This window comes from Pseudomonas sp. LJDD11, from assembly GCF_024584215.1.
Classification (GTDB): domain Bacteria; phylum Pseudomonadota; class Gammaproteobacteria; order Pseudomonadales; family Pseudomonadaceae; genus Aquipseudomonas.
In genome coordinates, this window is the sequence record NZ_JANJFL010000018.1 from 1 (window position 1) to 57,671 (window position 57,671).

45 protein-coding genes and 3 pseudogenes (1 of these 48 running past the window's edge) are annotated in these 57,671 nt (G+C 61.2%); 22 read left to right on the forward strand and 26 right to left on the reverse strand.

Translation table 11 applies throughout. The annotated features are described in order from the left end of the window. Positions 1 to 627 (forward strand): transposase (locus NRB16_RS19300; protein ID WP_257106697.1); only part of this gene is annotated, 627 nt, incomplete at its 5' end. A 281-nt stretch (positions 628 to 908) separates the two neighbouring features. Here NRB16_RS19300 and NRB16_RS19305 read toward each other — a convergent pair. The 3 genes from NRB16_RS19305 to NRB16_RS19315 all read right to left on the reverse strand — a co-directional run bounded on the left by NRB16_RS19305 (position 909) and on the right by NRB16_RS19315 (position 4,876). Then, positions 909 to 3,320: a TonB-dependent receptor gene (locus NRB16_RS19305; protein WP_257106698.1), complete on the reverse strand. Its 2,412-nt coding sequence runs from the start codon at positions 3,318 to 3,320 to the stop codon at positions 909 to 911. Positions 3,321 to 3,410: 90 nt separating this feature from the next. After that, entirely contained in the window at positions 3,411 to 4,364 is a 954-nt protein-coding gene (locus NRB16_RS19310; RefSeq protein WP_257106699.1) for a FecR domain-containing protein, read from the reverse strand. After that, entirely contained in the window at positions 4,361 to 4,876 is a 516-nt protein-coding gene (locus tag NRB16_RS19315; RefSeq protein WP_257106756.1) for a sigma-70 family RNA polymerase sigma factor, read from the reverse strand. The genes NRB16_RS19310 and NRB16_RS19315 overlap by 4 nt, the downstream gene beginning before the upstream one ends. A 148-nt stretch (positions 4,877 to 5,024) precedes the next feature. Between NRB16_RS19315 and NRB16_RS19320 the strand changes: the two genes are divergently transcribed. Further along, positions 5,025 to 5,351, forward strand: coding sequence for a hypothetical protein (locus NRB16_RS19320; RefSeq protein ID WP_253143026.1), 327 nt, complete (start codon positions 5,025 to 5,027; stop codon positions 5,349 to 5,351). A gap of 18 nt (positions 5,352 to 5,369) precedes the next feature. Here NRB16_RS19320 and NRB16_RS19325 read toward each other — a convergent pair whose 3' ends face one another. Beyond that, positions 5,370 to 5,765, reverse strand: coding sequence for a hypothetical protein (locus tag NRB16_RS19325; RefSeq protein ID WP_253143025.1), 396 nt, complete (start codon positions 5,763 to 5,765; stop codon positions 5,370 to 5,372). Positions 5,766 to 6,043: 278 nt separating this feature from the next. Between NRB16_RS19325 and NRB16_RS19330 the strand changes: the two genes are divergently transcribed. The 8 genes from NRB16_RS19330 to NRB16_RS19365 all read left to right on the forward strand — a co-directional run bounded on the left by NRB16_RS19330 (position 6,044) and on the right by NRB16_RS19365 (position 15,241). Continuing rightward, the gene (locus tag NRB16_RS19330; RefSeq protein ID WP_045491891.1) at positions 6,044 to 7,003 is read left to right on the forward strand and encodes an AraC family transcriptional regulator; all 960 of its coding nucleotides are present in this window, start codon (positions 6,044 to 6,046) and stop codon (positions 7,001 to 7,003) included. 448 nt (positions 7,004 to 7,451) lie between these two features. Then, positions 7,452 to 8,807 carry a benzoate 1,2-dioxygenase large subunit gene (gene benA, locus NRB16_RS19335; protein ID WP_257106700.1) on the forward strand — a complete coding sequence of 452 codons (1,356 nt, stop codon included), beginning with the start codon at positions 7,452 to 7,454 and terminating at the stop codon, positions 8,805 to 8,807. Then, positions 8,807 to 9,295 carry a benzoate 1,2-dioxygenase small subunit gene (gene benB, locus NRB16_RS19340; RefSeq protein WP_045491888.1) on the forward strand — a complete coding sequence of 163 codons (489 nt, stop codon included), beginning with the start codon at positions 8,807 to 8,809 and terminating at the stop codon, positions 9,293 to 9,295. The genes benA and benB overlap by 1 nt, the downstream gene beginning before the upstream one ends. A gap of 46 nt (positions 9,296 to 9,341) precedes the next feature. Then, complete coding sequence (gene benC / locus NRB16_RS19345; RefSeq protein ID WP_045491886.1) at positions 9,342 to 10,352, forward strand: benzoate 1,2-dioxygenase electron transfer component BenC; 1,011 nt, start codon at positions 9,342 to 9,344, stop codon at positions 10,350 to 10,352. 15 nt (positions 10,353 to 10,367) lie between these two features. After that, positions 10,368 to 11,138: a 1,6-dihydroxycyclohexa-2,4-diene-1-carboxylate dehydrogenase gene (locus NRB16_RS19350; protein WP_045491884.1), complete on the forward strand. Its 771-nt coding sequence runs from the start codon at positions 10,368 to 10,370 to the stop codon at positions 11,136 to 11,138. 120 nt (positions 11,139 to 11,258) lie between these two features. After that, positions 11,259 to 12,599 carry an MFS transporter gene (locus tag NRB16_RS19355; protein WP_257106701.1) on the forward strand — a complete coding sequence of 447 codons (1,341 nt, stop codon included), beginning with the start codon at positions 11,259 to 11,261 and terminating at the stop codon, positions 12,597 to 12,599. A gap of 82 nt (positions 12,600 to 12,681) precedes the next feature. Continuing rightward, on the forward strand, positions 12,682 to 13,884 hold the full coding sequence (locus NRB16_RS19360) for a benzoate/H(+) symporter BenE family transporter (RefSeq protein ID WP_253143022.1): 1,203 nt from the start codon (positions 12,682 to 12,684) through the stop codon (positions 13,882 to 13,884). Positions 13,885 to 13,963: 79 nt separating this feature from the next. Then, positions 13,964 to 15,241, forward strand: a complete 1,278-nt coding sequence (locus tag NRB16_RS19365) for an OprD family porin (RefSeq protein WP_045491879.1) — start codon at positions 13,964 to 13,966, stop codon at positions 15,239 to 15,241. A 347-nt stretch (positions 15,242 to 15,588) separates the two neighbouring features. Here the strand turns inward: NRB16_RS19365 and NRB16_RS19370 are convergent, their stop codons facing one another. From NRB16_RS19370 to NRB16_RS19420, 13 genes and pseudogenes are all read right to left on the reverse strand, one after another. Continuing rightward, complete coding sequence (locus tag NRB16_RS19370) at positions 15,589 to 18,057, reverse strand: EAL domain-containing protein (protein WP_045491876.1); 2,469 nt, start codon at positions 18,055 to 18,057, stop codon at positions 15,589 to 15,591. 247 nt (positions 18,058 to 18,304) lie between these two features. Further along, positions 18,305 to 19,072, reverse strand: a complete 768-nt coding sequence (locus tag NRB16_RS29770; protein ID WP_373568485.1) for a methyl-accepting chemotaxis protein — start codon at positions 19,070 to 19,072, stop codon at positions 18,305 to 18,307. Between the two features lie 90 nt (positions 19,073 to 19,162). Further along, a pseudogene (locus tag NRB16_RS29775) lies at positions 19,163 to 20,251 on the reverse strand (cache domain-containing protein); the annotation flags it as partial. A 277-nt stretch (positions 20,252 to 20,528) separates the two neighbouring features. Further along, on the reverse strand, positions 20,529 to 21,296 hold the full coding sequence (locus NRB16_RS29780; protein WP_373568486.1) for a methyl-accepting chemotaxis protein: 768 nt from the start codon (positions 21,294 to 21,296) through the stop codon (positions 20,529 to 20,531). A gap of 90 nt (positions 21,297 to 21,386) precedes the next feature. Further along, positions 21,387 to 22,475, reverse strand: a pseudogene (locus tag NRB16_RS29785) (cache domain-containing protein); the annotation flags it as partial. Between the two features lie 151 nt (positions 22,476 to 22,626). Continuing rightward, positions 22,627 to 23,415, reverse strand: a complete 789-nt coding sequence (locus tag NRB16_RS19385; protein ID WP_257106704.1) for an IclR family transcriptional regulator — start codon at positions 23,413 to 23,415, stop codon at positions 22,627 to 22,629. 106 nt (positions 23,416 to 23,521) lie between these two features. Beyond that, positions 23,522 to 24,097 (reverse strand): sarcosine oxidase subunit gamma, encoded by a 576-nt coding sequence (locus NRB16_RS19390; protein WP_257106705.1) that lies wholly within the window; start codon positions 24,095 to 24,097, stop codon positions 23,522 to 23,524. A gap of 2 nt (positions 24,098 to 24,099) precedes the next feature. Continuing rightward, entirely contained in the window at positions 24,100 to 27,006 is a 2,907-nt protein-coding gene (locus NRB16_RS19395; RefSeq protein WP_257106706.1) for a 2Fe-2S iron-sulfur cluster-binding protein, read from the reverse strand. Further along, complete coding sequence (locus NRB16_RS19400) at positions 27,003 to 27,305, reverse strand: sarcosine oxidase subunit delta (RefSeq protein ID WP_257106707.1); 303 nt, start codon at positions 27,303 to 27,305, stop codon at positions 27,003 to 27,005. Before NRB16_RS19400 ends, NRB16_RS19395 begins: the two co-directional genes overlap by 4 nt. Before the next feature lie 14 nt (positions 27,306 to 27,319). Beyond that, positions 27,320 to 28,561: an FAD-dependent oxidoreductase gene (locus NRB16_RS19405; RefSeq protein WP_045491862.1), complete on the reverse strand. Its 1,242-nt coding sequence runs from the start codon at positions 28,559 to 28,561 to the stop codon at positions 27,320 to 27,322. Next, positions 28,552 to 29,457, reverse strand: coding sequence for a bifunctional methylenetetrahydrofolate dehydrogenase/methenyltetrahydrofolate cyclohydrolase FolD (gene folD / locus NRB16_RS19410; protein ID WP_257106708.1), 906 nt, complete (start codon positions 29,455 to 29,457; stop codon positions 28,552 to 28,554). Before folD ends, NRB16_RS19405 begins: the two co-directional genes overlap by 10 nt. Beyond that, positions 29,454 to 30,320 (reverse strand): formyltetrahydrofolate deformylase, encoded by an 867-nt coding sequence (purU, locus tag NRB16_RS19415; RefSeq protein ID WP_045491858.1) that lies wholly within the window; start codon positions 30,318 to 30,320, stop codon positions 29,454 to 29,456. The genes folD and purU overlap by 4 nt, the downstream gene beginning before the upstream one ends. Positions 30,321 to 30,899: 579 nt before the next feature. Beyond that, positions 30,900 to 31,499 (reverse strand): XRE family transcriptional regulator, encoded by a 600-nt coding sequence (locus NRB16_RS19420; protein ID WP_045491856.1) that lies wholly within the window; start codon positions 31,497 to 31,499, stop codon positions 30,900 to 30,902. 282 nt (positions 31,500 to 31,781) lie between these two features. Here NRB16_RS19420 and glnT point away from each other — a divergent pair, with 282 nt between their 5' ends. From glnT to NRB16_RS19445, 5 genes are all read left to right on the forward strand, one after another. Continuing rightward, entirely contained in the window at positions 31,782 to 33,116 is a 1,335-nt protein-coding gene (glnT, locus tag NRB16_RS19425; RefSeq protein WP_257106709.1) for a type III glutamate--ammonia ligase, read from the forward strand. A gap of 160 nt (positions 33,117 to 33,276) precedes the next feature. Then, positions 33,277 to 34,182: a glutamine amidotransferase family protein gene (locus tag NRB16_RS19430; RefSeq protein WP_257106710.1), complete on the forward strand. Its 906-nt coding sequence runs from the start codon at positions 33,277 to 33,279 to the stop codon at positions 34,180 to 34,182. Positions 34,183 to 34,194: 12 nt separating this feature from the next. Next, positions 34,195 to 34,878: a protein glxC gene (locus tag NRB16_RS19435; RefSeq protein ID WP_257106711.1), complete on the forward strand. Its 684-nt coding sequence runs from the start codon at positions 34,195 to 34,197 to the stop codon at positions 34,876 to 34,878. Between the two features lie 15 nt (positions 34,879 to 34,893). Continuing rightward, on the forward strand, positions 34,894 to 36,231 hold the full coding sequence (locus NRB16_RS19440) for an FMN-binding glutamate synthase family protein (RefSeq protein ID WP_045491848.1): 1,338 nt from the start codon (positions 34,894 to 34,896) through the stop codon (positions 36,229 to 36,231). 156 nt (positions 36,232 to 36,387) lie between these two features. Further along, positions 36,388 to 37,713, forward strand: a complete 1,326-nt coding sequence (locus NRB16_RS19445; protein WP_052483507.1) for an ammonium transporter — start codon at positions 36,388 to 36,390, stop codon at positions 37,711 to 37,713. Between the two features lie 160 nt (positions 37,714 to 37,873). On the opposite strand, the gene NRB16_RS19450 is transcribed toward NRB16_RS19445, so the two are convergent. From NRB16_RS19450 to NRB16_RS19465, 4 genes are all read right to left on the reverse strand, one after another. Continuing rightward, the gene (locus tag NRB16_RS19450) at positions 37,874 to 38,245 is read right to left on the reverse strand and encodes a type II toxin-antitoxin system VapC family toxin (RefSeq protein WP_257106712.1); all 372 of its coding nucleotides are present in this window, start codon (positions 38,243 to 38,245) and stop codon (positions 37,874 to 37,876) included. Continuing rightward, positions 38,242 to 38,442: a type II toxin-antitoxin system VapB family antitoxin gene (locus NRB16_RS19455; protein WP_045494840.1), complete on the reverse strand. Its 201-nt coding sequence runs from the start codon at positions 38,440 to 38,442 to the stop codon at positions 38,242 to 38,244. The genes NRB16_RS19450 and NRB16_RS19455 overlap by 4 nt, the downstream gene beginning before the upstream one ends. A 190-nt stretch (positions 38,443 to 38,632) precedes the next feature. After that, on the reverse strand, positions 38,633 to 39,670 hold the full coding sequence (locus NRB16_RS19460) for an LLM class flavin-dependent oxidoreductase (RefSeq protein WP_257106713.1): 1,038 nt from the start codon (positions 39,668 to 39,670) through the stop codon (positions 38,633 to 38,635). Between the two features lie 90 nt (positions 39,671 to 39,760). Then, positions 39,761 to 40,246, reverse strand: a complete 486-nt coding sequence (locus NRB16_RS19465; RefSeq protein ID WP_045491844.1) for a flavin reductase family protein — start codon at positions 40,244 to 40,246, stop codon at positions 39,761 to 39,763. A gap of 660 nt (positions 40,247 to 40,906) precedes the next feature. Here NRB16_RS19465 and NRB16_RS19470 point away from each other — a divergent pair. After that, positions 40,907 to 42,340, forward strand: coding sequence for a cytosine permease (locus tag NRB16_RS19470; protein ID WP_257106714.1), 1,434 nt, complete (start codon positions 40,907 to 40,909; stop codon positions 42,338 to 42,340). Positions 42,341 to 42,618: 278 nt separating this feature from the next. Here the strand turns inward: NRB16_RS19470 and NRB16_RS19475 are convergent, their stop codons facing one another. Both NRB16_RS19475 and NRB16_RS19480 read right to left on the reverse strand, forming a co-directional pair. Continuing rightward, positions 42,619 to 44,832: a TonB-dependent siderophore receptor gene (locus NRB16_RS19475; protein ID WP_257106715.1), complete on the reverse strand. Its 2,214-nt coding sequence runs from the start codon at positions 44,830 to 44,832 to the stop codon at positions 42,619 to 42,621. 214 nt (positions 44,833 to 45,046) lie between these two features. Further along, entirely contained in the window at positions 45,047 to 45,457 is a 411-nt protein-coding gene (locus tag NRB16_RS19480) for a RidA family protein (RefSeq protein WP_253142228.1), read from the reverse strand. Between the two features lie 125 nt (positions 45,458 to 45,582). Here NRB16_RS19480 and NRB16_RS19485 point away from each other — a divergent pair, with 125 nt between their 5' ends. The 3 genes from NRB16_RS19485 to dapA all read left to right on the forward strand — a co-directional run bounded on the left by NRB16_RS19485 (position 45,583) and on the right by dapA (position 49,187). Further along, a complete protein-coding gene (locus NRB16_RS19485; protein WP_257106716.1) occupies positions 45,583 to 46,485 on the forward strand; it encodes a LysR family transcriptional regulator in 903 nt (300 codons plus the stop codon). A gap of 593 nt (positions 46,486 to 47,078) precedes the next feature. Then, the gene (locus tag NRB16_RS19490; protein WP_253142230.1) at positions 47,079 to 47,888 is read left to right on the forward strand and encodes a DUF6216 family protein; all 810 of its coding nucleotides are present in this window, start codon (positions 47,079 to 47,081) and stop codon (positions 47,886 to 47,888) included. Positions 47,889 to 48,308: 420 nt separating this feature from the next. Further along, a complete protein-coding gene (gene dapA, locus NRB16_RS19495) occupies positions 48,309 to 49,187 on the forward strand; it encodes a 4-hydroxy-tetrahydrodipicolinate synthase (protein WP_257106717.1) in 879 nt (292 codons plus the stop codon). Positions 49,188 to 49,203: 16 nt separating this feature from the next. On the opposite strand, the gene NRB16_RS19500 is transcribed toward dapA, so the two are convergent. The 3 genes and pseudogenes from NRB16_RS19500 to NRB16_RS19510 form a co-directional block, all read right to left on the reverse strand. After that, a complete protein-coding gene (locus NRB16_RS19500; RefSeq protein ID WP_231906620.1) occupies positions 49,204 to 49,635 on the reverse strand; it encodes an NUDIX domain-containing protein in 432 nt (143 codons plus the stop codon). After that, a pseudogene (locus NRB16_RS19505) lies at positions 49,627 to 50,112 on the reverse strand (GrpB family protein); the annotation flags it as partial. The pseudogene NRB16_RS19505 and the gene NRB16_RS19500, both read right to left, overlap by 9 nt. Before the next feature lie 76 nt (positions 50,113 to 50,188). Further along, positions 50,189 to 50,938, reverse strand: coding sequence for a 3-oxoacyl-ACP reductase family protein (locus NRB16_RS19510; RefSeq protein ID WP_045491834.1), 750 nt, complete (start codon positions 50,936 to 50,938; stop codon positions 50,189 to 50,191). A gap of 150 nt (positions 50,939 to 51,088) precedes the next feature. Between NRB16_RS19510 and NRB16_RS19515 the strand changes: the two genes are divergently transcribed. The 3 genes from NRB16_RS19515 to uca form a co-directional block, all read left to right on the forward strand. Next, the gene (locus NRB16_RS19515) at positions 51,089 to 52,009 is read left to right on the forward strand and encodes a LysR family transcriptional regulator (protein WP_257106718.1); all 921 of its coding nucleotides are present in this window, start codon (positions 51,089 to 51,091) and stop codon (positions 52,007 to 52,009) included. 268 nt (positions 52,010 to 52,277) lie between these two features. Then, on the forward strand, positions 52,278 to 54,104 hold the full coding sequence (atzF, locus tag NRB16_RS19520; protein WP_373568484.1) for an allophanate hydrolase: 1,827 nt from the start codon (positions 52,278 to 52,280) through the stop codon (positions 54,102 to 54,104). 10 nt (positions 54,105 to 54,114) lie between these two features. Then, positions 54,115 to 57,671, forward strand: the 5' portion of a protein-coding gene (gene uca, locus NRB16_RS19525) for an urea carboxylase (RefSeq protein ID WP_257106719.1). The gene runs 73 nt beyond the window's last position; 3,557 of the gene's 3,630 nt are visible here — the first part of the coding sequence; its start codon is at positions 54,115 to 54,117; the stop codon falls past the right edge of the window.

Consider the following 57,671-nt stretch of genomic DNA (forward strand, 5'->3'; position numbering starts at 1 on the left):
GAGGACAGCCGTGGACGCTGGTATTTCAACGTCGTGGTCGAGGTCGACCGCCAGTTATCGCCAGGCCAGGACGCGGTGGGTATCGACCTCGGACTGAAAACCACGGCCACCTGCAGCGACGGTGATCGCCTTGAAAGCGGCAGGTTCTACCGGGATCTGGAGAGCGCCCTGGGCACGGCCCAGCGCGCCGGCAAGAAAGCCCGTGTGCGGGCGATTCACGCCAAAATTGCGAACCGCCGCAAGGATTGCCTGCATAAGTTCAGCAACGCGCTGGTCGCGCGTTGTGGCGTCATTGTGGTGGGCGATGTGAGCTCACTGAAACTCGCGAAAACCAGGATGGCCAAGTCGGTGCTGGACGCCGGCTGGGGCCAATTGAAAACCATGCTGGAATACAAATGCGATCACGCAGGCACGGTTTTCAAGGTTGTCAGCGAGAGAAACACCACCCAAACCTGTTCGAGCTGCAAGCAATTGCCGGACTCGAGGCCCAGAGGTATCGCAGGGCTTGGAATAAGGGAATGGACTTGTTGTGGGTGCGGTGCCACCCACGACCGCGACGTCAACGCCGCAAAAAACATTCTCGCGCTCGGGCATGAGCGTCCAGTTGTGGGAATCCCCGCCCTTTAGGGCGGGGAGGATGTCAAGTAATGAATTTCATACTTGTCCAGCATTCGCTTGCCCGCAAGTCCCAGTCCGCTCCGCCAGTGAGAAATATTATCATTTTTGATGGTGTTTTGGCATCAAGCCTTAATGCCAACATACATTCACTAAGTACTGTATGCCCCCGGTGGGAGCGACCTTGGTCTGGGCGGCATTGCGACGAAGAGGCCGGTCAAGTCACCGCATCTGCTGTGAATCTGCCCAGAACAACCCGCCCGGCGCTGGCGCCGGGCTGGATCGGGCTTGCTTTAAAAGTCGACCGTGGCCGACAGCTGCAGCGTGCGGGGTGAACCCAGGGAGAACGCCCCGTAGGAGGCGACGCCCGACCAATACTGTTTATCGAACACGTTTTGTACGCTGGCCCTGAACGTGGTCGGGCGTTGAGCGATTCGGGTCGTATAGCGCGCGCCCAGATCGATACGGGTCCACGGATCGAGCGCCTGGTTGTTGGCCTGGTCGACGTATTGTTTGCTGGTATAGATCGCACCGCTGGTCAGGGTCAGGCCCTCGATGGCGGGGGTGTCCCATTCGGCCCACAGGTTGGCCTGGACCTTCGGCACGCCTACCGGAGTGTTGCCGCGATTGGCCGCTGTGGCGGTCTCGGTCAGTTCGGCGTCCAGCAAGGTCAGGCCGCCAAGCAGGCGCGTACCGCGCGTGACTTCGCCGAACAGATTGAGCTCCACCCCCCGATTGCGTTGCTCGCCTTGCACCGCGTACACACCATTGCTCAACTCGCCGCTGGGTTTTTTGATCTGAAACAGGCTGAGGGTCGATGAGAATGTCCCATAATCGGCCTTGATGCCGACTTCGTGCTGACGGCTGATATAGGGTGCGAAGATTTCGCCGGCGTTGCTTGCCGTCGCCGGTGCCACATCGCCTTTGCTCAGGCCTTCGATGTAGTTGTAGTACAGCGAGACGTGTTCCCAGGGTTTGATGACCACGCCAAACAACGGCGTGGTTTTGCTTTCGTCATAACGCGAGGTCACCGCGCCAGCGGCATTGAAGTTATCCGATTTGATGCTCTGCTGGCGCAGACCGGCGGTGACCTGCAGCCGCTCGTCGACCATTGACAGGGTATCGGCCAAGGCCAGACCCGACAGCTCGGTTTGCGAGACTTTTGCCGGGTCGGGGCGGGCGATCGAAGGCTTGGCACTGTCTTGCGGGTGATACAGGTTTGAGCGTAATGCAGCGCCGGAAATGATGCCGCGCGACAGCTCGTCCCGGTAGCGCGTGGCTTGTAATGTGGCGCTATGGCTCACCGCTCCAGTGTCGAAACTCCAGCGTGCACCGGCATCGACGGTATAGCGCTCAACTTCGAAGCGGTAGTAACCGGGCACCGAACTGGTGTCGCCTGCGCGGTTAAGCAGGGTGGGCGTCTGATCCGACAGGCGATTGACTTGCGAACGACCGCCACCGGCGTGGGCGAACAGGGTCAGCGAGTCGCTCAGATCGTACTCGCCACTGAGCAGGGCGGTTTTGTCACGGGTTTCTGACCAGCCCCAGGCTTGCGAGACGTTTTTGCGGCCGTTGCTGGCTGAGGGTATCGGCTGGCCTGTGGCAATCAGGAACGGCCGCGATGCCGCGTCGAAGTGTTCGGCCTGGCTGATCAGGTCCAGTGAGGTGCGCAGCCGTTCGCCCTGATAATCGAGCGACAGCGCACCAATATTCACCTCGCGTTGTTGTTTGTCGATGCGCGTATCACCTTGCTGGGTACTGCCATTGAACCGCACGCCGAACTGGCGCGACTCGCCAAAGCGGCGGCTGAGGTCCATGCGCCCGCCGAGTTGCGAGTCACTGGCATAGCTGGCCGTAAAGCGGTTCAGGTCTTCATCCAGAGCGCGCTTGGGCACGATATTGATCACCCCGCCGACGCCGCTGTTGGGTGACATGCCGTAGAGCAGGGCGGCAGGGCCTTTGAGCACTTCAATGCGTTCGGCGTACTCGGTAAACACCCGATAGTTGGGGGCCACGCCATACACGCCATCGAAGGCCAGTTCGCCGAGGTTGCCTTCGCCTACCGGAAAACCGCGAATGAAGAACGAGTCGACGATCCCGCCGGTCTGCCCGGTAGAGCGCACCGATGAGTCGCGTTCAAGGGCATCGGCAACCGTCACCGCCTGCTGGTCGCTGATCATCTTTGCGGTGTACTGGCTGACGCTGAACGGGGTATCCATGATTTCGCGGTTACCCAGCAGGCCCACACGTCCGCCCCTGGCAACCTGACCGCCGGCGTAGGCTTCGGGCAGGCTGCCAGGGTGACTTGAGCTGGCGCTGATTGTGGTGCTGTCAAGGGTCAGGCCGCTGCTGGGCGGTTGTGGAGCCAGGGTGTAACTGCCATCGCCGCGCTCGACCAGCACCAGCCCGCTACCGGCCAGCAGCCGGGTCAGGGCTTGCCGGGCGGTGAAGTCACCGGTTAGCCCCGGACTGTTCAAGCCTTCGGTAAGCGCCGGCTGAAACGACAAGGCCACTCCGGCCTCAACGGCAAAGCTGGACAGGGTCGCACCCAGCGGCCCCGGAGCAATCCGGTACGCATGGCTGGTGCCGTCGGGGCTGGCGGCAACGACCGGCAATGCGCCGATGACCGCGCTCAATGAGCATCCGATAAGGGTATTGCGAACAGCCAGGAAGAGTGCACGAGGCGGGAAAGGAGTGGCGGACATGCAGGAACCTTGTTGGCGAAGATGGCAGGGTTTATGTCCTTGCCAGCCAGGAACGAAAAAAGTATCAGGCCTGCCGGGAAATAATCCGGCCTACGTCGCTGACAACGTTGTCCAGTAGCCGCCCAGATGCTCGCTGACCGTCAGTGAGTAGGTTTGCGCCAGCATCTGCAAGGCGCGCCGGGTGTCTTGCAGCGGGAAGGCGCCGGCCACCCGCAGCCCGGCAATCGCCGGGTCACAGCGCAGCACGCCGGGGCGATAGCGGCCCAGCTCAGCGATAAAGTCGTCAAGGCGCTGGTTATCGGCCAGCAACATGCCGCGGGTCCAGGCGCCGGCTGCCGGGTCGAGTGCCAGAGGCACGGTATATTCGCGGCTGGTGAATTGCACACTCTGCCCGGCATTGACCCGCCTCGCAGCGCCTGCCTGCGCATCATTGAGCTGGACCTGCACCGCGCCTTCGAGCACCTGCAAGCGGGTACTGGCCTTGAGCACCCGCACGATGAACCGCGTCCCGAGCGCCTGCATCCGGCCTTGCGCCGTGCTGACCCGCAACGGTCGCCGGTCGCTGGCGGTCTGCACCAGCAGTTCACCGGCCAGCATGCGGATCAGGCGCTGCTGGTCATCAAAGCGCACATCAATGGCCGTGTCGGTATTGAGAGTGAGCTGTGAGCCATCAGCCAGGGTCAGCTCGCGGCGCTCACCCACAGCGCTGCGGTAGTCCGCCGACCAATGCCCGGTGTCGAAAACCTTCCAGCCCGCCCAACCGGTCGGCAGCACCGCCAGCAGCACGGCCAGCTTGCCGACCAGCGCCCGACGCTCGCGGCTGGCCGGGCGATCCAGCGCCGCCATGGCCAGTGTCGGCGGCAAACCGCCAAGCTTGCTTTGCAACAGTTGCGCGCGCTGCCAGGCGTGCGCACGCGCCGGGCTACTGGCCTGCCAGGCCAGCCACTCGACCCGCTCATGCTCATTCAGCCCGCCCTCGTTCAAGCGCATCAGCCATTCAGCGGCTTCTTCCAGGGCCTGATGCTCACCGGTTGCAGACATCATTCGACCAGCAACAGGCACTGGACGAAGGCCTGCTTCATGTAGCGTTTGACGCTGATCAGCGAGATGTCCAATTCGGTGGCGATGTCCTGATACTTGAGGCCGGCGATCTGCGAGAGCAGGAAGGTGCGCTTCACCAGCGGCGGCAGCGCATCGAGCATGGCGTCGATGTCATGCAGCGTCTCCAGCACCATCAGCCGCACCTCGGGCGATGGCACCTCAGGCTCAGGCAGCTGCGCAAGCGCCTCAAGGTAGGCGCGCTCCAGCGCCTTGCGCTGATACCAGTTGACCAGAATGCCCTTGGCCACACAGTGCAGGTAAGCACGCGGCTGTTCGATGCGGGTCACGCGTGAGGCCAGGATCCGGGTGAAGGTATCCTGAGCCAGATCTGCCGCATCCATGGCATTGCCCAGCTTGTTGCGCAGCATGCTGTACAGCCAGCTGTGATGGCTGCTGTACAAGGCTTCGATCATGCTCAGTTGGGCCGCGGAAGTCGCTGGTGGGACATCACTCATGGCGTGAATGGCTAGCATTTGAGAAAGGTTCCCAATGCTAGTGAGGGCACGGCAGTCATGCAAGTGGCAGATAGCGCTCATGATGCCGGGAACGAAGCCGCTCGCCACGCAGTCAACGCTGTATCCCCCACCTAAAAAGGTACAGTTCATGGCCCGTGATATTTCCGACAAGCTCGCTCGCGACCTGCACGACAAGACCCGTTCGGAACTCGACAGCTTTCTTGATCAGGCCGATGCCTTGATCAAACGCGGTCACGCCATTGGCGCTAATCGCGGACCGCAGTCGCGCCATCTGCTAGGTCAACTGCTCGACCGCGCTGACGCTCTGCTTTCGCCCAAACGACCCAAGCCGGTCAGCGCCGGCCCGTCGAAGCTGGAACAGGCCAAGGCGTTCGCCCGCGCCAATCCGGGCAAGGCTGCGCTGGTCGCTGTCGGGGTCGGGTTGATTCTCAAGCGTATGTTGTCGCGGGGCTGAACCTGCTGCGCCAGCCATTCAGGTATCGCGTAGCAGGTCGTTGGCGTTAAGCAGGTCCCAGGCGATGTGCGGGCGCTTTTCCAGGCCCCGGCGGATCGCCGCCGGGATCGCCTGGCGAGTCTTGCGGCATAAGCCGGGCAGGTCGTCCAGGTGAATGCCGATACCGCGCATGCTGCGCACTTCATTAAAACCGGGGGCGATGTGCACCCGAACCCCCAGTTGTTCGAAGATCCGCTTTTGCAGATGTTCCAGTTGCGCCAGGCTTTCGACGTTTTCCAGGCGTTCGAGCAAGCGCTTTTCCTGCTCGCGGGTCAGCAGCAGGATGCGCTGGTCGGTGCCGGGTGCGTGCAATTGTTCACGCCGACAATCACAGGCGCCGGGCGGGCAGGGATGGCGAAGCGGGCTCGTGCTCATGGTTGCAGCATACTCACTCGTATCCAAATGTGAATATCCGTTCGCGACGGATCAGCTACAAGCCGCGTTCCAGACGCTCCTGTCAAGTACGGCCTGACGGTCCCGTTCGATTATCGCCCGGATAGCACTGAAGGCTGATTGACGCTTGTCGCGCGGCGACCTTACTCTGAAGGCCAGTGACCGATGAGTGGGCCGTCAGAGCACCGCCGATTAGCCTCTGCCTGGTGCGACCACGCCACGGCAGCCCGACAAGAATAATTACAAGAGTGCCTTGCCTTATGGATAGTCGTCTGCTCAGTGAGCGCAGTCGGGTGTTCGACCGTGCCGACCCGCATCTCGTATCGGGCTATGTGAACCAGCATGTCGGTACCCATAATATTCGTATGCCGGCAGCAGGCCGTCCATTGGCCAGCCTCAACCATCGCCAGTTCGCCAACCTTGACCTGTGCCGTATCAGCTATGGCGGCAGTGTCAGGGTCATCTCCCAGTCGCTGGAAACCATCTTCCATTTGCAGATCCTGTTGAGTGGCCACTGCCTGTGGCGTGGGCATCGTCAGGAGCATTACTTCGCCCCCGGTGAGCTGCTGCTGATCAACCCTGATGACCCGGTGGACCTGACCTATTCGGATGATTGCGAGAAGTTCATCCTCAAAATGCCAGTGAGCCTGATCGAGTCGGTGTGCGAACAGCAGCGTTGGCAGCACCCGCGTGACGGGGTGCGGTTTACCGAAAATCGCTATCAGTTGCCGGGCCTCGATGGCTTCGTCAATCTGCTGGCCATGGTCTGTCAGGAGGCTGAGGCTGACGAGCGGATGCTCAAGGTCGAGGAGCACTACGCGCAGATTGTCGCCAGCAAGATGCTGACCCTGATGAAGACCAACGTCAGCCGCGAGAACCTCGCCGGGCAGCCGGCAGTGTTCGAACGGCTGCTCGATTACATCGAGCGCAACCTCAAACACGATATCGACCTCGATGCCCTGGCCATCCAGGCCGGGGTCAGCCTGCGCAGCCTGTACGGGCTGTTCGAGCGGCATCTGGGCGTCACGCCCAAACTCTACGTGCGCCAGCGCAGGCTTGAACGCATCCATGCCTGCCTCAAAGACCCCAATTGCACCGTGCGCAGCCTCACCGAAATTGCCATGGACCATGGCTTTTTGCACCTGGGGCGCTTCTCGGAAAGCTACCGCCAGCGCTTCGGCGAACTGCCCTCCGATACCCTTAAGCGCCGACAGCTGTAACGCCTGCTGGCTCGGTAGGCACTACCGGGCGGCAGATTCTCTGCGCCGCTGCTCCCGCTGCTTCTGCTTTTCGAGCCGAGATATCACAGACGCCGCCGAACGCGACTTTGGCGCTGGCCGACCGCCAAATCGGCACCGGAGTGAGCGAACCCCGCCCGCAAAGGGCGGGGCCAAGCCAGGAGCAATGCCTTTGGTTACTTTGGTCCGGGAGTCGCACTCAAAACCAAAGTGACCCGCCCGTCGGGGCTGAACCCGAGGCACAGGCAACTGCGGCAATGACCTTTGCATAAACCGAAAGATCTTCGCGGCTAAAGCCGCTCCCACAAATGCCCCCGGCCAACCCCCGCTTTGCAGAAAACGGATAGCGATCTGCAAGAACCGGATATTGCCCATCCCGCCCTGACCCTAACCTGACCCGGCCTGAACAATAACAATGGAGGCCCTGGCCATGTCCCTGGGATTCGACTACCTGAACTCACTGCTCCAGGAAGACAAGGAGCAGGGCATCTTCCGCTGCAAGCGTGAGATGTTCACCGACCCGCGCCTGTTCGATCTGGAGATGAAGCACATCTTCGAAGGCAACTGGATTTACCTGGCCCACGAGAGCCAGATCCCTGAGGTCAATGATTTTCTGACCACCAGCATCGGTCGCCAGCCGATCTTCATTGCCCGCAACAAGGACGGCGAACTCAACGCCTTTCTCAATGCCTGCAGCCATCGCGGCGCGATGCTGTGCCGGCACAAGCGCGGCAACAAATCCTCCTATACCTGCCCGTTCCATGGCTGGACGTTCAATACCAACGGCAAACTGCTCAAGGTCAAGGACCCCAAGGACGCCGGTTATCCGGCAAGCTTCAACTGCGAAGGCTCCCATGACCTGACCCGCGTGGCGCGGTTCGAGTCTTACCGGGGCTTTCTGTTCGGCAGCCTGAATGCCGATGTGCTGCCGTTGGTCGAGCACCTGGGCGAGTCGGCGAAGATCATCGACATGATCGTCGATCAGTCGCCTGAGGGCCTGGAAGTGCTGCGTGGTTCCAGCAGTTATATCTACGAAGGCAACTGGAAGCTGACCGCCGAAAACGGCGCCGATGGCTACCATGTCAGCGCCGTGCACTGGAACTACGCCGCCACCCAGAACCAGCGCAAGCTGCGTGAAGCCGGTGAAGAGATCAAGACCATGAGCGCCGGCAGTTGGGGCAAGACCGGTGGCGGGTTCTACTCCTTCGACAAGGGCCACCTGCTGCTCTGGACCCGTTGGGCCAACCCGGAAGACCGGCCGCTGTTCGAGCGCCGCGACGAACTGGCCAAGGACTTCGGCCAGGCCCGTGCCGACTGGATGATCCAGAACTCGCGCAACCTGTGCCTGTACCCCAATGTGTACCTGATGGACCAGTTCAGCTCGCAGATCCGCATCGCCCGGCCGATTGCGGTGGACAAGACCGAGATCACCATCTACTGCATCGCCCCCAAGGGTGAGAGCAGCGAGGCCCGTGCCAAGCGCATTCGTCAGTACGAAGACTTTTTCAACGTCAGCGGCATGGCCACCCCGGACGACCTGGAAGAATTCCGCTCGTGCCAGATGGGCTACCAGGGATCACGGGGCTGGAACGACATGTCGCGCGGTGCCGCGCACTGGATCGAGGGCGCTGATGCCGCCGCCCAGGAGATCGAACTCAAACCGTTGCTGTCCGGGGTGCGCACTGAAGACGAGGGTCTGTTCGTGCTGCAACACAAGTATTGGCAGCAAACCATGCTCAAGGCCGTAGCTGACGAACCGCAACTGATCCCTGTGGAGGCTGTGTGATGAGCGCCCTGTATGAAACCGTGCGGGATTTTCTGTACCGCGAGGCGCGCTACCTGGATGACGCCGACTGGGACAACTGGCTGGAACTGTACAGCAGCGACGCGACCTTCTGGATGCCGGCCTGGGACGATAACGACGAGCTGACCCAAGACCCGCAAAAGGAAATCTCGCTGATCTGGTACGGCAACCGTGGCGGCCTGGAAGACCGGGTGTTCCGGATCAAGACCGAACGCTCCAGCGCAACCATTCCCGACACCCGCACCTCGCACAACATCAGCAACATCGAAGTGCTGGAGCAGGACGACGGGCAGTGCAAGGTGCGTTTCAACTGGCACACCCTGAGCTTTCGCTACAAGACCGTCGACAGCTATTTCGGCACCAGCTTCTACACCCTCGATATCCGCGGTGGGCAGCCCTTGATCAGGGCCAAGAAAGTGGTGCTCAAGAACGACTACGTACGTCAGCTGATCGACGTTTATCACATCTGAATCGGCGTGGCTGAATGACTGGCCGACTGCTGCTGCGAGGTGCGTCATGCACAAGATTGCCCTGAATTTCGAAGACGGCGTGACCCGTTTCATCGACGCCGCTGCCACCGAGACGGTTGCTGATGCGGCCTATCGGCAAGGTATCAATATCCCGCTCGATTGCCGTGACGGCGCTTGCGGCACCTGCAAGTGTTTCGCCGAAGCCGGCCGCTACGAGCTGGGCGAGGACTATATCGAAGACGCATTGACTGAAGACGAAGCCGCACAAGGCTATGTACTGACCTGCCAGATGCGCGCTGAAAGTGACTGCGTGATCCGTATCCCGGCGTCCTCGGATGTGTGCAAGACCCGCCAGGCCAGTTTTGAGGCGGCGATCAGCCAGGTCGAGAAGCTCTCCGACAGCACCATCGCCCTTAAAATCAAAGGTGAGTCGCTGAGCCAGCTGGCGTTTCTGCCTGGTCAGTACGTCAACCTCAAGGTGCCGGGCAGCGAGCAAAGCCGCGCCTACTCGTTCAGCTCATTGCAGAAAAACGGCGAGGTCAGCTTTCTGATCCGCAACGTGCCGGGCGGGTTGATGAGTAGCTTCCTGACCGGTATGGCCAAGGCCGGCGACAGCATGACCCTGGCCGGTCCGTTGGGCAGTTTCTACCTGCGTGACATCAAGCGGCCGCTGTTGCTGCTGGCTGGTGGTACGGGGCTGGCACCGTTCACCGCGATGCTGGAGAAAATAGTGGAGCAGGGCAGCGAGCACCCACTGCATCTGATCTATGGGGTGACCCATGACAGCGACCTGGTGGAGATGGACGTGCTGGCCGATTTCGCCACGCGGATTCCCGACTTCAGCTACAGCGCCTGTGTGTCCAGCCCGGACAGCAGTTACCCGCACAAGGGCTTTGTCACCCATCACATCGAGCCCAAGCATCTCAACGACGGCGACGTTGATGTCTACCTGTGCGGCCCCCCGCCGATGGTCGAGGCGGTCAGCCAGTTCATCCGCGAGCAGGGCATCACGCCGGCGAACTTCTATTTCGAAAAATTCGCCGCCAGTGCGGCCTGAACCAGGGAGGCTGTGATGAGCAAGCGATTTGCAGACAAAGTGGTGCTGGTCACCGGTGCCGCGCAAGGCATTGGCCGACGGCTCGCCGAGCGGTTGCTGAGCGAAGGCGCATGGCTGGTGGCGGTGGACCGTAGCGAGCTGGTGTTCGAGCTGGCCGACAGCCTGGACGACCAATGCCTGGCGCTGACCGCTGACCTTGAGCGCTGCGAAGACGCGCAGCGGGTCATGGCGGCGGCCGTTGAGCGCTTTGGTCGGCTGGACGTGCTGATCAATAACGTGGGCGGGACCATCTGGGCCAAGCCCTTCGAGCACTATCAGGCACAGGAAATTGAAGCGGAGGTGCGTCGCTCGCTGTTCCCGACCCTGTGGTGCTGTCATGCCGCACTGCCGTACATGCTGGAGCAGGGCAGCGGCGCGATCGTCAACGTGTCGTCGATCGCCACCCGTGGCGTTAACCGCGTGCCCTACGGCGCGGCCAAGGGCGGGGTCAACGCGCTGACCGCCTGCCTGGCGTTCGAAACCGCCGGGCGCGGGATCCGCGTCAATGCCACTGCACCGGGCGGCACCGAAGCGCCACCGCGGCGCATTGCGCGCAACGCTGCGCCGCAGAGTGAGCAGGAGAAGGTCTGGTATCAGCAGATCGTCGACCAGACCCTGGGCAGCAGCCTGATGAAACGCTACGGCAGCCTTGATGAGCAGGTTGGCGCCATTCTGTTCCTGGCCTCGGACGAGGCTTCGTACATCACCGGCGTGACGTTGCCGGTAGGCGGCGGGGATCTGGGGTAGGGCAGCGCTGTGCGCTGCATTGGTTGGCAACCGGAGTGCCGACCAATGCAGTGCGTGGCACTGTCTGAAAAAGCTTATACGCAGCAATGCTCTCCACAACAAAAACAAGAGATTGATGCCATGCGAAACATCGACGTACACGCAATTATCGACAACGCGCGGTTCGGCCGCTTCCACTGGATGGTGATGAGCTGGTGTGCCTTGCTGTTGATCTTCGACGGCTATGACCTGTTCATTTATGGCGTGGTATTGCCTGCGATCATGAAAGAGTGGGGGCTGACCCCGCTGCAGGCCGGTGCACTGGGCAGCTACGCGCTGTTTGGGATGATGTTCGGTGCCTTGGCGTTCGGCAGCCTGGCTGACCGGATCGGGCGCAAAAAGGGCATTGCCATCTGCTTTGCGCTGTTCAGCGGCGCAACCATCGTCAACGGCTTCGCCAGCAGCCCCACCGAGTTTGGTATCTGCCGCTTTATCGCAGGGTTAGGCTGTGGCGGCCTGATGCCCAACGCCGTGGCACTGATGAACGAATACGCCCCCAAGCGTATGCGCAGCACCCTGGTGGCGGTGATGTTCAGCGGTTATTCACTCGGTGGCATGCTCGCGGCCGGGGTGGGCATCTTCATGCTGCCGCGCTTCGGTTGGGAGTCGATGTTCTTGGTCGCCGCACTGCCGCTGTTGCTGCTGCCAGCGATCCTCTACTACCTGCCCGAGTCAATCGGTTTTCTGGTGCGCCAGGGCCGCAGTGATGAAGCGCGCAAACTGCTCAATCGGCTCGATGCCAGCCACAACCTCACGACCGATGACGTACTGGTTGTAAGCGATGCCAAAGGCAAAGGCGTGGCGGTTCTGGAGCTGTTTCGCGAGGGCCGTGCGGTGCGCACGCTGGCGTTGTGGGTGGCGTTCTTCTGCTGCCTGCTGATGGTGTATGCGCTCAGCTCCTGGCTGCCGAAACTGATGGCCAATGCCGGCTATAGCCTGGGCTCGAGCTTGTCGTTCTTGCTGGCGCTGAACTTCGGCGGGATGTTCGGGGCGATCTTCGGCGGCTGGCTGGGTGACCGTCTGAACCTGACCAAAGTCACTGTAGGCTTCTTCATTCTGGGTGCCGTGTCGATCAGCCTGCTGGGCTTCAACAGCCCGATGCCAGTGCTGTACCTGCTGATCTTCATCGCCGGGGCCACCACCATCGGTACCCAGATTCTGCTGTATGCCGGCGCGGCGCAGCTGTACGGCCTGTCGATGCGCTCCACAGGTCTTGGCTGGGCCTCGGGCATCGGCCGCAACGGCGCCATCGTCGGCCCGCTGCTCGGCGGCGCGCTGATGGGCATCAACCTGCCGCTGCAACTGAACTTCATGGCCTTCGCCATCCCCGGTGCCATCGCGGCGATTGCCATGACCGTGTTCGCCATCAGCGCGCAACGCCAGGCGAGCGCCAGTGCGCCGCTGCTGGCCAGGCAAGCCTGAAATCCATCTGCGCGAGCGAGCGGCCTGGCGCTCGCGCAGAGGCTCCGCTCGCTTATAAAAATGCTACGTCTTGCGAGGTCCCATGAACGACCTGTTCAAGGATGCGTCCCTGTCTGCGGTGCTGGCCGGCTGCATTGCCACGGTGATTTCCTATGCCGGGCCGCTGGTGATTATCTTCCAGGCGGCTGACTCGGCGCAGTTGTCCAATGCCCAACTGTCGTCGTGGATCTGGGCCATTTCCATCGGTAGCGCGTTGTTGGGCGGCTTGCTCAGTCTGCGCTACAAGGTGCCGGTGGTGATTGCCTGGTCCATTCCGGGCAGTGCGTTGCTGGTGTCGCAATTGCCGCAGTTGGGGCTCAACCAGGCGGTGGGCGCTTATTTGGTCGCCAGCCTGATCATCGGGGTGGTTGGTCTGAGTGGCGCCTTCGACCGAATCATTGCCCGCTTGCCGGGTTCGATCGCTGCGGGGCTGCAAGCCGGGATTCTGTTCAGCTTCGGCACGGCGCTGTTCGAGTCACTGCCGGCCAAGCCCTGGCTGGTGCTGGCAATGTTCGCCACCTATGTGTCGATGCGGCGCCTGTTGCCACGTTACGCGGTGATGGCGGTGCTGCTGGTGGGTGCGCTGATGACCTGGCTGAACGGTGATTTCAAGGGCGATGCGCTGGTGCTGGGGCTGGCCACACCGACCCTGATCACGCCTGAGTTCAGCGTTGAAGCGACCCTGAATCTGGCCTTGCCGCTGGTACTGGTGGCGCTGACCGGGCAATTCATGCCGGGTATGGCGGTACTGCGCAACGCCGGTTACCAGACCCCGGCCAGCCCGCTGATCAGCGCCAGCGCCCTAGGCAGCGCCTTGTTGGCGCCGTTCGGTTGCCATGGCCTAAACCTGGCGGCGGTCACCGCCAGCCTGTGTACCGGCCGCGAAGCCCATGAAAGCCCCAGGCGGCGTTACATCGCGGCGCTGTCTGGCAGCCTGCTGTACCTGATTCTGGGCATTGCCGGGACCACCCTGGTGTCGCTGTTTGCTGCCTTTCCCAAAGAACTGATCGCTGCACTGGCCGGGCTTGCGCTGTTCGGTGCAATCAGCGAGGCACTGAGCCGCAGCAGTGCGCAACCCGCTGAGCGCGACGCCGGGCTGTTCACCTTTCTGGTGACCGCCTCGGGGGTGTCATTGCTCGGCTTGTCGGCGGCCTTTTGGGGCTTGCTGGCGGGGGTGATCGTGCACGTCGCGATGCAGGCACGACGGCCGTCGTCGGTGGCGGCCTTGCCTGGCGAAAAAACCTGAAAGCGTTGCCCCTCAGCGCAGGCTGTGCCGGTTTCGGCGCGCTGAGGCTTCACTTATTCATAACAACAAGAGAACAACCATGAGCCAACAGCAGATCGCCAAGCGTCACCTCATCAGCCTGGTCAGCCTGAGCCTGCCGCTGACCGCGTTAACCGCCGGCGCGGCGGAGAAAGAGGGCTTTATCGACGGCGCCAGTGCCACCTTACAAGCGCGCAATTACTACTTCAGCCGTGATTTCTCTGACATCGTCGGCGCCAACCGGCAGTCAAAGCAGGAGGAGTGGGCGCAGGGCTTCATCCTCAATGTGAAGTCCGGCTACACCCCAGGTGTGGTCGGGTTCGGCCTGGACGTTACCGGGCTGCTGGGTATCAAACTCGACAGCAGCCCGGATCGGGTCAACACCGGCTTGCTGCCTACCCACGGCGATGGCCGGGCAGCCGATGAGTACAGCCGGGTCGCGGCGACCTTCAAGGCGCGGCTATCGAAGACCGAACTCAAAGTTGGCGAACTGCAACCCAACCTGCCGGTGCTGAGCTTCAGTGACATTCGCCTGTTGCCGCCGAGCTACCAGGGTGTGGCGCTCAGCTCCAGTGAAATCAGCGGCCTGACCCTGCAGGCCGGCCACCTCAACAGCACCCACCTGCGCAACGAAGCCGGCGACGACAAACTCAACGCCATGCTTGGCCATGTGCCGCAACGCCAGGCGGCTGCCGATGCCTTCAACTACCTGGGCGGCGACTACAGCTTCAACGACAAACGCAGCTCATTGAGCCTGTGGTACGGCCAGCTTGAAGACATCTATGCGCAAGGCTTCGTCGGCCTCAAACACAGCCAGCCAGTGGGCAACTGGGTGCTGGGCGCCAACCTGGGTTACTACAGCGCCAAAGAAGATGGCGACAAGTTGCTGGGCACTATCGACAACCAGGCGTTCTTCTCGCTGCTGTCGGCCAAGCGCGGCGGGCACACCTTTTATGTTGGCTACCAGGCCATGTACGGCGACAGCCCGTTCCCCAGGGTATTTGCCAACGTCACCCCGCTGGGCAACGAAGTGCCGACCTACGAGTTCGCCTACACCGACGAGCGCTCCTGGCAAGTGCGTTATGACTATGACTTCAGCGCCCTGGGCGTACCCGGCCTGACCACCACCGTGCGCTACATCAGCGGCGACAACGTCACCACCGGGGCCGGTTATGAAGGCAAAGACCGCGAGCGCGATCTGGACATCGGCTATGTGGTGCAGAGCGGCACCTTGCAAGGCCTGGGCATTCGCGTGCGTAACGTTGCGGCACGTTCCAACTACCGCAGTGATATCGACGAAAACCGGCTGATTCTTAGCTATACATGGAAACTGCTGTAGGCGCTCAGCGCTTCGCTTCAGTTGCGAATTGACCTTGTGCTCTTGCTCTTGAACTTCGAACCGAGATGGTACAGACGACGCCAATCGCGACGATTGGCGCTGGCCGAGCGTAGGTGTCGATTTGGTGGGGAAACCGACATGGAAGTCGCTAGCCAATGCTGTTCACTTAAGCACTGTATGCCCCCGGTGGGAGCTGGCTTGCCAGCGAAGAGGACGGCACATTCGCAGCAGATGTTGTGACTTTACTGGTCCTTCGCGAGCAGACCGGGGCGCCGGCCGGCTCTTCCCACCGGGTCCGCAGTGCTTATCTGAACAGTATTGCGGCTAAAGCCACTTCCACCGCCACATCACATCTTCTTCTTGCGCTCATGCGTCGGCGACGGTCTGCCAAACAGATACCCCTGCAGGTGCGAGCAGCCCTCGGCCCGCAGCCGCGCATACTGCTCTTCGGTTTCGACCCCTTCAGCCGTAGTCTTGATCAACAAGCTGCTACTGATTCCGGTAATCGCCCGAATGATCGACATCGCCTCACGGCTTTCTTCCATCTCATGCACGAATGACTTGTCAATCTTGATCCGGTCGAACGGGAACGAACGCAAGTAGCCCAGCGACGAATAGCCGGTACCAAAGTCATCCAGCGCAATACCGACCCCCAAGGCCTTGAGTGCACGCAAGGTCTCAAGGTTCTCTTCGTTATTTTCCAGCAACACCGACTCGGTGATCTCCAGCTCCAGACGATGTGGCGCCAGGCCCGAGTCATCCAGCGCCAGCTTGACGATACTGACCAGCTCGCGGTTCTTGAACTGCGCCGGCGACAGGTTCACCGCCACACTCTGCTCAGTGCCCCAGGTGCACGCCTCTTGGCAGGCCAGGTTCAAGGCCCGGGCGCCGACCTCGTGAATCAGGCCGGTCTCCTCGGCAACCGGAATGAACTCCAGCGGCATCACCAGCCCCTTTGACGGGTGTTGCCAGCGCATCAGGGCTTCGTAGCCGGTGATGCAGCTTGTGTCCATGCCAATGATGGGCTGGTAATACAGGTGCAACTGGCCAAGGTGCAGCGCCTTGCGCAGATCGATTTCCATCAGCCGACGGCGCTGGGCAGCCTCGGCCATGTCCTCGTGGAACACCTCATAGCGGTTGCGACCATTGCGCTTGGCTTCGTACAGCGCCATGTCGGCATGACCGAGTAGCAGTTCGGCGTGCTCATGCGGGTTGCGAGTAAAAGCGATACCGATACTCACGCCGATCAGGAAGTTATGGCCGTCCATGAGAAACGCCGGGGCGATGCAATCGATGATGCGCTGCGCAGTACGCAAAGCGTCTTCAGGGCGATCGATGCGCGGCAGGACAATGGCAAATTCATCGCCGCCCAGCCGCGCCAGGGTGTCTTCGTCGCGCAGTACCCCGTGCAGCCGTTCGGCCACCGCGCGTAACAGCTTGTCGCCAAAGGCATGGCCGAAAGCGTCGTTGACGTTCTTGAACTTGTCCAGATCAAGGCACAGGGTGGCGACCATGCGTTGATTCATGGCGCAATTGTGCAGCGCCGCTTGTAGCTCTTCGTGCAGCAAGGTGCGGTTGGCCAGACCGGTCAATGAGTCGTGGTGCGCCATATGATGGATCTGCTCGCGGGCGGCGATCTCGTCAGTGACGTCTTCGGTAATCAGCAGCACATAGTCCGAGTGCGCATCGACATCAATGCGGCGCAGGCTCTTGGTGCGTAGCACCCGCGGGCCGATGGCGGTCCGCAAACGATCTTCGGCCAGCCGCATGCCGGCGCCGTTCAGGCATTGATTAGTCTGTTCGCGAATATAGTCGGCCAGGTTGGCAGGCAGGCACTCATGCACGCGACGGCCGACCATTGACTGTGCGCTGCCAAAAATTCGCTGCGCCTGCTCGTTGGCCAGCAACACCTCGCGGGTACTGGCGTCCTGCACGATAACCCCGGCCGGAATGCTGCCGATCACCGAGTCGAGAAAGCGTGACAGGGCTGCCATTTTTTCGCTGTAGCGCTCGGCCAGTTCTTTGGCGGCCAGCACCTGAAGCTCGGCCTCGCGGCGCTCGGTGATATCCCGGGTAATCTTGGAGAAGCCGATCAACAGACCGTCTTCGTCATGCATGGGGACGATCAGCACGTGAGTCCAGAAGGTGCTGCCATCCTTGCGCTGGCGCACGCCCTCGGCCTCGAACCGGCCGTCACGCAGTGCGGTGGCCAGGCCCCGATCCGGCAGACCTTTGGCGCGGTCCTCGGCGGTGTAGAACAGCGAGAAGTGCTGACCGACGATTTCTTCGGCCAGATAACCCTTGGTGCGCTGCGCTCCGGAGTTCCAGTTCACGACATGGCCGTCCGGGTCAAGCATGTAGATCGCGTAGTCAGGAACCCCCTGCACCAGCAGACGAAAGCGCCGTTCCTGTTCGCGCTGGGCCATCAAGGCCTGCCGTTGCGCCGTCCCGTCACGGGTGACTTTGGCGAAACCGATCAGCGTACCGTCATCGGCACGAATCGCGTCGATGATCACGTGCGCCCAGAAGGTACTGCCGTCTTTGCGCAGGCGCCAGCCTTCAGCCTCGAACCGGCCGGTCTGACGAGCAATGTTCAGGCCGTGCATGGGGACGTCACGGGCACGTTCGTCTTCGCTATAAAACAACGAAAAATGCTGACCGACGATTTCCTCGGCCTTGTACTGCTTGGCCCGTTCGGCGCCGCTGTTCCAGTTGGCGACTACTCCCTCCGGGGTCAGCATATAGATGGCATAACCCACAACGCTCTGCACCAGCAGGCGATACATCACATCCGTGTTTTCAGCTACCAGTGTCATTGCTACACATGTCGTCCAGGGTAAGGGCAGGGTGTGCGTACTGCACTTTAATGGTGCGCAAGCATGCTAGCTAGCGCATTGCCATTATTTCACGTGGGGGTAATTGAGCGACACCCGTATTCAGGTTATTTCACGCCAATTAGGGGGGAAGAAAACTGCGGGTGTTAACGATGCGCAATCAGGAATGCGTTCCTGATAGGCCGACGGTCAGCGCCGCGCACTGTTGATGTGCGCGGCGCGGCGCCAATCAGGTGCGAAAGCGCCGTACCAGTGCGTCGAGTTCGTCAGACAACGACGCCAGGCTCTGCGAGTCGGACCTTGCCGACTGCGCAAGCTCGACCACCAACTGCGCATCGCCATGGATCTGGCTGATATGCCGGTTGATGTCTTCGGCGACCTGATGCTGCTCTTCGGCAGCGGTGGCGATCTGGGTGTTCATGTCCCGGATTACATCCACCGACTCGCGGATCAGGCTGAAGCTGCTGCGCGCCTGGCCGATCTTGCTCACCGACTGCTGCGACACCTGCAGGCTCGAATGCATTTGTTGCGCGACCGAGGCGGTACGGCTGGCCAGGTTGCCGAGCAAGGTGTCGATCTCGGCGGTGGAGTCGGCTGTGCGTTTGGCCAGCGCCCGGACTTCGTCGGCCACCACGGCAAACCCACGGCCTTGCTCACCGGCGCGCGCGGCTTCGATGGCGGCGTTGAGCGCCAGCAGGTTGGTTTGCTCGGCAATCGAGCGGATGGTGTCGAGAATCGACTGAATGTCGTTGCTGTCTTTTTCCAGCTGGCTCATGTCCTTGGCCGAGCGAGAGATTTCTTCGCTGAGCCGGTCGACACTGTGCACCGCGTCGTCGATCTGCCGCTGGCCGTCGCGGGCCTGTTGCTGGCTGGTGTCGGCCGATTCGGCGGCCTGGCTGCAGGAGCGGGCGACTTCGTTGGCGGTGGCGACCATTTCGTGGAAGGCGGTAGAGACCATATCCACTGCCTCACGCTGACGATTGGCGGCGTCGGCCATGTCACCTGACACTTGGGTGGCGCTGCGTGAGGCCGCCAGAATACTGCTGGCGGCGCCGGCGATGTGCTGGATCAGGCTGCGAATCGCGCCCAGGAACTGGTTGAACCAGCCGGCCAGTCTGGCGGTTTCGTCATTGCCACGTACCGCCAGGGTCACGGTCAGGTCACCTTCGCCCTGGGCAATGCTTTCCAGCCCGCTGGATACACCATTGATGGGGCGTACGATCAGGCTGGCGAAGCTGGTGCCGATCAGCGCAAAGACCACGGCCAATACGGCGGCAATCACCCCGATCAGCCAGGTCAGGTTATTGGCCGAGGCCATGACTTCGTCCTGCTTGATCAGGCCGATAAAGCTCCAGCCCAGTTGCGTCGACGGGTAAACGTTGGCCATGTAGCGCTCGCCATTGAGCTGCACTTCGCGCAGGCCCTGGCTGGCCTTGGCCAGTTCGCTGTAGCCGTCGCCCAGCTCCGCGAGCTTTTTGAAGTTGTGTTCCGGCTTGCTCGGGTCGACCAGCACATTGCCGTTGTTTTCCACCAGCATCAGGTAGCCGCTGTTGCCCAGCTTGATCTGCTTGACGATGGTGGTCAGTTGTTTGAGTGACACATCAATGTTGATCACTCCGCCCGGATTGCCCAAGGCGGTGGGGATCGCCCGGACGGTGCTGACCAGTACCGCGTCGTCGGCTGCCCAGTAATGCGCTTCGGTGCGCAGCGTCTTGTTCGGGCTGGCCATCGCCAGGCTGTACCAGGGGCGAGTACGCGGGTCATAGCTTTTCAGGTCGGGCTCGCCCGGACCGATCGCATAGCTGCCATTGCTCAGGCCAAACTGCACATAGGCATAGGCCGGGTGGCTCTTGATCAGGCGGCTGAACAGGTCGGTCAGTTGCCGGTCGGTGTCCGAGGCAGCCACGCTCTGAGCATCGGCGCTGACGTAGCTCTTCACATCGTTGCCGGCATTGAGCAGCAGCGGGTGGCTGGCCAGGTTATCAACGTTCTGGCTGATGCCTTCGAAAAACAGCTGCATGGCGTTCTCGACCTGGCGGATTTCCCGGCCACTGCTGTCGGTGAAGGTGTCGGTCGCTTCACTACGCAAATTGAGAATAACGATGCTGGCCACCACCACGATGGGGAGGCACGCGATAACCGCGAAGGCACCGGTCAGCTTTTGTTTGATGTTCATTCAGGCTCCAGATTGTTATTAGGACCAGGATGCGACCGCCGCTGTGCACGCAGGGTGGGTCTAGCCGCCAGAAAACCGGGGCTTGGCAAGTAACCGTCAGGGTCTCGGCCAATAAGTGCGATTCTTTAGCTTTTTTGTCTGATGGTATGCCAATTTTTTCTATCGGGGATCATTGGCAATGCTTGAACTAGAGGGGTTGAGGCGAAAACTGAGCGAGCGGGGAGGCCAGAAAACAACAAGGCGGCCTAAGCCGCCTTTTGCTTGAGCAGGGGAGAAATCAGGTGCGGAACTTGCGCACCAGGGTATCGAGTTCATTGGACAGCGACGCCAGGCTTTGCGAGTCCACCCGTGCCGATTGAGCCAGTTCCACCACCAGCTGTGCATCGCCATGGATCTGGCTTATGTGCCGGTTGATGTCCTCGGCGACCTGATGCTGCTCTTCGGCGGCGGTCGCGATCTGGGTGTTCATGTCGCGGATCACATCCACCGATTCGCGGATCTGGCCGAAACTGGTGCGTGCCTGGCCGATCTTGCTGACTGACTGCTGCGACACTTCCAGGCTCGAATGCATCTGCTGGGCGACCGAGGCCGTACGGCGGGCCAGATTGCCGAGCAGGGTGTCGATTTCTGCGGTGGAGTCGGCCGTGCGTTTGGCCAGCGCCCGGACTTCGTCGGCCACCACGGCAAAACCACGGCCCTGTTCACCGGCCCGCGCCGCTTCGATGGCGGCGTTGAGCGCCAGCAGGTTGGTTTGCTCGGCAATCGAACGGATGGTGTCGAGAATCGACTGAATGTCGTTGCTGTCTTTTTCCAGCTGGCTCATGTCCTTGGCCGAGCGAGAGATTTCTTCGCTGAGCCGGTCGACACTGTGCACCGCGTCGTCGATCTGCCGCTGGCCGTCGCGGGCCTGTTGCTGGCTGGTGTCGGCCGATTCGGCGGCCTGGCTGCAGGAGCGGGCGACTTCGTTGGCGGTGGCGACCATTTCGTGGAAGGCGGTAGAGACCATGTCCACCGCTTCGCGCTGGCGATTGGCGGCGTCGGCCATGTTGCCCGAGACCCGGGTTGCGCTCTGGGAGGCATCGAGAATGCTGTGCGCAGCATTGGTGATGTGCTGGATCAGACTGCGGATCGCGCCCAGGAACTGGTTGAACCAGCCGGCCAGTTTGGCGGTTTCGTCATTGCCGCGCACCGGCAGGGTCACGGTCAGGTCACCTTCACCTTGGGCAATGCCTTCCAGGCCACTGGATACGCCGTTGATCGGCCGCACGATGAGGCTGGCGAAGCTGGCACCCACCAGGGCGAACACCACGGCCAGCACGGCAGCAATAATGCCGATCAGCCAGGTCAGGCTATTGGCCGAGGCCATGACTTCGTCCTGCTTGATCAGGCCGATGAAGCTCCAGCCCAGTTTGTCAGCCGGATAGACGTTGGCCATGTAGCGCTCGCCGTTCAGCTCGACCTTGACCAGGCCCTTGCCGGCCTTGGCCAGCTCACTGTAGCCGCCGCCCAGTTCGCCGAGCTTTTTGAAGTTGTTTTCCGGTTTGTTCGGGTCGACCAGCACGTTGCCGTTGTTTTCCAGCAGCATCAGGTAACCGCTTTCACCCAGCTTGATCTGTTTGACGATGCCCGTCAGCTGCTTGAGTGAAACATCAATGTTGACGACACCCCCAGGGTTGCCGAGTACGTTGGGGATAGCTCGAATGGTGCTGACCAATACCGCGTCATCGTTCGCCCAGTAGTAAGCCTCGCTTCGCACGGTCTTGCCTGGGTTGGCCAGGGCGGTCTTGTACCAGGGCCGGACGCGCGGGTCGTAGTTTTTCAAGGTCTTGTCTTCGGGCCACATCGCATAGCTGCCGTTGGCCAGACCATAAGAGACATACGAGTACGCCGGATGACTTTTTGCCAGACGGGTAAACAGGTCAAACAATTGTTTGTCGGTCTCCGACGGTGGGGTGCTCAGCGGGTCCGGACCGGTAAAATTCTTGACGTCGTTACCTGCATTGGCCAGCAGCGGATAAGAGGCCAGATACTCGACATTCTGGCTGATTCCGTCGAAGAACAACTGCATTGCATTCTCGACCTGGCGGATTTCCCGTCCGCTGTTGTCGACAAAATCATCCGTGGCCTCTGTGCGCAGGTTGACGATAACGATGCTGGCGACAACAACAATGGGCAAACACGCGATAACCGCGAACGCCCCTGTCAGCTTCTGTTTGATATTCATTTTGGCTCCGGATTATTTTTATACATCGCAATTGAGCAACCGCTGATGCACGCTGCGTGCCGGTCCCAGCAAAACCGGCCAAAGCAGAAGTACACGTTAATAACGTCGGCGTTGCGGCGGGATTCTTGAGTGGCTGATTGCGCTTAAATGTTTAAGCCAGGGAGGGTGTGTCCCGGTAACCCAGTTCACGGCTGATACAGGCGCTGGTTTCCAGCAACAGGGTCTGGAAACGCTCCGTGGCGCCTTCAGGGTCCATCACGGCATCGGGCCCGGACAGGTTGATTGCCGCCGTCACCTGCCCGGTGTGATCGCGGATTACCGTGGCAATCGCGGTGGAGTAATCGGAGCGATGCACGACCCAGCCGCGCTCGCGGTCCTGGCGAATCATGCTTTGCAGTTCGGGCAATGTCCGCGGCGCGGGTGGCGGGTAATCGTCCAGGCGAATGTGCTGGTACAGTGCCCCAAGCCGGGCATCATCCAGTGCGGTCAGCAACATGCGCCCCATGGCAGTGCAATGGCAGGCAATGCGTGTACCCACCGGAATGTTCACCGACAGGCGCTGGGCGGCAAACGCGCGATACAGATAAAGGCTGTCGGTGTGTTCACGGATGCTCAGATGACACGACAGTGAAGTGCGGTCGCGCAGGGCGTTGAGCGCCGGCATGGCGACATCGACGATGTCCCGGCTGGCCAGATAGCTGAAGCCGTCGCTGACCACCCGAGCACCGAGTTCATAGTGGCTGTTGAGCTTGTTCAGATAGCCCATGTGCGTCAGCGTGACCAGAATCCGGTAGATCGCCGAGGTGCTGACCTGCAGCCGCTCGGCGATCTCCTGAATGCTCAACGCACGCACCTGGGCGTTGAACAGGCCCAGGACGCTCAAACCCCGGGCCAGGGCCGGGACCAGATAGTCGACGTCTTTGTCCAGAGGTTCGATCATGCAATCTCCAGGGTGATGCATTGGACCATAGGAGCTGCTTGAGCAGCGAAGGCTTCGCAGCTAAAGCTGCTCCCAAGTCCTGTGTTTGCTGCGCGATCGGCCCTGCTCAGGCAAATTCGCCCATCGCATCGAGCAACGCCGCCTTGAAATACTCCAGCGAGCAGCGATCAAAGAGGATCTGCAGGCACGGGGTCAGTGCCGACCCTGCATTGATCACGATCACGCTGATCCGCGCTGCCGAGGTCTGAGCCACGGCGCCGGGGCCGAAAGCCTGGGCCCGCAGGTCGACGCCGCACAGCTTGGCCATCACCTCACTGACCGCGCTGCCCGACAGTTGCAGCCAGGCGTGGCTGTCCTGGCGCGGCAGCAGGTAGTTGGCGTTGTGATCCAGCTCCCAGCGGGCCTCTTCATCGGCAATCCGTTCGCCCTGATCGGCGGGGCTGCCCAGCAGCAGGTATTCAGTTTGCGACAGCCGCACCACATGGCTGCCATCGTCCTGGGTCACGGCACGGTTGGGGGCGTCTGGCAGTTGAAAACCGCGCGCCGCCAGGTACTCAGCGCTCTGTGTGCCGCGAAAGCCGACCCGCGGCAGGTCGGTCAGGTCGCTCAGGCTGCACAACGCCAGGCTATCGGCGTTTATCGGGCGCCGGGTGGTGACATTTTCAACAAGAAGGCTGGACATGTTCAAAGCTCCTGACGCTGGTTTTCAGGGTCGAAGAAAGGCAGTTGCACCACGGTGGCCTGGACCATCACGCCGCCCTCGACGCGAATCGGGATCTGCTGGCCGGGCTGGCTCTGATCAAAGCCTGCATAGGCCAGGCCGATGATCTTGCCGAGGGTTTGCGAGTACTCGCAGGACGTCACGTTGCCACTGATGTCCGGGCCGCTGAGCACCAGATGGCCTTCGAGCGGCTGCGGGCTGCCCGCTGGCAGGGTAAAACCGACCAGTTTGCGCTTTTGCGGCTGCGCTTCGAGGATATCTATCGAGCGGCGGCCGACGAAAAACGGCTTGCTCCGACTGACCGCCCAACCCATGTCAATCTCGCCGGGATGGGTCATGCCGTCGGTGTCCTGGCTGATGATCACGTGGCCTTTTTCCAGGCGCAGCAGGCGCTGGGTCTCGACCCCGAATGGCTTGATATCGTATTGCTTGCCGGCCTCGATCAGCGCATCCCAGAGCTGCACGGCATGGCGGGCCGGCACATGGATCTCATAGCCCAGCTCACCGACAAAGCCGACCCTCAGCAGCCGCGCCTTGATCCCGGCGACCGTGCCCTGGCGCACTGCCAGATAAGGAAAACCGGCGGCAGACAGGTCGATGTCATGACACACCTTTTCCAACACTTTGCGTGAGTCGGGGCCGGCGACGTTGACCGCGCTGATCGCGGCGGTGACGTTGGCGATATCGACGTTCAGCCGCCACTGGGCATTCCACTTGAGCATTTGCTGATAGATACGGTCCACGCCGCTGGTGGTGGCGGTGACGTAGAAGTGCTGCTCGGCAAAGCGTGCGCATACGCCGTCGTCGATCACCGCGCCCTGTTCGTTGGTCATCAACGCATAGCGCGAACGGCCCACCGGCTGCTTGATAAAGGCAAAGGTGTACATCCGGTTCAGCAGCTCGGCGGCGTCCGGTCCGCGGATGTCCAGCCCGCCCAGGGTCGAGACGTCGATGATCCCGACCTTGCTGCGCACATGCCTGGCTTCGGCCTGCATGCAGGCATCGCGTTGTGCGGGCTGGCCATAGAACGCCGGACGCTGCCAGATACCGGCGGGCATCATTTTCGCGCCTGCCTTTACATGCCGGCTGTGCATCGGGGTCTGGCGGTACGGGTCGAAGCCGCGCCCGGCGACGTGCGCAAGTTTTTCCGCCTCGAACGGCGGGCGCGCGGTGGTGACCCCGGTTTCACTGATGCTGCGCTGGGTCGCAGCGGCGACCAGGCGTGCGGTCGGCAGCGCCGAGTGGCGGCCCTGGGATGGACCCATGCCCACCGTGGAGTAGCGCTTGACCAGTTGCACATCGCGGTAACCGATGCGCGTGGCATTGACGATATCGCGCACCTGCAGGTCTTCGTCAAAGTCGACGAAATCCTTGCCTTTGGGGTGCGGAAAAATCGGCCAGGGGAAGTTCACCTGTGCCTCGCCTTTGAGCGGCGCGGCCTGCTGGGTAGTGTGCAGGCCAAGGCTGGCAATGATGTCGAGGGCGGCGCGGGTGGCGTCTGCCAAGACGTTGTCCAGGCTGTGCTGGCCGTTTACGGAACCGGCAATGTTCAGATTGGCCGGCAGGCCGCTGAGGTTGAACTCGGCGCTTTGCTCGTCATAGGCGAGTTTGCCACCGGCCTGGCACAGCAATTGATAAACCGGCATATAGCCGCCTGACATACACAGCAGGTCGCAGTCCAGGGTCATGCCCGCACTGGCCACCTGACCCTGGCCGGTGATTTTGCGCAGCTCGACGCCATTGATGTGGCGCATGCCCTTTTCGTGCAGTGCTTCATACACGGTGGTGCTGGCGTGGCAAGTGATGCCGCGTTTTTCCAGCTCGATCAACAGGCTGCGGTCGGCTGGCTGGTTACGCATATCCACCACAGCGGCCACCTGCACGCCCTGATCATGCAGATCCAGCGCGGCCAGATAGCCGTCATCGTTACCGGTGAGTACCACGGCGCGTTGGCCGGGCTTGACCGCATACAGCTTCATCAGCCGTTGCGCCGCGCTGGTCAGCATGATGCCGGGCAGGTCGTTGTTGCGGAAAATCACCGGCTGATCGAACGAGCCGCTGGTGATCAGGCACTGCGTCGCGCGCACTTTATACAGGCGTTTGCCTTGAATCACCGGCAGGTAGTTGTCGGTGAACCAGGCGTTGCAGGTGGCGCTGTGCAGAATCCGGATATTGGCGTGGCCTTCTACGGCCGCCACCAGTTCGGTGCGCAGTTGCCCGGCCCGCTGACCTTCAAGGTCAAAGCGCGCATACGTCAGCGAGCCGCCCAGAATCGGCTGCTGCTCGATCAGCAGCACCTTGGCGCCGGCATTGGCGGCGGTCAGCGCCGCTTGCAGGCCGGCGGGACCGGCGCCGATCACTGCCAGGTCGGTAAACAGATACGCCTTGTCGTAGTACTCGGGCTTGAAGCCGAGGTCCAGCACACCCAGGCCGGCTTTTTTGCGGATCACCGGCTCCCAGACTTTCCACATGCCCTTGGGCTTATAGAAGGAGCGGTAGTAGAACCCCACCGGCATGAATTTGGAGAACTTGCCGAGCAGGGCGTCCTTGTCGTTGTCCAGTGAGCCGTTGTAGTTCTGGCCGCTGACCCGCAGGCCGTTTTCCAGGGCAAACGTATCGGCCAGCACGTTGGGCTCGCGGGGCAGTTGCACCAGGGTATTGGCGTCTTGCCCGGCCATGCTCAGCGGGCCGCGCGGGCGATGGTACTTGAACGAGCGCGACAGCAGATGACGACCACTGGCGAGCAGGGCGCTGGCAATGCTGTCGCCTTGCAGGCCTTCATAGGCCTTGCCATCGAAGCTGAAGGTCAGCGGCTTGCTGCGGTCGATCAGCAGGCCCATCGGGGCGGGCAGGCGGTTGGCGGTACTCATCCTGCGATCTCCTGAGTCTGTTGGGTGAATTCGACCCGGCTGTTGAACAGCTCGCGGGCATCGAAGGTGCGCACAATCTCGTCACTGCCGGTGTGGCGCTCGGCCAGAAACCAGTAACTCGATGGCGTGTGCATCCACCACTCGCGAATCACCCCCAAGGTGTCTTCGCTGTTGAACACGTAGTCGGCCCACTGGGCATCGCTGCAGGTCTGCGGGTCGGGCATGGGTTTGAATTCGCCGCCGTAGGTGAATTCGCTGATGTTGCGCGGCCCGTTGAGCGGGCATGTCATGACTTTCATGTGTCGCTCTCCGCTTAGTGGCTGGCCGCCGTGGCGCCCATTTCGTTGACTTGCTGGAAGGTCGAGAAACGCTCCAGGCCAAATGGCTTGATCAGCTCCGGGACCTTGCCGCCACTGGCGACCAGCTCGGCCATGGTCTTGCCGCAGATCGGCGTGGCCTTGAAGCCCCAGGTGCCCCAGCCGGCGTCCAGGTAGTAGTTCTTGACCGGCGACAGGCCCATGATGGGGCTGTAATCGGGGGTCATGTCGGTGATCCCGGCCCACTGGCGCATCAGCTTGGCGTTGGCCAGAAACGGGAACATCTCGATGGCGTGCGAGAGCAGGCTTTCTTTCAAGTCGAGCGTTGAGCGAGTGTTGAACAGCGGGTAGGGATCCGAGCCACCGCCGAACACCACCTCGCCACGGCTGGTCTGCTGCACGTAGCAGTGCAGCGCCGAAGAACTCACCAGCGGGTCGAGAAACGGCTTGAACGGCTGGGTGACCATCGCTTGCAGCGGGAAGGTCTGGATCGGCGAGCGGATGCCGGCCTTTTTCATCATCTGCGAACTCATGCCGGCCACCGCCTGCACCGCGCAGCCACAACGCACCGTGCCCCGGTTGGTCTTGACCGCCGTGATGGCGCCGTTTTCGATCACCAGTTCCTGAACGTCGGTCAGTTGATGAATCTCGACCCCGCGCTTGGCGGCCTGCTTGGCGTAGCCCCAGGCCACCGCATCGTGCCGCGCTGTCGCCCCGTCGATGTGCCAGAGCCCGGCGAGCACCGGAATATGCCCCGGATCAAGGTTCAGGCTCGGCACCAACTCGCGGATCTGCTGACGGTCGATCATCTCGGTGCGCCCGCCAAAGTGCTTGTTGACCTCGGCGCGCTGGCGGAATGAACGCACCGTGGCGTCGGTATGCGCCAGGGTCAACTGACCCCGGTGCGAATACATGATGTTGAAGTCGAATTCATTGGACAGCCCTTCGAACATCCGTACCGATTCAGCGTAGAACTTCACCCCCTCGCTGGTCAGGTAGTTGGAGCGGATCACCGCCGTGTTACGCGCGGTGTTGCCGCCGCCCAGGTAGCCTTTTTCCAGCACCGCAATATTGTTGATGCCGTGGTACTTGGACAGGTAATACGCGGTGGCCAGGCCGTGGCCGCCTCCGCCGATGATCACCACGTCATAGGCCGGCTTGAGTTCCTTGGGGGCCGGCAAGTCGACTTCCACCGGGTACTCCGAGCTGAGCCCGTACTTCAATAGACCTAAAGGCATACGGCCTCCTGCGGCTGGCTATGGGCGAGGGCACGCTGGCGTTGCTGCTGCGCGGCGATCAGGGTGTTTTTCATCAGAAAGGCGATGGTCATAGGCCCGACCCCGCCGGGCACCGGGGTGATGGCCGAGACCTGGGCCAGGGCGGCGTCAAAGTCGACATCACCGACCAGCCGGCTACGGTCGTGGTCCTGAATACGGTTGATGCCCACATCGATCACCACCGCGCCGGGTTTCAGCCAACTGGCATCGATCATTCGTGGCCGACCTACCGCCGCGACCACGATGTCGGCCAGTTGGCACAGCGCCTTGGCATCCTGGCTGCGCGAATGCACCACCGTCACCGAGCAGTGGGCCTTGAGCAGCAAGGCTGCCATTGGCTTGCCGACAATGTTCGAGCGGCCAATCACCACCGCGTGCTTGCCGCTCAGGTCGCCGAGGGTCTGCTCCAGCAGGTACATGCAGCCGGTGGGGGTGCAGGGCGTTAGTACGTCACGGCCCTGGCTCAGGCCGCCAACGTTCTCGCTGTGAAAACCGTCGACATCCTTGCCCGGATCAATCGCCTGCAAGGCGCGGGTTTCTTCAATGTGTCCGGGTAACGGCAGTTGCAGCAAAATGCCGTTCACTGAAGCGTCGTTGTTCAACTCGGCGATCAAGTCCAACAGCCGGGCCTGCGGGCAATCGGCTGCCAGCCGGTACTCGATGGAGCGAATCCCGCATTCCTCGGCGCGCAGAATCTTGTTACGCACATACACCTGGCTGGCCGGGTCTTCACCGACCAGAATCACCGCCAGCGCTGGCTGGATGTGATCGGCCTTGAGCATCAGCACGTCCTGTTTGACCTTCTGCAGCACCCGGGCGGCGGCGGCTTTACCGTCGATCAGTTTTGAGCTATTCACCGGAAGATCACCGTTCTGTCAGTGTTGAGAAAGACCCGGTGTTCAAGGTGATAGCGGACCGCCTTGGACAGTGCCACGGTTTCTGTGTCACGGCCGATGGCGACCAGGTCATCAGGCAAATAGGCGTGGTCGACCCGCTGTACCTCCTGCTCGATGATTGGCCCCTCGTCCAGGTCGCTGGTCACGTAATGCGCGGTGGCGCCGATCAGCTTTACGCCACGCTCATAAGCCTGGTGATACGGCTTGGCACCTTTGAAACCCGGCAGGAACGAGTGGTGGATATTTATGGCGCGGCCTGAAAGTTGCTTGCACAGATCATCGGAGAGGATCTGCATGTAGCGCGCCAGCACCACCAATTCAGTACCGGTCTCGTTGACCACCTGCATCAGCGCCGCTTCCTGAGCGGCTTTGGTGTCTTTGGTCACCGGCAGGTAGATAAACCGGATGCCCTCACGCTCGGCCATCGGCCGCAGATCGAGGTGATTGGAGACAATGGCGGTGATGGTCATGTGCATCTCGCCCTTGTGATAGCGATACAAGAGGTCGGTCAGGCAATGATCGAACTTGCTGACCATCAGCAGCACCCGCATCGGCCGGCTGCTGTCATGCAGCTCCCAGTCCATGTCAAAGCTGGCCGCTACATCGCTGAACCCCGCCTTGAGCTGCTCGATGTCACCGGCGTGACCCTCATTGAAGCGAAACACCGCGCGCATGAAAAAACGCCCGCTGAACTCATCATCAAACTGCGCCATTTCACCGATGTAGCAAGCGTTACCCGCCAGATACGACGTCACCGCCGCGACAATCCCGGACGTCGCCGGACAGCTGATCTTCAGGATGAAATGGTTCTTTTCGTGTTGCATGGCACGTCCTCGGAAAATGGCGGCAGCTCAACGCAGAGCGAAAAAATTCAGCAGTAAATTCTGGTTTTAAGGGTGAATAAAAATTCCCCTAAGGAATTAAATATTCGTCTTGGCGAATTTATAGGTGAAAGCGGACGGGCCGTCCAGAGAAATCTGGAAAGAATATTTCTTGTGGGGAAAGTCGCGCCGTGGGCGCGGGCGGCAAGCGGTAAGCTTCAAGCGGCAAGAAAAAAGCCTAAGCCAGGCTCCATTTGCTTTTGCTCTTCGAACCGAGATGGTCCAGACGACGCCAATCGCGACTTGGGCGCTGGCCGGGCGGCGATTCGCTTTAGCCGCGAAGGCTTCCCGGCTAACGCCCATACATTCACTTAAGCACTGTATGCCCCCGGTGGGAGCTGGCTTGCCGGGGTGCCGGACCACAGCGAAGACGGCGGCACAGTCGCAGCAGATGCTGTGACTTTACTGGCCCCTTCGCGAGCAGACCGGGGCGCCGGCCGGCTCTTCCCACCGGGTCCGTGTCTGCTGCGCGACAGCGCGGCGCCGAGGCGGCGGGCGATCTCCTACACAGAGGCGAGCGGCTTACTCGCCCTGCGCCCCATAGTTCATGATCGACAACAACCGGATCGGCACTTGCACCAGTTGCTCCGGCCCATGCGGCACCTCACCGTCGAAGGTCAGGCTGTCGCCGGCTTCCATCCGGTACAACTGATTGCCATGCCGGTAAATCAGCTCGCCCTCCAGCAAATGCAAAAACTCGGTGCCCGGATGCGAGAAGGTCGGAAACTCTTCGCTGGCGTCATCCATGCTCACCATATACGCCTCGAAACTCTTTTTTGGCCCACGGGTGTGGTTAAGCAAATGATAGGTATGGCCCTTCTCCGTACCGCGGCGCACCACCTCCAGCCCTTCATCCTTTTTGACCAGCAACGCCGTGCTGCCCTGCTGATCGTACTGGCTGAACAGTTTCGACATCGGCATGCCCAGCACATCGCATAAACGGCCCAGGTTATCCAGGCTGGTCGACACCTGGGCATTCTCGATCTTGCTCAACATCCCTTGGCTGATTCCGGCGATACGCGCCACATCCGCCAGCTTGAGTTCCTGAGCCTGGCGCTGGCGTTTGATCTGAATGCCGATGTACTGCTCCAGCTTGAGCTTGGGGGTGTCCGATTGAGTCATAGGCTGTGCACGGTTTCCGTTCAATAATTTTTATTTCGCACTGAGAATGTGCAGCGACGTTCGTAGGGCTGTTTTGCCGGTGAAATATTCGCGGTGGGAAAACAAGTTTCCCATATATACAGAACAAAAGGCCCGATAAAAGGATTTTTAGCCCTGACTGAAAAACTGGCAAGGGCATTGCATTCCTGTAATGAAAGTAAGTTTCCTGATCGGAATAAGTGCTTCCGGCAGCGAAACAGGGGTTGTTCTTTCAAGCCGCTTTCGTCACAGGAGTCACGCTCTATGTTGCCAACAGAAACACAGCGTCTGATCCAGGAGCACGGCATCAAGTACGTGCTGGCTCAGTTCGTCGATATTCACGGTTCGTCCAAGACCAAATCGGTGCCGGTCAGCGGCCTGGAAATGGTCGCCGAGAGTGGCGCCGGGTTCGCCGGGTTCGCCATCACTGGTATGGGCATGGAGCCTCACGGTCCCGACTTCATGGCCCGTGGTGACCTGTCGTCACTGGTGCCGGTGCCATGGCAGCCCGGTTATGGCCGCGTGGTGTGCATCGGTCATGTTGACGGTAAACCCTGGCCTTACGACAGCCGCTATGTGCTGCAACAGCAGGTTGAGCGTCTGAGCCAGCGTGGCTGGACCCTCAACACCGGGCTGGAGCCTGAGTTCAGTCTGTTCAAGCGCGATGCTGCCGGCCAACTGCAACTGGTCGATGCCAGCGATAACCTCGACAAGCCTTGCTATGACTACAAAGGTCTGTCGCGTTCACGCGAATTTCTCGAACGTCTGACCGAAGCCCTGCAACCGGTGGGCTTTGACATCTACCAGATCGACCACGAAGACGCCAACGGCCAGTTCGAGATCAACTACACCTACAGCGACGCCATGGAGTCGGCCGATCGCTTCACCTTCTTCCGCATGGCCGCCGGCGAGATCGCCAACGACATGGGCATGATCTGCTCGTTCATGCCCAAGCCGGACCCCAAGCGCGCCGGTAACGGCATGCACTTTCACCTGTCGATCAGCAGCGCAACCAACAAGAACCTGTTCCACGACGCCAGTGACCCAAGTGGCATGGGCCTGTCGAAAATGGCCTACCACTTCGCCGCCGGCCTGCTGGCCCACGGTCCCGCGTTGTGCGCGTTCGCGGCCCCCACAGTCAACTCCTACAAGCGGCTTGTGGTTGGCAACTCGTTGTCGGGTGCGACCTGGGCGCCGGCGTTCATTGCCTTTGGCTCCAACAACCGCTCGGCCATGGTTCGCGTGCCCTATGGCCGCCTGGAGTTCCGCCTGCCGGATGCTGGCTGCAACCCGTATCTGGTCAGCGCCGCGATCATTGCCGCCGGCCTGGACGGTATCGATCGGCAGTTGGAAGTCCCGATGGTATGCAACGAAAACCTTTACAAGCTCGGCCTTGAAGAGATCGCCGCGCGCGGCATCAAGACCTTGCCGCAGTCGCTCAAGGAAGCCTGCGACGCGTTGGAGGCCGATCCGTTGTTTGCCGAAGTGCTGGGTCCGGAAATTGTCGGGGAGTTCATCAAGCTCAAGCGCATGGAATGGGTGGAATACAGCCGCCATGTCAGTGACTGGGAAGTGAAGCGCTACACCGAGTTTTTTTAAGCGACACGTTTCAAGCCGCAATAAAAGCCGCTTCAAGTTTCAAGCCGCAAGCTGCAAGCAAAAGCAGAGTTGCGGTGAGTACACGATTTTCTATCAACACGGTCAGCTTGAAGCTTGCAGCTTAAAGCTAGCCACTGCCGAACAAAGTGAGGCCTGCCCCATGTGTGGAATTGTTGGTTTGTATTTGAAGAACCCGGCGCTGGAATCGCAGCTCGGCAAGCTCTTCGAGCCGATGCTCGAAGCCATGACCGATCGCGGCCCGGACAGTGCAGGTTTTGCCATTTATGGCGATGAAGTGGCTGATGGCTGGGTCAAGCTGACCTTGCAAGGCACCACCGAAGGCTACGACTTCAAGGCCCTGGTGGCTGCCGTGCAAGACAAACTGGGTAGCGAACTGGACTGGTTCCAGAACGCCAGCGCCATCGTGCTCAAGATCAAGGCCGAAGAAGCGGCGGTGCGTGCCGTGCTGGCCGAACTGGCCCCCAGCGTACGCATCATGAGCGCCGGGCAGAGCATCGAGATCCTCAAGGGCATGGGCTTGCCGCAGGAGATTTCCGAGCGCTTCGGCCTGGCCGCCATGAAGGGTAGCCACATTATCGGCCACACCCGTATGGCCACAGAAAGCGCGGTGACCATGGAAGGCAGCCATCCGTTTTCCACCGGTGCTGACCTGTGCCTGGTGCACAACGGTTCGTTGTCCAACCACTTCCGTCTGCGCCAGGAACTGCGCCGCGAAGGCATCAACTTCGAGACCGAGAACGACACCGAAGTGGCCGCCGGTTACCTGGCCTGGCGCCTGCAACAGGGCGACTCGCTCAAGCAGGCGCTGGATAACTCACTCGAAGCGCTGGACGGTTTCTTCACCTTCGCCATCGGCACCCGCAACGGCTTTGCCGTGATCCGCGACCCGATTGCCTGCAAGCCTGCGATCCTTGCCGAAACCGAGGACTACGTGGCCATGGCTTCGGAGTATCAGGCGCTGTCGAGCCTGCCGGGGATCGAAAACGCCAAGGTCTGGGAACCTGTTCCCGCCACCATGTACATCTGGGAACGCGAGTCGGCTTAAGGAGCACGCATTATGAAAACCATTGATCTGTCCAGCGCCAGCGTGCGTGATCTGAACCAGGCTTTGCACGACCAGGCCAAAAACGTTGAAGAGCGCGAGTGGTTGGTGACCCACCCCAACGGTGCGCACAACCTGGCCGTGGGCGTCAACGAAGCCATCTCTATCGATATCCAGGGCCACGCCGGCTATTACTGCGCCGGGATGAACCAGAAAGCCTCGGTCACCGTGCACGGCAATGTCGGCGTGGGCTGCGCCGAGAACATGATGAGCGGCTACGTGCGGGTCAAAGGCAGTGCCTCCCAGGCGGCCGGCGCTACCGCCCACGGCGGGCTGCTGGTCATCGAAGGCGATGCCGGCGCGCGTTGCGGGATTTCCATGAAAGGCATCGACATCGTGGTCGGTGGCAGCATCGGCCACATGAGCTGCTTCATGGGCCAGGCCGGGCGCCTGGTGGTATGCGGCGATGCCGGTGATGCGTTGGGCGACTCGTTGTATGAAACCAAAATCTTCGTCAAAGGCAGCGTCGAGTCGCTCGGCTCTGACTGCATCGAGAAAGAGATGCGCGCCGAGCATATCGAAGAGTTGCAGGCGCTGCTCAACCGCGCCGGTTTCAAGGAGAACGCCGCCGATTTCAAACGCTACGGCTCGGCGCGCCAGCTGTACAACTTCAAAGTCGACAACGCCAGCGCGTACTGATCAGGAGCACTAACCATGACCGAGTTTTCCAATTCCAAAGCCCAGGCTCCGGTCCTGCGCGAGTCGGCCACCTTCGATCGCCTGACCATCCAGGAAATCCAGCGCGCCGCCGAAACCGGCATCTATGACATTCGTGGCGGCGGCACCAAGCGCAAGCTGCCGCACTTCGATGACCTGCTGCTGCTCGGCGCCAGCGTGTCGCGCTATCCGCTGGAAGGCTACCGCGAGAAATGCGGCACCGACGTGATCCTCGGTAACCGTTTCGCCAAGAAACCGTTGCACCTGAAGATTCCGGTGACTATCGCTGGCATGAGCTTCGGCGCGCTGTCGGCCAATGCCAAGGAAGCGCTGGGCCGTGGTGCCAGCATTGCCGGCACCAGCACCACCACCGGCGACGGCGGCATGACCCCGGAAGAACGCGGCCAGTCGCAGCACCTGGTTTACCAGTACCTGCCGTCGCGCTACGGCATGAACCCGGATGACCTGCGCAAGGCCGATGCCATCGAGATCGTGCTGGGGCAGGGCGCCAAGCCGGGCGGCGGCGGCATGCTGTTGGGCATGAAAGTCACCGAGCGGGTCGCGGGCATGCGCACCCTGCCAATCGGCGTCGACCAGCGCTCGGCCTGTCGTCACCCGGACTGGACCGGCCCGGACGATCTGGCGATCAAGATCGCCGAGATCCGTGAAATCACCGACTGGGAAAAACCCATCTACGTGAAAATCGGCGCCAGTCGTCCTTACTACGATGTGAAACTGGCAGTCAAAGCCGGTGCCGACGTGATCGTGCTCGACGGCATGCAGGGCGGCACCGCTGCGACTCAGGAAGTGTTTATCGAGCACGTCGGTATCCCGATCCTGCCAGCCATCCCGCAAGCGGTTCAGGCCCTGCAGGAAATGGGCATGCACCGCAAAGTGCAATTGATCGTCTCCGGCGGGATTCGTAATGGTGCAGACGTCGCCAAGGCCATGGCCCTGGGCGCTGATGCGGTGGCCATCGGTACGGCTGCTCTGGTGGCGCTGGGTGACAACCACCCGCGGCTGGACGAAGAACTGAAGAAGATCGGCTCGGCCGCCGGTTTCTACGACGACTGGCAGAACGGCCGCGACCCTGCCGGTATCACCACCCAGGACCCGGAACTGGCCAAACGTCTGGACCCGGTCGAAGGCGGGCGCCGCCTGGCAAACTATTTGCGTGTATTGGTGCTCGAAGCCCAGACCATGGCCCGCGCCTGCGGCAAGAGCCACCTGCACAACCTCGACCCCGAGGACCTGGTGGCTCTGACCGTCGAATCGGCCGCCATGGCCCGCGTACCGCTGGCCGGCACCAGCTGGATTCCGGGTTCGCAGTATTGATTCGGTGATCCCTTTGTGGGAGCGAGCAAGACGGATCGCCGCCCGATCGCTCCCACAAATGATCGGCATCACATCCAGAGAGGCCGCAAAGGCCCGTTTTCCAAACAACATTCCCCGCTGCCAGACACTTTCCATTACCCCGCAGGAGCGTTGAAGATGGTTAATCGTCTACCTGGCAAATCCCTTCTTGCAGCACTGGCGCTGGGCGCCTGTATTCCTTTGGCCCAGGCGGCCGAAACCCCGACCCTCAATACCGGCAGCACCGCGTGGATGATCACCGCCGCGGTGCTGGTGCTGTTCATGTGCCTGCCCGGCCTTGCCCTGTTCTACGGCGGGCTGGTACGTGCCAAGAACATGCTCTCGCTGTTCACCCAGTGCTTTGGCATCGCCGGGCTGGTCGGTGTGTTGTGGGTGCTTTACGGCTACAGCCTGGTGCTGGACACCACCAATATGGTCGCCGGGGAGGTGACCTTTAATAGCTTCGTCGGCAGCCTGAACCGTGCTTTTCTGGCCGGCCTGACCCCCGACAGCCTGGTCGGCGAAATCCCCGAAGGTGTATTCATCACCTTCCAGATGACCTTCGCCATCATCACCCCGGCGCTGATCGCCGGGGCTTTTGCCGAGCGCATGAAGTTCTCCGCCGCGCTGTTGTTCATGGCGCTGTGGTTCACCCTGGTTTACGCCCCGGTGGCGCACATGGTCTGGGGCGGCGGCGGGGCGGTGATGCACAACTGGGGCGTGCTTGATTACGCCGGTGGCACCGCTGTGCACATCAACGCCGGGGTCGCGGCACTGGCGGCCTGCCTGGCACTGGGCAAACGCAAAGGCTACAAGAATGAACCCATGCCGGCACACAACCTGAGCCTGACCATGGCCGGCGCGGCGATGCTTTGGGTCGGTTGGTTCGGCTTTAATATCGGCTCCGGCGGCGGCCTTTCCGGGTTGTCCGGCATGGTGATGATCAACACCCAGGTCGGTGCGTGCGCCGGGATCATTGGCTGGATGTTCAGCGAGTGGCTCAAAGCCGGCAAACCCAGCGCGCAAGGGCTGGCGTGCGGTGCGCTGGCGGGCCTGGTCGGCATCACCCCGGCCTGCGCCTACGTCGGCGTGGGCGGTGCGCTGGTGATTGGCCTGCTGTGCGGCGTGTGCTGCTACCTGGGCGTCACCGTGCTGAAGAAACGCCTCGGCTACGACGACAGCCTCGACGTCTTCGGTCTGCATGGCATTGGCGGGATTGTCGGTGCGGTGCTGACCGGGGTGTTCTGCGTGCCGGCGCTGGGCGGTTTGGTGCCGGACGCCAACATGCTCGATCAGGTGATCGCACAGATCAAAGGCGTGGCGCTGACTGTGGTGTATTGCTTCGTGGTCAGCTGGGCGATCCTCAAGGTGGTCAAGGCACTGGTCGGTTTGCGCGCCGATGACTCGACCGAAGAGCTGGGGCTGGATCTGGGCGAGCATAACGAGCGGGCGTATAACCACTGAGTGGCGAGGTAGCCGCCTTGTACCCATGCAAGGCGGCCAGGTTCTCCTTTTCAAGTCCTTCAACGAGTGGAACGCCGCCCGCGCTGGCGCGATTTTGGGGCGCAACCCGCAGGGCCTCGGCGCGGTTGTGATGAAACGGCAACAGACCAGGAGTCAGTACTCAGTCGGGCTGGTGGTTGATCTGCAAGCGTGTGGCCAGGCTGGCCAGTCGTTTGTCCAGCGTCCACAAATGCGCCCGAGTGATCAAGGCTGATGCCAGCAGTGTCATGTCCACCAGCCCGCACCCCAAACCGTAGAGCTTGTGCTGCTCCACGAAAGTCATTACTTCGGTCCATGTGGGTTGCTGGCAGTGCTTCAAACTGGACAGATCTGCCAGCGTTCGAGTCCGCTCAGGTGGTGTACCGCACGCCAGTTCACCCATAACCATGGGGTGGATCAGCACCCGGTCCTGTTGAAGCAAGTTCGAAAGGCCCGGGTTGTAGCTGCGAAAGTGAGCCACCCAGATAGAGGTATCGACAAGCACATCCATCATTCGGATGCATCACTTCGACGGGGGATATCCTCCATTGAGGGCATTGCAGAGCCAAGGGCTGCCAAACGCTTTGCTGCCTGAATACGGACAAACATCTGCACGGCCTCACGAAAAAGCTCGGCCTTGTCCATGTTAGGGTCTGCGACTTCAAGGGCGCGTTCATACAAGGCGTCATCAATCGTAACGGTCGTTCTCATGATCAAGCTCGCATCTGTCATCAATAATGATGCAATTCTACATCAGCCTTGATGAGGTCGGGGCATCTCTGTCAACGTTAGACGCTCGACAGGCCGTTGAAAAACTACCTGCTGGCTGAGGGCGTACGGCGCTCAGTCTCCCACAAAAAAGCCGGGCATCGCGCCCGGCTTTTGCGTCACTTAGCGTATCTCAACGAAACGCCGGCACCACGTGCTGGATGAACAGCTCCAGCGATTTCTTCTTCTCGGCGTGCGGCAGGCTGTTGTCGCACCAGAAGCTGAACTCGTCGACACCCAGTTCCTGGTAGTAACGAATACGTTTGATGATTTCTTGCGGGGTGCCGATCATGGTGTTTTTGCGGATGTTCTCCAGTTCGAACTCCGGGCGCTCGGCGAATTTCGATTCCGGGCTTGGCTCCAGAAAGCCGTTGACCGGTACGGTCTTGTTACCGAACCAGGCGTCAAAGGTGCGGTAGAACTTGTTGATCGCGGCGGCGCCGACTTTCCAGCCGTCCGGGTCATCTGCGCTGTGCACGTGGGTGTGGCGCAGCACCATCAGTTGCGGGCGTGGCACGTCCGGGTTGTTGTCCAGCGCGGCCTGGAATTTGTTTTTCAGGTCCAGGACTTCTTCGTCGCCTTTCATCAGCGGCGTGACCATCACGTTGCAGCCATTGGCAACCGCGAAGTTGTGCGAGTCCGGATCGCGGGCGGCGATCCACACCGGTGGGGTGTTGACCGGCTTGGGGATGCTGGTGGAGGTCGGGAATTTCCAGATCTCGCCGTCGTGGGCGTAGTCGCCTTGCCACAGGGCCTTGACCACCGGAACCATCTCACGCAGGGCCTTGCCGCCTTCGGTGGCGGGCATGCCGTTGGCCAGGCGGTCGAACTCGACCTGATAGGCGCCACGGGCCAGGCCCACTTCCATGCGGCCGTTGCTGATCACGTCGAGCAGGGCGCATTCACCGGCCACCCGGATCGGGTGCCAGAACGGCGCGATGATGGTGCCGGCGCCCAGGTGGATGGCCGTGGTGCGCGCTGCCAGATACGCGAGGATCGGCATCGGGCTTGGCGAGATGGTGTATTCCATGGCGTGGTGTTCGCCTACCCAGACGGTGCTGAAACCGCCTTTTTCGGCCAGCAGGGTCAACTCGGTCAGGTCATCGAACAACTGCCGGTGGCTGACTTGCTCGTCCCAACGTTCCATATGCACGAACAACGAAAATTTCATGACATTACCTCGGTCTTGGCGCCCGACAGTGAGTGGGGAAGGGCGGATCTGTATTTTTTGGTATACCGTAATATCGAATGCTGACGCAGATCAAGCCGCCGTGGGCAGGGCACCCATTTTGCCCAGGCAATACACCATTGGTGCGACGGGCTGCTCAGGCAGGATCAGGTTCTTCACTGCGCCAACCATGATCGCGTGATCGCCACCTTCGTATTCGCGCCACAGCTCGCATTCAATGATCGCCGTAGCACCGGCCAGCAATGGATTGCCCAGTTCGCTCAAGCTCCACTCGATGCCTTCAGCCTTGTCTTTGCCCTTGCGCGCGAAGGCATAGGCTTCGGTTTTCTGCTCGCTGCCGAGCAGGTGAATGGCAAAGCGTTTGTTCTTGATCAGTACAGGATAGGAGTCGGAGCTGTAATTGGGGCAGAACAACACCAGGGCCGGTTCCAGGGACAGCGCGCTGAAGGCGCTGGCGGTCAGCCCGACCACTTGGCCATCATCATCCAGGGTGGTGATGACGGTAACGCCGGACGGGAAGGAGCCCATGACGTTCTTGTAGACATTCGGGTCGATCATTGGATACCTCTCGTTGGAGACCGCTGGGGGCGCGCTGGTGTGGACGGAGCCGAAGCAGATTGTTGTCTGTCTGATGGTATACCGTAATACTTAATTCGCAAGTGTTTTTGTTGCATCGCTTGTCTGAGCCTGACGCTGCAATTGGGCTGTATGCCTTGATATTTCTGACCTGCACCGTTGTTTGCGGCCGCTTCTGACGCTTGACAGGCGCCTGTTGAGGGGCCGAAAGATGGCCGGTAGGGGGTTGTGTGTATGTGGCATACCATAATATGGTGTTATCAGCGCAATGAATGGCACGAATGACACCTTCATTGCCTCACACTCATTCCGGCCCTGTTCAAGCAGGGCGCTGCATGGTTTGGCTCTGCACAACAACAAATTCAGGCGAGACGATGTTTCTTCACTTTTACCCAATGGTGCCGGTCACCACGCTGCCCAGCGTTATTCGATTCGTAACGGATTTCTCAACTGCCAAGAGTCTGCGCACCCTCAGTGCGTAAGGCGTCGGGCCTGCCGCTTTTCTAAGCCCGGATGATTGAGCCTCGTCGGCCTGCCATATGCAGGTCGTGGCCCGGCTCGTCCGGAAAAAGCCGCAGGGCCTGATGGGTTTGTCATCTGGCGCCGGCCACGGCGTCGGCCATCGGTTTCGAGATAGCGACTATGTCCAAGCACAACACGCCCCAGCAAAACCCACATGACAGCGGCAGCGCGCCGCTGATCGAAAACCACACCGTTGATTACGTTCCCCCGGCAGAGCGCCACGGCAAGGCTCGCGACCTGTTCACCCTGTGGTTCAGTACCAATATTGCGCCACTGCCGATCGTCACCGGCGCGATGGCCGTGCAGGTGTTTAACCTCGACTTTTTCTGGGGGCTGCTGGCGATTGTGCTGGGTAACCTGATCGGCGGCGTGGTCATCGGTCTGGCTTCGGCGCAGGGCCCGCAACTGGGCATCCCGCAAATGGTCCAGAGCCGGGGCCAGTTCGGTCGTTACGGCGCGTTGCTGATCGTGTTCATCACCGCGCTGATCTACGTCGGCTTCTTTATCTCCAACATCGTCCTGTCGGGCAAGTCGATCCAGGGCCTGGCACCGTCAGTGTCGATGCCCACCGGCATCCTGATCGGCGCACTGAGCGCTACCGCCATCGGCGTGATCGGCTATCGGTTCATTCACACCCTCAACCGGATCGGCACCTGGGTGATGGGCGCGGCGCTGTTGGCCGGCTTCAGCATGATCTTCCTGCAAGAGTTGCCGGATGACTTCTTCATTCGTGGCGGCTTCGATGCCGCCGGCTGGATCGCCACCTTGTCGCTGGGCATCATCTGGCAAATCAGCTTCTCGCCATATACCTCGGATTACTCGCGCTACCTGCCCAAGGAAATCGGCATCGGCAAACCGTTCTGGGCTACCTACTTCGGTGCCAGCCTGGGCACTATCGCCTCTTTCAGCTTCGGCATGGTTGCCGCGCTGGCCACCCCGCAAGGCACCGAAGCCATGGCGGCGGTCAAGCAATCCACCGGCTGGCTGGGGCCGGTCCTGATGGTGCTGTTTCTGCTCAACATCATCAGCCACAACGCCTTGAATCTGTATGGCGCGGTGCTGTCCATCGTCACCTCGATCCAGACCTTCGCTGCGCAGTGGACGCCGAGCATCAAGCTGCGCGTGGTGTTGTCGACGATCATTCTGGTGGGTTGCTGCCTGGTGGCGGTCAGCGCCTCGGGCGACTTTATCAGCAAGTTCATCGGCCTGATCCTGGCACTGCTGATCGTGCTGGTGCCGTGGGCGGCGATCAACATCATCGACTTCTACCTGATCAAGCGCGGCGTGTACGAGATCGAGTCGATCTTCCGCAATGACGGCGGCATCTATGGGCGCTTCAACCCCCACGCGATCATCGCTTACGCCATCGGCATCCTGGTGCAACTGCCATTCGCCAACACCTCGCTGTACGTCGGCCCATATGCCAACTACATCGAAGGCGCCGACCTGTCGTGGCTGGTCGGTCTGCTGGTCACTGCGCCGCTGTATTACTGCCTGGCCACGCGCAGTAAAAGCGAAGCCAGTCGGGCTGCACGGTTGCGGTACAACGACTGAGTGGATCATCCCGCCCAAGGGCGCCCCGGCCGTGTTGCCGGGACTCGGGAATGGGTCGTGCAGCCACTGTATGCCCCCGGTGGGAGCGACCTTGCTCGCGAAGACGGCGGCACATTCGCTACAAATGCTGTGACTTTAACGGCCTCTTCACGAGCAAGCTCGTTCCCACAGAGGTTTGCGGCGCTTAATTGAACAGTATTGGCTTTAGCCCCGAAGCTTTAAGCCCTGAAGCTTTCAGGGCCCTTCGCGGATAAATCCGCTCCTGCAAACCGTCGGGATCAGAACTGGCCTTTGAGACTCAGCACGAAGTTGCGCGGCTCACCATACAGGTTGCCGTAGCCACTGGACGAGACGGTGCTGTAATAGGTCTTGTCGAACAGGTTGTTGCCGTTCAGGGCCAGCGTCCAGTGCTCGTCGAGCTTGTAGGCCGCGCGCGCTGAGTAGATCGTATAGCCGCCTTCGACGTAGGAGTAGTCCAGCGACTGTGTGCCACCCAGCGGCACGACGCTGCCGGCCTCGCTTTGCGCGCTCTGGGCCAGGACCCCGGCGCCGATGCTGAGTTTGGGCAGGCTCTGCAAGCGGTAGTCGCTCCACAGCTTGAACAGGTGCCGTGGGGTGTGGCTGCTGAAACGCGCGTCGCCTTCGCGCTTGTTCTCGTTGGCGTTGTAGGTGTAGCCCATGGCGACCTGCAAGCCCGGCAGCACTTCGCCGTTGAGTTCCACTTCAAAGCCCTGGCTCAACTGGTAGCCATTACCGATGTAGCAGCACGAGGTCACGCTGCCCCACTGGCGTGGGTAGCTGGTGTCTTGCTGGCCTTCGCCTTTCTTCTCGATGCGGTACAGGGCGAAGCTGCCAAGCAGTTTGCCGTCGGCCATTTCGCTCTTGATGCCGATCTCGTAGTTGGTGCCGGTCATCGGCTCCAGCGCCTTGCTGCCCGGCGGCGGGCCTTGCAGCAGGGTGGACTGGGTCTTGTAGATTTCGGCATGGCTGGCGTACAGGCTGACGCTCGGGGTCAGTTCGTAGACGATGCCGTAATAAGGAACGAACTGGCTGTCGACGTCCAGCGACGACAGTTTCTGGCCGGTGGCGCCGACGTACTCGGTGTCTTCCTTGAGGGTGTAGCGGCCGCCGACGATCAGCGATAACTCGTCGGTCGGGCGAATCCGCAGCGAGGTGTACGAACCCACCTTGCGGATATCGGTCGAGGTGTCCGGGAAGCTCTCGGCGGTCGGGAAGTAGGCCGGCAGGGTCGGCGCAAAAATCGTGTCTGAGTACAGGTAGTTCCAGTAGCTGCCGCCGCGGCTTTTGATCTTGGTTGCATCGATACCGACGGTCAGGTCGTGGCTATGGCCCAGCAGCTCGAAAGAGCCCTGCAGGTTGAGATCGAAGGTGGTCTGGGTATTGCGGTAGCTGTGCTGGTTGTTCCACCAGTCGCCGCCGGTGCCGGTGGCGCGATCGATGGGGTTTTCCAGCTCGACCACGTTCTGGTCGTTCTGGTTGATGTTGTGGCGCAGGTTGGCCACCGCCTTCCAGTTGTCGCTCAGTTGCTGGTCGAGGCGCACGAATAGCGTGGTGTTCTCGATATCGTTCCAGCTCCAGGGCGTGGTCATGTTGGTGCGCCGCGACAGGCCCAGGTCGCCGCCGTCGGCGTAGCGGCCGATGGTGTTGCGCACGCCATTGAGGTCATCGCGCTGATGGCTGAAACCGGCCAGCAGCAGGGTGTCGTCGGTGGCATCGAATTCGAACGAGGCGTAGTTGAGGTTGCGCTTCTTGTGGTCGTAGTTGACGAAGTTGCGCTTGTCTTCCAGTGCCGCGACATAGCGGCCACGCAGGCGGCCGTCCAGGCCCAAGGGGCCGGTGACGTCAATCTCGCCACGGTAGTTGTCCCAACTGCCCGCCGAGGTCTGCAGCTTGACCTGGTTGTAGGCCAGCGGCCGCTTGTACATCAGGTTCAGCACCCCGCCCGGCTCACCGCCACCGTACAGACCATCGGCGCCGCGCAGCACGCCGACGCTGTCGAACTGCGCCAGGTCTTCATAACGGGCGCTGTCGAGCAGGGTAGAGGTCGCGCCACCCTGATAGCGCACGTCATTGATCGCGAAACCACGCGACAGGTAGGTGTTCTTCGCCCAGGCCTCCTGACGCGAGATGCCGGTCATCTGGTTCATCACCTGATCCATGCTCTTTAGCTGCTGGTCTTCCAGGCGCTGGCTGGTGATCACGGTCACCGACTGGGCGATGTCCTTGAGCTTTTGCGCACTTTTGCCGCCCATGGCGGTGGTGCCGGGCGCATAGCTGCCGGTGTTCTCGGTGCTTTCACCCAGGGCCTGGCCCTCGATGTTGGTGGCCGCCAGCTCCACGCCCGAAGCGCTGTCATGAGTGTCGACGGGCAGTGTTTCGGCCTGTAGCGGGCCGTGCAGCAGCATGCTGCTCAGCGCCAGGCAGACAGACAGGTGCAGGGACGTACGCTGGAAGGAGCGGGGAGGGAGCATGGAGAGATCCGAATGTGAGTGCTAATTGTTTTCGGATGCGAATTATTTACATTTGAATTGCTTTTACAAGTGCCTCCTAACGAATTTTTTACAAAATGTTTTTCCTTTAACGTAATACCACCCCTACTTGTTGACCTCAATTAATCAGATCGGGAAACCTCGGCGGGCAGTTCCTGCCCGCCAAGGGTCGCGAGTAATCAGCGAATGTCGGCGATCATGCACCGTTATTGGCGCTTGTCGGGGCCTTGGCAATGACCTTGATTTCAAAGTCGAACCCGTACAACCAGGTCACACCAACGGCGGTGATGGTCGGGTAGGGCGCCTCGCCCCAGTATTCGGGCACCACCTGCCAGATGGTTTCGAAGGTCGATTGCGGATCGACCATGAACACGGTGACATCCACCACGTCCTCGAAGCTGCCACCCGCGGCCTCAAGAATGGCATTGAGGTTGTCGAAGGCGCGGCGCACCTGATTCTGCAAACCGGGTTCCGGCGAGCCGTCTTCACGGCTGCCGACCTGGCCGGACACGAACAGAAAACCATTGGAACGAACGGCCGGCGAGTAGCGGTTGCGCTCATAAAGGGCCTGGCGGCCAGCGGGGAAAACAACGTCACGTTGGGTCATGGGAAACTCCTGGGGATGAGCCGGAAAGCGATGTGCTGAAGGCCACTTTAGGTGGCGCCCCGGTGCGGATAAACTCGCAAACTCACCCATCACTGTTTGTAAATCGCAAACAATCAGGAGCGCTGATGGACCGTTTCGACGCGATGCTGGCCTTTGCCCGCGTAGTGGAAACCGGCAGCTTCACCAAGGCTGCCGACACCCTGCACCTGAGCAAGACCAGCGTGACCCAACTGATCCAGCAGCTTGAGGCGCGCTTGCGGGTGCGCTTGCTCAACCGCACCACGCGCAAGGTCAATGTCACCGCCGATGGCGCGGCCTATTACGAGCGCGTGGTGCGGCTGCTGGCCGATATGGACGATGCTGAAACCAGCCTGTCGAGCGCCGCTGCAGTGCCACGTGGACGGCTGCGGATCGATGTGCCCAGCCCGCTGGCGGCCAAGGTGTTGATCCCGGCCTTGCCAGGCTTCTACGCCCGTTACCCGGACATTCAACTGGACATGGGCGTCAGTGATCGCAAGGTCGACCTGATCGACGAAAACGTTGACTGCGTGGTGCGCGGCGGAGAATTGACCGATCAGTCGCTAATCGCGCGACGACTCGCTGACTTGCGGCTGGGCGTCTACGCCGCGCCGACTTACTTGCAGCGTTTCGGCACCCCGGCGCACCCCCGTGAGCTGGAAGATAGCCGCCACCGGATCGTCGGTTACCTCTGGGCCCGCACCGGTAAACCCTTGCCCTATGCCATGCAGCGGGGCAACGAAAGCCTCAAGGTCCAAGGCCATCACGCGCTGGCGGTCGATGACGGGAATGCCTATCTGGCCGCCGGCCTGGCCGGGCTGGGTATTCTCTGGCTGCCGGAGTACATGGCGACAGCGCATGTGCAAAGTGGTGAGCTGATGCAGCTGTTCAGCGACTGGCAGCTCGATTCGATGCCGATGTACATCGCCTGGCCGCCGAACCGGCATGTCAGTGCCAAGCTGCGGATGTTCATCGAGTGGGTGGTGGAGATGGTGGGTCATAAGGGGTAATGCCGATCAGTTAAGGACAACGCGGTCTTCTGGGAGGAGCCGGCCGGGGCCCCGGTCTGCTGGCGAATGCTGCGGTGCATCCACAGCAGATGTGCCGGCTTTACTGGCACTGTCGCGAGTAGAACTCCCTCCCACCGAGACTGAGTAAGATCCGAAATCGCTTAACTGATCGGCATTAGTCATAAGGGGTAGTTCAAAAGCGTAGAGAGCAGAAAATATGCAGTCGCTTACGTGACTGTCTTATTTTCACGTGTTGATCTGCTGGAGAAAAGTCAGACTATTAGTTAATGACGTTAACTTGTGTAAAATCGCTTTTCGTGCCGTCGTCAGTCTTCAGTATTGGATGGGCTCTTTGGAAGAGCTAGCTCTCGTATCCCCGCACTGGAGTACGCAGGTAAGATCCGGAATCGTCCTCGCTGCATGAAATTGCCGCCCGGCCTGTCCTTGTCTGACAGTATATGGCGAGCAACAGGCGAACACGTTAGGTGCATCAGGTCTTGCCATGGACTTCAGAAGGTAAATAGGCTTTCTGTGGATGCGTTTAATGGGGGATTTCATTTGAAAATAGAAACGTTTTAATAGGGAGTACACCGGTGTCAAGCGAAGAGGCTCAGGCAAAAGTAATGGAGCAGGCAACCAGTCTGATAAGCGAGTGGAATCCATGGTTAGGGCTAGCGTTCACTGTGGGCATAATGACTTGGGCCATCATCCGCGCCAGATCTGCACACTTTCTCTTTGACAGACTCTGGCGATTCATCGGAGGGGGGGCGACAAGTGATGGGGATCTGGTCAGTGCATGGGCGGTTGTCAAGGACATGGAAGGTTTCAGATTCAGAACAGGCATCAATTTTTCTTCGAAGGAGGCGTTCCTCAAGACCCTGAAGTGGCTTGAAAGTCACCGTATGAACATCAGTGACCTGTCATTCGCGAAAGCTTGGATAGGTGATGAACCTTGGAAAGTAAAAGATCCTGAACTGAGCACCTGGAAGTACCTGATTTATACGGGTATCGGTTTTTTCTGGGTAGTAGGATTTCTCATGATGTCATTCGGGGCTCAGACAGAGGCGTTACTATCAGTCAAGAAAACCGGAACAATGTTCTGGACAGATGGTTTGAAGGCGACAGATTTTGCGCTTGACTGGAGCACACACGATTTCATTGTACTCAGGTCCGATTGTCAGCAGCCGGGGTTGGAAATAGACGGTGTCACCAAAGAAGATCTGGAGGTTATCTGCTCCAGCCTAAATGCCGCGGTTTCTGATGAGGTGAAGAGCATACTGCGGGAACAGCAGATCATGGGCTGGGTCTTGGGTACTGCGTTTTTTCTGGTTGTCTTGATGATCGTTCGATACTTGGCCAGCGCACGCATGGCGAAGAGATTAAGTGTACTTGCTGCTCCTTGACATGCTCGTGCTGCGCTATCAGACAGAGGTGGTTTCAGGCGGTCAGGATCCGGGGGTCTAAAGTTGTTAATCCCATTTCTGGCCGCACCTTGTCATGTTTTGGGTGAGACTTAATTATTTCGATTCGCTCTATTGACTTTGTTTGCCCGGCCCGCGCATGATCGCCGGGCAATCACTGCGCCACGGACTACCAATGCTTACCAGCTTTGACCATTCGCCGCTTTCCCGGGACTTCTGTCTTGCGGCGTGCGTGTGCGTGTCCGTTGCCAATAAATCCAAGAAACAGTCGCTCATTTGACCGGGGCGCGCTGTCCCGTCAGATGGGCTGACAGGACACCAAGGCGCCAGGCAGATACCCTCCCAGCACCCGCTCCCGCACCCTCCTGACGAGACCCGCCGGTCTACTCAAGGAGATTTTGCATGTCAGCTTTTCGTGGTATCTGGGTCGCTCTGGTCACACCCTTTCGTAACGATGAAATCGATTTTCCTGCCCTGCAGCACCTGGCTGGCAAGCTGCTCGACGACGGAGTCCGTGGTCTGGTGGTCTGCGGCACTTCCGGCGAGGCCGCAGCGCTCAGCCATACCGAGCAACTGGCGGTGCTCGATGCGGTGCTTGAGCGGGTGCCGGCCGATCAGGTCATCATGGGCCTGGCCGGTAACAATCTGCGCGAGCTGCTGGCCTTTCAACAGGACATCCAGCAGCGTGCACTGGCTGGCCTGCTGGTGCCGGCGCCGTATTACATCCGTCCGTCCCAGGCCGGGCTGGAGTTGTTCTTCCAGACCGTGGCCGATGCTGCCACGGTGCCGGTGGTGCTTTACGACATTCCTTATCGCACCGGCGTGCGCATCGAGCGCGAGACGATCCGGCGGATCGTGCGCCATCCGCGTATTGCAGCGGTCAAGGATTGTGGCGGCGACCTGGACACCACCACTGCACTGATCGCCGATGGCAACGCCGAGATTCTCACCGGCGAAGACCTGCAGATCTTCAACAACCTGTGCCTGGGCGGTGCCGGTGCGATCTCGGTGTCAGCGCATATTCGTGCCGACCTGTATGTGCAGATGCAGCGTCAGGTCGACAACGGTGAACTGGCCGCCGCCCGCGCGACCTTCTACCGTCTGCGCGAGTGGATGCAGGCGGCGTTCTGTGAACCGAACCCGGCGCCGGTCAAGGCTGCGCTGGCCCTGCAAGGCTTTATGACGCCCGAGTTGCGTGAGCCGATGCAAGGCTGTTCAGTGGCGACGCGGGAGCGTCTGGCTGATGTGCTGGCGCAACTGGACCTCAAGCCCCGGATCTGAAACCGGTCAAACAGCTTCAGTCGGGCAGGGCAGCGGTCCTGCTCCTGATCTGTTGCAGGGCTCGCTGGTACACCGGGTGGCAGGGTTCAGGCAGATCTTGCTCCAGTGGTTGCCAGAAAAACTCAAAAACCCGGCCGCCATCGTCCGCGGTGGTAAAGCGCCAGTGCTCCGGCACTGGCCCGACAGCTTCGCAGCACTGCAAAGACCACAGTTGCCCATCAACGCCGCAAGGCCAGACGCCCAGGTCGCATTTGATTCGGGCGCCGGTAAGCCCCGATTCTTCCGCGAGTTCGCGCACGGCCGCCTGGGCTGCTGACTCATCAGGTTCAATACTGCCTTTCACCAGTTGGTAGCCGGCCAGCGGGTGCCGGAACGCAAGGATCTGCACTTGTTCGCCCTGGCGCCGCAACAGCACCGGGCAAGCCTTGCCCGGCTTGTCCAATAGCATCTCAATGAACGGCGCCTTGCCGGCCAGGTATTGGCCCATACCGGCCGTGTTACTCGCTTCGAGTTCGAGCTTGAGCGCTTGATAACGCTGGCGCAGTACCGCGTCCGCACGCAACAGGTCGCGAAACCGCAGCACCCGTTCAATCTGCGGATGACCGGTTACGCAGATGTGCAATTTGTGAGTGCGCACACCGTCGACATTGCGGCGATAAAAGTGATGCCCCGGCGTAAGGTCACTGCCGCGTACATAGCCGAGCCCGGCCAACACGGCATCACGCTGAGCTTCGTTACAGTGTTCACGGACTTCGATCAGTACGTCGATTTCCGGCTTGGCAGCCAGCCCTTCGACGGCGGTGCTGCCCAGATGGTGGGTGGCAACATGCTCAGTACCGAAGGCTGCCGCAATCTGTTCAAGGGTTGCCTTAAACAGCGCTGGCCAGCGATCGTCGTAGGGGGTAATGGTGCTGGTGAGTGCCATGCTGCGTCCTTGTATCGGCGGCGCATAAGAAGCGGGCGCGATAGTAACGGCTCAGCGCGCATGGCGCACCTCTGTTTCAGGCCGCAAAGCCACCATCAATGGTCAGGTTGGCACCGGTGATATAGCCCGCTTCCGGCCCGGCCAGGTAGGCGACAAACCCGGCGATCTCTTCGGCGCTGCCGTAGCGGTCCAGTGCCATCAGGCCCAGCAGGCCTGGCGCCATTTCACCGTTGGCGGGGTTCATGTCGGTGTCCACCGGGCCGGGTTGTACGTTATTGACGGTGATGCCCCGTGACCCCAGATCACGGGCCATGCCTTTGACCAGACCGATAAGCGCCGACTTGCTCATGGCGTAGGTGGCCCCCCCTGCGAAGGGCACGCGCTCGGCATTGGTGCTGCCAATATTGATGATTCGCCCGCCAGTGCCCATATGTTGCAGCGCCGCCTGGCTGGCGACAAACACGCTGCGCACGTTGATCGCCAGGGTGCGGTCGAAGTCGGCCAGCGGCAGCTCTTCGACCGAACCCAAAGCCAGTACACCTGCGTTGTTGACCAGAATGTCGATCCGGCCAAAGGCTTCTGCTGTTTGTGCGACCGCCTCAATCACCGCTTCGGCGTCGGCGCTGTCAGCCTGGATGGCCAGCGCTTTGCCGCCAGCGGCAATGATTTCGTCCTCCAGCGCCTGGGCTTTGCTGGCCGAGCTGACGAAGGTGAAGGCGACGCTGGCGCCCTCGGCGGCGAGGCGTTTGACGATGGCTGCGCCGATGCCGCGTGAGCCGCCTTGAACCAGAGCGACTTTGCCGGCGATTGAAGGGCAATGAGTCATGGTTGTTCTCCTGAAAGGGTCAGGGCGATGCGCCCCGCAGTGAGTCAAGTATTGCGGGTGAATTACCAGCCCGGTAGACCATTAATCGCATGCTCTGAGTAAACCAGAAGTTTATGATCAGGCTGTGTTTGTCTTCTGCAAGGATCGGCCATGGAAACCTTTGGCAGCATCGAGAGCTTTATCCGGAGTGCCGAAGCCGGCAGTTTCGCCGAGGCCGCGCGGCGGCTGGGGCTGACTTCCGCTGCGGTCGGCAAAAATGTCGCTGGGCTGGAAGCGCGGCTAGGCGTGCGGCTGTTTCTGCGCAGCACCCGCCGGCTGACCCTGACCGAGGCAGGGCGACGCTTTCTTGATGAGGTCGGTGGCAGTTTTGGTGTGATCCAGAATGCCGTGGCTAACCTGGCCAGCGCCGAAGGCCAGCCCGCCGGTACGCTCAAAGTGAGCATGGGCCTGATATTCGGGCGGCTTTATGTGCTGCCGCTGCTGGGTGAGTTTTTGCAGCAGTACCCGGCGATTGTCGCTGACTGGCATTTCGATAACCGTCAGGTCGACCTGATCGGCCAGGGCTTCGATGCCGCCATCGGTGGAGGATTCGAACTGCCGCCTGGTGTGGTGGCGCGCAAGCTGGGGCCGGCGCATCGCATCCTGGTCGCCGCCCCGGAGTATCTGCGCCAGAACCCGGTCGAACACCCGGATGATCTTGAAAACGCCGCCGGCATCCTGATTCGCTCACCACAGACCGGCCGGGTACGCAACTGGCCGTTGACCCACCGTAATCAGGAACAGTGCCCGCTACGCCTGAAGCCGCGCATGACCCTGAGCGATTCCGAAGCCGCCTGCGCCGCCGCCGAGCAGGGCCTTGGCATCGCGCTGGTGAGCCTGCCGTTTGCCTTGCCGTACCTGGAACGTCAGCGTCTGGTACGGGTACTGCCAGACTGGTATGTCGACGATGGCAATATTTCCCTGTACTACGCCGAGCACAAACTGTTGCCGGGCAAGACCCGCGCGTTCGTCGATTTTCTGCTGGAGCGGTTCAAGGCGCAGGGGTTGGCGCAGCGGTTCAGCGCCGTTTGAGGCCGTGACCATCGGGGCGCGACAAGCCCCGCCGTTCAGGGTGGGGAAGGAGTGCCACAGAGCAAGCGCTTGAGCGGCAGCTCAGCTAGCTCCCGCAGGTTAACTACAAGGCCGCTGCACCACGAGCAGGCAGGCTGCGCAATAAGCGTGCGACTGGTCCGTGCAGAAACTCCAAAATCCCCCTTGTTATAAAGCTAAGTGACTGAACTTAAAGCGTTTATAAGACCTGGCACTCACGTTGCAATACAGATCCCAACTTGGATACAAGATGGAATCTCAGCATATGTCCCAGGCTTCTGCGCTTTACACCTTGGCTGATTGGCAACAGGCCTATCGCGACGCTCTGCAACCCGGCGCCTTGCTGCATGAGCTGCGCAACCGCTTGAGTGAAGACGACACGGCGTGGATCAGCCGGGTCAGTGCCGAACAGCTCGATGCGCAACTCGATCAGTTGCAGGCCCGGCTGGAGGCCGCGGGTGGGGATCGTAGTGCGCTGCCGTTGTACGGCGTGCCGTTCGCCATCAAGGACAACATTGATGCGGCCGGTTGGCCGACCACCGCCGCGTGCCCAGAGTTTGCCTATGCTGCGCAAACCGATGCCACGGTTGTGGCGCGGTTGCGCGCTGCCGGTGCGGTGTTGATGGGCAAGACCAATCTGGATCAGTTTGCCACCGGTCTGGTCGGCACCCGTTCGCCCTATGGCGCGGTGCCCAACAGTTTTGATCCGGACTACGTCAGCGGTGGTTCGAGCTCGGGCTCTGCCAGCGTGGTTGCCCGTGGCCTGGTGGCGTTTTCGCTGGGGACTGACACCGCAGGTTCTGGTCGGGTGCCGGCGGGCTTCAATAACATTGTCGGTCTCAAACCGACCAAGGGTCTGCTGCCCAACACCGGTTTGGTGCCGGCTTGCCGCACTGTCGACTGCATCTCGATCTTCGCCCTGACCGTCGATGACGCCGAAACCGTGCTCAAACTGGCCAGCGGTTATGACGCCGCCGACCCCTACAGTCGGCACAACCCCAACAGCGCGCCAGTCGCAATCGGCGCCAGGCCCAAGCTGGCAGTCCCGGCAACCCTGGAGTTCTTTAGCGACGAGCAGAGCAGGGTGCAGTTCCAGCAAGCGCTGGACCGGCTTCGCCAGTCAGGTGCCGAAATCAGCGAAATCGACTTCACCCCATTTAGCCGGTTGGCCGAGCAGTTGTATCTGGGCCCGTGGGTGGCTGAGCGAACCGTCGCGGTTGAAGGCGTGGATCCTGCGGCAATCGACCCGGTGGTACGCGGTATTGTCGAGGGCGGCAAACGCTACAGTGCCTGCGACGCCTACAAGGCTGAGTACCTGCGCGCCGAGCTGTCGCGGCAGATCAATGACAGCCTGGCCGGCTTCGATGCGCTGGTGGTTCCGACCGCGCCGACCATCCGCCGTATCGCCGAGATGGCCGAGGAGCCGGTGCTGTTCAACAGCCAGTTCGGCACCTACACCAACTTCACCAACCTGGCCGACCTCTCGGCGCTGGCCCTGCCTGCCGGGCTGCGCGATGACGGCTTGCCGGCCGGTATCACCTTGCTGGCGCCGGCCTGGCACGACCTGGCGCTGGTCAGCCTGGGCAAGCGCTGGCAGCAGGCCCAAGACCTTACCTTGGGCGCCACTGGCGCTGCGAAGCCTGCGCCTGCACCAGCCCTGCAAGCGCCGGGCTGTGTGCGTCTGGCAGTGGTCGGTGCGCACCTGACCGGCATGCCGCTGAACTTCCAGCTCACCCAGCGCAACGCAGTGCTGGTCGAGCAGACCCTGACCGCCAGCGATTACCGGCTGTATGCGTTGCCCGGCACCGTACCGCCCAAGCCTGGGCTGGCGCGCTCTGCCAGCGGTGCACCGATCATCGTCGAGCTGTGGGACATCCCGCTGGCGCGCTTTGGCGAGTTCGTCGCCGAAATTCCGCCGCCGCTGGGCATTGGCAACCTGCAACTGGCTGATGGCCGTTGGGTCAAGGGCTTCATCTGCGAACCGCTGGCGCTGCACAGCGCTACCGACATTACCGAACTCGGCGGATGGCGGGCATTCATTGCCAGCCGCAACAGCACACCCACCCCCAACGTCTGAGGCGCCTGTCATGTTCAATACCGTATTGATCGCCAACCGTGGCGAGATCGCTGTGCGTGCCATCCGCACCCTCAAGCGTCTGGGCATCAAGAGCGTGGCGGTGTATGCCGATGCCGACCGCAATGCGGCGCATGTGCGCGACGCCGATGTGGCGATTGCCCTGGGCGGCGACAAACCTGCCGACAGCTACCTGCGTATCGACAAGATTCTCGCCGCCGCCAAGCAAACCGGTGCCCAGGCGATCTATCCGGGTTACGGCTTTCTGTCTGAGAGTGCCGAGTTTGCTGACGCCTGCGAGCAGGCCGGGATTGCCTTTGTCGGCCCGACCGCCGGCCAGATCCGTGAGTTTGGCCTCAAGCACCGTGCCCGTGAGCTGGCCGGCCAAGCCCAGGTGCCAATGGCCCCCGGCACCGGTCTGCTCGACAGCCTGGAGCAGGCGGTGCAAGCGGCGGAGCAGATCGGTTACCCGGTAATGCTCAAGACCACTGCCGGCGGCGGTGGTATTGGCCTGACTCGCTGTGCTGATGAGCCAGCGCTGCGCAGCGCCTATGACAGCGTCAAACGCATGGGCGAGCAGTTTTTCAGTGATGCCGGGGTGTTCCTTGAGCGCTTCGTCGATAAGGCCCGGCATGTCGAAGTGCAGATTTTTGGTGATGGTCAGGGGCAGGTGGTGGCCCTCGGCGAGCGCGATTGCTCGCTGCAACGGCGCAACCAGAAAGTGGTGGAAGAGACCCCCGCGCCCAACTTGCCCCAGGCCACCCGCGAGCGCCTGCATGCCGCCGCCGTGCAACTGGGGCAGTCAGTGGCTTATCGCAGTGCCGGCACCGTAGAGTTCATTTATGACCCTGCGCGGGACGATTTCTACTTTCTGGAGGTCAACACCCGCCTGCAGGTCGAGCACCCGATCACCGAGATGGTCACCGGCCTTGACCTGATCGAATGCATGCTGCAAGTCGCCGCCGGCAGCCCGCTGGATTGGGCAGCGCTGCGACGCGCCCCGCAAGGCGCAGCCATTGAAGTGCGGCTGTACGCCGAAGACCCGCTGAAGAACTTTCAGCCGAGCCCCGGTGTATTGACCGACGTGTACTTTCCGGACGATGTGCGGGTCGATGGCTGGGTCAGCACCGGCAGTGAAGTGTCGGCGTTCTATGACCCGATGATTGCCAAGCTGATCGTCAGGGGCGAGGACCGCGCCGATGCCATGGCGCGGATGCAAGCTGCACTGGCCGCGACCCGGCTGCACGGCATTGCCAGCAACCTCGACTATCTGCGCCAGGTGGTGGCCGACCCGCGGTTTGCCCGTGGTGATGTCTGGACCCGGCTGCTCGACGATTTCACTTTCAAGGCCAGTGTCATTGAAGTGCTGGAGCCGGGCACCTATTCCAGTGTTCAGGACTATCCAGGGCGGCTGGGCTACTGGGACATTGGCGTGCCGCCGTCAGGGCCCATGGACGATCAGGCGTTTCGCCTGGCCAACCGGATTGTCGGCAACCATGTCAGTGCCGCGGCGCTGGAGTTCACTCTGCAAGGGCCGACCTTGCGCTTTCACAGCGCAGCCCTGATCGCCCTGACCGGTGCCGATTGCCCGGCCACGCTGGACGGCGAGCCGGTCGCCTACTGGCAGCCGGTTTCCGTACAGGCCGGCCAGGTGCTCAAGCTTGGGCGTGCGCAATCGGGTTGCCGCACGTATCTGGCCGTGCGCAACGGTCTGGATGTACCGCTGTATCTGGGCAGCCGCTCGACCTTCGCGCTGGGCCAGTTCGGCGGGCATGCCGGGCGCACGTTGCGCACCGCCGACATGCTGGCCATCTCGCAGCCGGAACTGGCCGGCTGCACCACCCCGGCGCCGATCAGTGCGCCGCAGGCAGTGCATGCCAGCCTGATTCCGCACTACGGCAATGAGTGGGAAATCGGCGTGCTCTATGGCCCGCACGGAGCGCCGGATTTCTTTACCGCACAATCGATCGAGGCGTTCTTCGCCGCCGAGTGGGAGGTGCATTACAACTCCAACCGTCTTGGCGTGCGGCTGTCCGGTCCCAAGCCCGACTGGGCGCGCAGCGATGGCGGCGAGGCGGGCCTGCATCCCTCTAACGTGCATGACTGCGAGTACGCGATCGGCGCGATCAACTTCACCGGTGACTTCCCGGTGATCCTCACCAAGGATGGCCCGAGCCTGGGCGGGTTTGTCTGCCCGGTGACCATCGCCAAGGCCGAGCTGTGGAAGATCGGCCAGGTCAAACCCGGCGACAAGCTGCGCTTCAAACCCATCGGTTTTCAGCAGGCGCAGAGTTTGGAGCAGGCACAACTGGGCAGCCTCGAAGCCCTGGCCGCGATCAGCGCCGTGCCGTTGCCAGCCCCGGCCCTGCAACCGGCCGACACCGCGTCGGCGACCATTCTCGCCGAGCTGCCGGCCAGCGGCTCACGGCCACGGGCGGTGTATCGCCAGGCCGGTGACGCCTACATTCTGCTCGAATACGGCGACAACGTGCTGGACCTGGCGCTGCGGCTGCGCGTGCACCTGTTGATGGAAGCCCTCAAGGCCCGGCCGCTCAAGGGCCTGGAAGAGCTGGCGCCCGGCGTGCGTTCGTTGCAACTGCGCTACGACAGCCGCGTGCTGCACCAGAAGAGCCTGCTGGAGCACCTGCTGATGCTCGAAGAGGGGCTGGGCGACGTCTCGCAGCTCAAGGTGCCGACCCGGATCATTCATCTGCCGATGGCCTTCGAAGACAGCGCGACCCTCGGCGCCGTCCAGCGCTACCGCGAGACGGTGCGCAGTGAAGCACCGTGGTTACCGAATAACGTGGACTTCTTGCAGCGCATCAATGGCCTGGACAGCCGCGAGCAGGTGCGTGACATCCTGTTCCAGGCCAGCTACCTGATTCTGGGGCTGGGCGACGTGTACCTCGACGCCCCTTGTGCGGTGCCGCTGGACCCGCGCCACCGGTTGCTCAGCTCCAAGTACAACCCGGCGCGGACCTTCACCGCCGAGGGCACGGTGGGCATCGGCGGCATGTACATGTGCATCTACGGCATGGACTCGCCCGGCGGCTATCAGCTGGTGGGCCGTACCCTGCCGATCTGGAACAAGTACGTGAAGAACCCGCAGTTCGCCAACGGCCAGCCATGGTTGCTGCACTTCTTTGACCAGGTGCGTTTCTACCCGGTCAGCGAAGCTGAACTCAATGAACAGCGCGAGGCGTTTCGTGAAGGCCGTGGCCAGATCCGCATCGAGCACAGCGAATTCGACTTCGCCGAGTACCAGCGCTTGCTGGCCGACAACGCCGAGAGCATTGCCGAGTTCCAGAGCCGGCAGAAGGCGGCGTTCGACAGCGAGGCGCAGTTGTGGCACGACGATGAGCCGCCGGTACTCCGAGCGGCGGCCGACAGCGAGGCTGATGCGCAGGACTATGAAGGCCATCTGGTCAGCGCCGAAATGTGCGGCAGTGTCTGGAAGGTGTTGGTCGAGCCGGGTCAGCACGTCGAGGCCGGTACGCCCCTGCTGGTGGTCGAGGCGATGAAGATGGAGCTGTCGGTGATCGCACCGGTGTCCGGAGTGGTCAAGGCCGT

Bases quoted from the DNA above. Each gene is read 5' to 3' on its own strand.
- NRB16_RS19305 (WP_257106698.1), bottom strand. From the start codon at position 3,320: ATGTCCGCCACTCCTTTCCCGCCTCGTGCACTCTTCCTGGCTGTTCGC.
- NRB16_RS19310 (WP_257106699.1), bottom strand. From the start codon at position 4,364: ATGATGTCTGCAACCGGTGAGCATCAGGCCCTGGAAGAAGCCGCTGAA.
- NRB16_RS19315 (WP_257106756.1), bottom strand. From the start codon at position 4,876: ATGAGTGATGTCCCACCAGCGACTTCCGCGGCCCAACTGAGCATGATC.
- NRB16_RS19320 (WP_253143026.1), top strand. From the start codon at position 5,025: ATGGCCCGTGATATTTCCGACAAGCTCGCTCGCGACCTGCACGACAAG.
- NRB16_RS19325 (WP_253143025.1), bottom strand. From the start codon at position 5,765: ATGAGCACGAGCCCGCTTCGCCATCCCTGCCCGCCCGGCGCCTGTGAT.
- NRB16_RS19330 (WP_045491891.1), top strand. From the start codon at position 6,044: ATGGATAGTCGTCTGCTCAGTGAGCGCAGTCGGGTGTTCGACCGTGCC.
- benA (WP_257106700.1), top strand. From the start codon at position 7,452: ATGTCCCTGGGATTCGACTACCTGAACTCACTGCTCCAGGAAGACAAG.
- benB (WP_045491888.1), top strand. From the start codon at position 8,807: ATGAGCGCCCTGTATGAAACCGTGCGGGATTTTCTGTACCGCGAGGCG.
- benC (WP_045491886.1), top strand. From the start codon at position 9,342: ATGCACAAGATTGCCCTGAATTTCGAAGACGGCGTGACCCGTTTCATC.
- NRB16_RS19350 (WP_045491884.1), top strand. From the start codon at position 10,368: ATGAGCAAGCGATTTGCAGACAAAGTGGTGCTGGTCACCGGTGCCGCG.
- NRB16_RS19355 (WP_257106701.1), top strand. From the start codon at position 11,259: ATGCGAAACATCGACGTACACGCAATTATCGACAACGCGCGGTTCGGC.
- NRB16_RS19360 (WP_253143022.1), top strand. From the start codon at position 12,682: ATGAACGACCTGTTCAAGGATGCGTCCCTGTCTGCGGTGCTGGCCGGC.
- NRB16_RS19365 (WP_045491879.1), top strand. From the start codon at position 13,964: ATGAGCCAACAGCAGATCGCCAAGCGTCACCTCATCAGCCTGGTCAGC.
- NRB16_RS19370 (WP_045491876.1), bottom strand. From the start codon at position 18,057: ATGACACTGGTAGCTGAAAACACGGATGTGATGTATCGCCTGCTGGTG.
- NRB16_RS29770 (WP_373568485.1), bottom strand. From the start codon at position 19,072: ATGGCCGACGCCGCCAATCGTCAGCGTGAGGCAGTGGATATGGTCTCT.
- NRB16_RS29780 (WP_373568486.1), bottom strand. From the start codon at position 21,296: ATGGCCGACGCCGCCAATCGCCAGCGCGAAGCGGTGGACATGGTCTCT.
- NRB16_RS19385 (WP_257106704.1), bottom strand. From the start codon at position 23,415: ATGATCGAACCTCTGGACAAAGACGTCGACTATCTGGTCCCGGCCCTG.
- NRB16_RS19390 (WP_257106705.1), bottom strand. From the start codon at position 24,097: ATGTCCAGCCTTCTTGTTGAAAATGTCACCACCCGGCGCCCGATAAAC.
- NRB16_RS19395 (WP_257106706.1), bottom strand. From the start codon at position 27,006: ATGAGTACCGCCAACCGCCTGCCCGCCCCGATGGGCCTGCTGATCGAC.
- NRB16_RS19400 (WP_257106707.1), bottom strand. From the start codon at position 27,305: ATGAAAGTCATGACATGCCCGCTCAACGGGCCGCGCAACATCAGCGAA.
- NRB16_RS19405 (WP_045491862.1), bottom strand. From the start codon at position 28,561: ATGCCTTTAGGTCTATTGAAGTACGGGCTCAGCTCGGAGTACCCGGTG.
- purU (WP_045491858.1), bottom strand. From the start codon at position 30,320: ATGCAACACGAAAAGAACCATTTCATCCTGAAGATCAGCTGTCCGGCG.
- NRB16_RS19420 (WP_045491856.1), bottom strand. From the start codon at position 31,499: ATGACTCAATCGGACACCCCCAAGCTCAAGCTGGAGCAGTACATCGGC.
- glnT (WP_257106709.1), top strand. From the start codon at position 31,782: ATGTTGCCAACAGAAACACAGCGTCTGATCCAGGAGCACGGCATCAAG.
- NRB16_RS19430 (WP_257106710.1), top strand. From the start codon at position 33,277: ATGTGTGGAATTGTTGGTTTGTATTTGAAGAACCCGGCGCTGGAATCG.
- NRB16_RS19435 (WP_257106711.1), top strand. From the start codon at position 34,195: ATGAAAACCATTGATCTGTCCAGCGCCAGCGTGCGTGATCTGAACCAG.
- NRB16_RS19440 (WP_045491848.1), top strand. From the start codon at position 34,894: ATGACCGAGTTTTCCAATTCCAAAGCCCAGGCTCCGGTCCTGCGCGAG.
- NRB16_RS19445 (WP_052483507.1), top strand. From the start codon at position 36,388: ATGGTTAATCGTCTACCTGGCAAATCCCTTCTTGCAGCACTGGCGCTG.
- NRB16_RS19450 (WP_257106712.1), bottom strand. From the start codon at position 38,245: ATGATGGATGTGCTTGTCGATACCTCTATCTGGGTGGCTCACTTTCGC.
- NRB16_RS19455 (WP_045494840.1), bottom strand. From the start codon at position 38,442: ATGAGAACGACCGTTACGATTGATGACGCCTTGTATGAACGCGCCCTT.
- NRB16_RS19460 (WP_257106713.1), bottom strand. From the start codon at position 39,670: ATGAAATTTTCGTTGTTCGTGCATATGGAACGTTGGGACGAGCAAGTC.
- NRB16_RS19465 (WP_045491844.1), bottom strand. From the start codon at position 40,246: ATGATCGACCCGAATGTCTACAAGAACGTCATGGGCTCCTTCCCGTCC.
- NRB16_RS19470 (WP_257106714.1), top strand. From the start codon at position 40,907: ATGTCCAAGCACAACACGCCCCAGCAAAACCCACATGACAGCGGCAGC.
- NRB16_RS19475 (WP_257106715.1), bottom strand. From the start codon at position 44,832: ATGCTCCCTCCCCGCTCCTTCCAGCGTACGTCCCTGCACCTGTCTGTC.
- NRB16_RS19480 (WP_253142228.1), bottom strand. From the start codon at position 45,457: ATGACCCAACGTGACGTTGTTTTCCCCGCTGGCCGCCAGGCCCTTTAT.
- NRB16_RS19485 (WP_257106716.1), top strand. From the start codon at position 45,583: ATGGACCGTTTCGACGCGATGCTGGCCTTTGCCCGCGTAGTGGAAACC.
- dapA (WP_257106717.1), top strand. From the start codon at position 48,309: ATGTCAGCTTTTCGTGGTATCTGGGTCGCTCTGGTCACACCCTTTCGT.
- NRB16_RS19500 (WP_231906620.1), bottom strand. From the start codon at position 49,635: ATGCTATTGGACAAGCCGGGCAAGGCTTGCCCGGTGCTGTTGCGGCGC.
- NRB16_RS19510 (WP_045491834.1), bottom strand. From the start codon at position 50,938: ATGACTCATTGCCCTTCAATCGCCGGCAAAGTCGCTCTGGTTCAAGGC.
- NRB16_RS19515 (WP_257106718.1), top strand. From the start codon at position 51,089: ATGGAAACCTTTGGCAGCATCGAGAGCTTTATCCGGAGTGCCGAAGCC.
- atzF (WP_373568484.1), top strand. From the start codon at position 52,278: ATGGAATCTCAGCATATGTCCCAGGCTTCTGCGCTTTACACCTTGGCT.